62 protein-coding genes (2 of these 62 running past the window's edge) are annotated in these 53,627 nt (G+C 71.4%); 42 read left to right on the top strand and 20 right to left on the bottom strand.

Going from position 1 to position 53,627, the window contains the following annotated elements:
- A protein-coding gene (locus FB465_RS14975; RefSeq protein ID WP_145791049.1) for an extracellular catalytic domain type 1 short-chain-length polyhydroxyalkanoate depolymerase crosses the window boundary here: on the bottom strand, nt 1-682 show its start. 878 nt of this gene lie to the left of the window's left edge; 682 of the gene's 1,560 nt are visible here — the first part of the coding sequence; it begins with the start codon at nt 680-682; its stop codon lies off the left edge, out of view.
- Between the two features lie 193 nt (nt 683-875).
- Here FB465_RS14975 and proC point away from each other — a divergent pair, with 193 nt between their 5' ends.
- From proC to FB465_RS14930, 9 genes are all read left to right on the top strand, one after another.
- Nucleotides 876-1,703, top strand: a complete 828-nt coding sequence (gene proC, locus FB465_RS14970) for a pyrroline-5-carboxylate reductase (RefSeq protein WP_145791047.1) — start codon at nt 876-878, stop codon at nt 1,701-1,703.
- Between the two features lie 140 nt (nt 1,704-1,843).
- The gene (locus tag FB465_RS14965) at nt 1,844-2,497 is read left to right on the top strand and encodes an HAD family hydrolase (protein WP_145791046.1); all 654 of its coding nucleotides are present in this window, start codon (nt 1,844-1,846) and stop codon (nt 2,495-2,497) included.
- Nucleotides 2,498-2,596: 99 nt separating this feature from the next.
- Nucleotides 2,597-3,811: an MFS transporter gene (locus FB465_RS14960; RefSeq protein WP_145791044.1), complete on the top strand. Its 1,215-nt coding sequence runs from the start codon at nt 2,597-2,599 to the stop codon at nt 3,809-3,811.
- 57 nt (nt 3,812-3,868) lie between these two features.
- Entirely contained in the window at nt 3,869-5,068 is a 1,200-nt protein-coding gene (locus tag FB465_RS14955) for an acetoin utilization protein AcuC (RefSeq protein WP_145791043.1), read from the top strand.
- The gene (locus FB465_RS14950) at nt 5,065-5,904 is read left to right on the top strand and encodes a phosphatase (protein ID WP_145791041.1); all 840 of its coding nucleotides are present in this window, start codon (nt 5,065-5,067) and stop codon (nt 5,902-5,904) included. The genes FB465_RS14955 and FB465_RS14950 overlap by 4 nt, the downstream gene beginning before the upstream one ends.
- Before the next feature lie 116 nt (nt 5,905-6,020).
- Entirely contained in the window at nt 6,021-6,230 is a 210-nt protein-coding gene (locus FB465_RS14945; protein WP_145791039.1) for a helix-turn-helix domain-containing protein, read from the top strand.
- A gap of 159 nt (nt 6,231-6,389) precedes the next feature.
- On the top strand, nt 6,390-6,506 hold the full coding sequence (locus FB465_RS14940; protein WP_425311139.1) for a 30S ribosomal protein bS22: 117 nt from the start codon (nt 6,390-6,392) through the stop codon (nt 6,504-6,506).
- Nucleotides 6,507-6,661: 155 nt separating this feature from the next.
- On the top strand, nt 6,662-7,747 hold the full coding sequence (locus FB465_RS14935) for an NAD-dependent epimerase/dehydratase family protein (protein WP_145791037.1): 1,086 nt from the start codon (nt 6,662-6,664) through the stop codon (nt 7,745-7,747).
- A gap of 7 nt (nt 7,748-7,754) precedes the next feature.
- On the top strand, nt 7,755-8,765 hold the full coding sequence (locus FB465_RS14930) for a lysophospholipid acyltransferase family protein (protein ID WP_145791035.1): 1,011 nt from the start codon (nt 7,755-7,757) through the stop codon (nt 8,763-8,765).
- Between the two features lie 62 nt (nt 8,766-8,827).
- Here FB465_RS14930 and FB465_RS14925 read toward each other — a convergent pair whose 3' ends face one another.
- The 3 genes from FB465_RS14925 to FB465_RS14915 all read right to left on the bottom strand — a co-directional run bounded on the left by FB465_RS14925 (nt 8,828) and on the right by FB465_RS14915 (nt 12,481).
- The gene (locus FB465_RS14925) at nt 8,828-10,021 is read right to left on the bottom strand and encodes a DUF5667 domain-containing protein (RefSeq protein ID WP_145791033.1); all 1,194 of its coding nucleotides are present in this window, start codon (nt 10,019-10,021) and stop codon (nt 8,828-8,830) included.
- A 256-nt stretch (nt 10,022-10,277) separates the two neighbouring features.
- A complete protein-coding gene (locus FB465_RS14920) occupies nt 10,278-11,114 on the bottom strand; it encodes an ECF subfamily RNA polymerase sigma factor, BldN family (protein WP_425461178.1) in 837 nt (278 codons plus the stop codon).
- Between the two features lie 413 nt (nt 11,115-11,527).
- Complete coding sequence (locus tag FB465_RS14915) at nt 11,528-12,481, bottom strand: HAD family hydrolase (protein ID WP_145791032.1); 954 nt, start codon at nt 12,479-12,481, stop codon at nt 11,528-11,530.
- A gap of 161 nt (nt 12,482-12,642) precedes the next feature.
- Between FB465_RS14915 and FB465_RS14910 the strand changes: the two genes are divergently transcribed.
- The 7 genes from FB465_RS14910 (at nt 12,643) to hemB (ending at nt 19,989) form a co-directional block, all read left to right on the top strand.
- A complete protein-coding gene (locus tag FB465_RS14910; RefSeq protein ID WP_145791030.1) occupies nt 12,643-12,924 on the top strand; it encodes a glutaredoxin family protein in 282 nt (93 codons plus the stop codon).
- A gap of 149 nt (nt 12,925-13,073) precedes the next feature.
- Nucleotides 13,074-13,781: a 3'-5' exonuclease gene (locus FB465_RS14905; protein ID WP_145791028.1), complete on the top strand. Its 708-nt coding sequence runs from the start codon at nt 13,074-13,076 to the stop codon at nt 13,779-13,781.
- A 101-nt stretch (nt 13,782-13,882) separates the two neighbouring features.
- Nucleotides 13,883-14,749: a redox-sensing transcriptional repressor Rex gene (locus tag FB465_RS14900; protein ID WP_211785787.1), complete on the top strand. Its 867-nt coding sequence runs from the start codon at nt 13,883-13,885 to the stop codon at nt 14,747-14,749.
- 34 nt (nt 14,750-14,783) lie between these two features.
- Entirely contained in the window at nt 14,784-16,136 is a 1,353-nt protein-coding gene (locus tag FB465_RS14895) for a glutamyl-tRNA reductase (protein ID WP_145791027.1), read from the top strand.
- A 41-nt stretch (nt 16,137-16,177) separates the two neighbouring features.
- A complete protein-coding gene (gene hemC, locus FB465_RS14890; protein ID WP_145791025.1) occupies nt 16,178-17,152 on the top strand; it encodes a hydroxymethylbilane synthase in 975 nt (324 codons plus the stop codon).
- Nucleotides 17,152-18,795 carry a bifunctional uroporphyrinogen-III C-methyltransferase/uroporphyrinogen-III synthase gene (locus tag FB465_RS14885; protein ID WP_145791023.1) on the top strand — a complete coding sequence of 548 codons (1,644 nt, stop codon included), beginning with the start codon at nt 17,152-17,154 and terminating at the stop codon, nt 18,793-18,795. Before hemC ends, FB465_RS14885 begins: the two co-directional genes overlap by 1 nt.
- 213 nt (nt 18,796-19,008) lie before the next feature.
- A complete protein-coding gene (gene hemB / locus FB465_RS14880; RefSeq protein ID WP_145791022.1) occupies nt 19,009-19,989 on the top strand; it encodes a porphobilinogen synthase in 981 nt (326 codons plus the stop codon).
- A gap of 69 nt (nt 19,990-20,058) precedes the next feature.
- Here the strand turns inward: hemB and FB465_RS14875 are convergent, their stop codons facing one another.
- The 3 genes from FB465_RS14875 to FB465_RS14865 all read right to left on the bottom strand — a co-directional run bounded on the left by FB465_RS14875 (nt 20,059) and on the right by FB465_RS14865 (nt 21,392).
- Nucleotides 20,059-20,316 carry a hypothetical protein gene (locus FB465_RS14875; protein WP_145791020.1) on the bottom strand — a complete coding sequence of 86 codons (258 nt, stop codon included), beginning with the start codon at nt 20,314-20,316 and terminating at the stop codon, nt 20,059-20,061.
- 264 nt (nt 20,317-20,580) lie between these two features.
- Nucleotides 20,581-20,925, bottom strand: coding sequence for a rodlet layer protein (locus FB465_RS14870; protein ID WP_145791017.1), 345 nt, complete (start codon nt 20,923-20,925; stop codon nt 20,581-20,583).
- Nucleotides 20,926-21,047: 122 nt separating this feature from the next.
- Complete coding sequence (locus FB465_RS14865; protein ID WP_145791015.1) at nt 21,048-21,392, bottom strand: rodlet layer protein; 345 nt, start codon at nt 21,390-21,392, stop codon at nt 21,048-21,050.
- 361 nt (nt 21,393-21,753) lie between these two features.
- Between FB465_RS14865 and FB465_RS14860 the strand changes: the two genes are divergently transcribed.
- The gene (locus FB465_RS14860) at nt 21,754-22,419 is read left to right on the top strand and encodes a hypothetical protein (RefSeq protein ID WP_145791014.1); all 666 of its coding nucleotides are present in this window, start codon (nt 21,754-21,756) and stop codon (nt 22,417-22,419) included.
- A 109-nt stretch (nt 22,420-22,528) separates the two neighbouring features.
- Here the strand turns inward: FB465_RS14860 and FB465_RS14855 are convergent, their stop codons facing one another.
- The 4 genes from FB465_RS14855 to FB465_RS14840 form a co-directional block, all read right to left on the bottom strand.
- A complete protein-coding gene (locus FB465_RS14855) occupies nt 22,529-22,918 on the bottom strand; it encodes a hypothetical protein (protein ID WP_145791012.1) in 390 nt (129 codons plus the stop codon).
- A 115-nt stretch (nt 22,919-23,033) separates the two neighbouring features.
- A complete protein-coding gene (locus tag FB465_RS14850; protein WP_145791010.1) occupies nt 23,034-23,312 on the bottom strand; it encodes a chaplin in 279 nt (92 codons plus the stop codon).
- 95 nt (nt 23,313-23,407) lie between these two features.
- A complete protein-coding gene (locus tag FB465_RS14845; protein ID WP_145791008.1) occupies nt 23,408-23,650 on the bottom strand; it encodes a chaplin in 243 nt (80 codons plus the stop codon).
- A gap of 316 nt (nt 23,651-23,966) precedes the next feature.
- The gene (locus tag FB465_RS14840; protein WP_145791007.1) at nt 23,967-24,218 is read right to left on the bottom strand and encodes a chaplin; all 252 of its coding nucleotides are present in this window, start codon (nt 24,216-24,218) and stop codon (nt 23,967-23,969) included.
- 260 nt (nt 24,219-24,478) lie between these two features.
- Here FB465_RS14840 and FB465_RS14835 point away from each other — a divergent pair, with 260 nt between their 5' ends.
- Together FB465_RS14835 and FB465_RS14830 are read left to right on the top strand one after the other, a co-directional pair.
- Complete coding sequence (locus FB465_RS14835; protein ID WP_145791005.1) at nt 24,479-24,718, top strand: chaplin; 240 nt, start codon at nt 24,479-24,481, stop codon at nt 24,716-24,718.
- A gap of 312 nt (nt 24,719-25,030) precedes the next feature.
- Entirely contained in the window at nt 25,031-26,680 is a 1,650-nt protein-coding gene (locus FB465_RS14830; RefSeq protein WP_246192667.1) for an RICIN domain-containing protein, read from the top strand.
- Nucleotides 26,681-26,756: 76 nt separating this feature from the next.
- On the opposite strand, the gene FB465_RS14825 is transcribed toward FB465_RS14830, so the two are convergent.
- Both FB465_RS14825 and FB465_RS35810 read right to left on the bottom strand, forming a co-directional pair.
- Entirely contained in the window at nt 26,757-27,353 is a 597-nt protein-coding gene (locus FB465_RS14825; protein WP_145791003.1) for a DUF4291 domain-containing protein, read from the bottom strand.
- Between the two features lie 62 nt (nt 27,354-27,415).
- Nucleotides 27,416-27,556 carry a hypothetical protein gene (locus FB465_RS35810; RefSeq protein ID WP_170290589.1) on the bottom strand — a complete coding sequence of 47 codons (141 nt, stop codon included), beginning with the start codon at nt 27,554-27,556 and terminating at the stop codon, nt 27,416-27,418.
- 21 nt (nt 27,557-27,577) lie between these two features.
- Between FB465_RS35810 and FB465_RS14820 the strand changes: the two genes are divergently transcribed.
- The 5 genes from FB465_RS14820 to FB465_RS14800 all read left to right on the top strand — a co-directional run bounded on the left by FB465_RS14820 (nt 27,578) and on the right by FB465_RS14800 (nt 31,008).
- A complete protein-coding gene (locus FB465_RS14820) occupies nt 27,578-28,057 on the top strand; it encodes a MarR family winged helix-turn-helix transcriptional regulator (protein WP_145791001.1) in 480 nt (159 codons plus the stop codon).
- Nucleotides 28,058-28,256: 199 nt separating this feature from the next.
- Complete coding sequence (gene lysA, locus FB465_RS14815; RefSeq protein ID WP_145791000.1) at nt 28,257-29,537, top strand: diaminopimelate decarboxylase; 1,281 nt, start codon at nt 28,257-28,259, stop codon at nt 29,535-29,537.
- Nucleotides 29,538-29,576: 39 nt separating this feature from the next.
- Nucleotides 29,577-29,801, top strand: a complete 225-nt coding sequence (locus tag FB465_RS14810) for a hypothetical protein (RefSeq protein ID WP_145790998.1) — start codon at nt 29,577-29,579, stop codon at nt 29,799-29,801.
- Nucleotides 29,802-29,942: 141 nt separating this feature from the next.
- Nucleotides 29,943-30,716, top strand: coding sequence for a DUF72 domain-containing protein (locus tag FB465_RS14805; RefSeq protein WP_145790996.1), 774 nt, complete (start codon nt 29,943-29,945; stop codon nt 30,714-30,716).
- 7 nt (nt 30,717-30,723) lie between these two features.
- A complete protein-coding gene (locus tag FB465_RS14800; RefSeq protein ID WP_211785786.1) occupies nt 30,724-31,008 on the top strand; it encodes an acylphosphatase in 285 nt (94 codons plus the stop codon).
- An 87-nt stretch (nt 31,009-31,095) separates the two neighbouring features.
- Here the strand turns inward: FB465_RS14800 and FB465_RS14795 are convergent, their stop codons facing one another.
- Nucleotides 31,096-31,281, bottom strand: a complete 186-nt coding sequence (locus tag FB465_RS14795; RefSeq protein WP_145790995.1) for a hypothetical protein — start codon at nt 31,279-31,281, stop codon at nt 31,096-31,098.
- Nucleotides 31,282-31,399: 118 nt separating this feature from the next.
- Nucleotides 31,400-31,888, bottom strand: a complete 489-nt coding sequence (locus tag FB465_RS14790) for a hypothetical protein (RefSeq protein ID WP_145797356.1) — start codon at nt 31,886-31,888, stop codon at nt 31,400-31,402.
- Nucleotides 31,889-32,329: 441 nt separating this feature from the next.
- Here FB465_RS14790 and hemL point away from each other — a divergent pair, with 441 nt between their 5' ends.
- The 8 genes from hemL to FB465_RS14750 all read left to right on the top strand — a co-directional run bounded on the left by hemL (nt 32,330) and on the right by FB465_RS14750 (nt 39,786).
- Nucleotides 32,330-33,652 carry a glutamate-1-semialdehyde 2,1-aminomutase gene (hemL, locus tag FB465_RS14785; RefSeq protein ID WP_145797355.1) on the top strand — a complete coding sequence of 441 codons (1,323 nt, stop codon included), beginning with the start codon at nt 32,330-32,332 and terminating at the stop codon, nt 33,650-33,652.
- 94 nt (nt 33,653-33,746) lie between these two features.
- Nucleotides 33,747-34,394, top strand: coding sequence for a histidine phosphatase family protein (locus FB465_RS14780; protein WP_145797354.1), 648 nt, complete (start codon nt 33,747-33,749; stop codon nt 34,392-34,394).
- 122 nt (nt 34,395-34,516) lie between these two features.
- Complete coding sequence (locus FB465_RS14775) at nt 34,517-35,119, top strand: TlpA family protein disulfide reductase (RefSeq protein ID WP_145790993.1); 603 nt, start codon at nt 34,517-34,519, stop codon at nt 35,117-35,119.
- Entirely contained in the window at nt 35,116-35,889 is a 774-nt protein-coding gene (locus FB465_RS14770) for a cytochrome c biogenesis CcdA family protein (protein WP_145790991.1), read from the top strand. Before FB465_RS14775 ends, FB465_RS14770 begins: the two co-directional genes overlap by 4 nt.
- A 2-nt stretch (nt 35,890-35,891) precedes the next feature.
- Nucleotides 35,892-37,607, top strand: coding sequence for a cytochrome c biogenesis protein ResB (gene resB / locus FB465_RS14765; protein WP_145790990.1), 1,716 nt, complete (start codon nt 35,892-35,894; stop codon nt 37,605-37,607).
- Between the two features lie 3 nt (nt 37,608-37,610).
- Entirely contained in the window at nt 37,611-38,747 is a 1,137-nt protein-coding gene (ccsB, locus tag FB465_RS14760) for a c-type cytochrome biogenesis protein CcsB (protein ID WP_145790988.1), read from the top strand.
- 20 nt (nt 38,748-38,767) lie between these two features.
- Nucleotides 38,768-39,325, top strand: coding sequence for a hypothetical protein (locus FB465_RS14755; protein WP_145790987.1), 558 nt, complete (start codon nt 38,768-38,770; stop codon nt 39,323-39,325).
- A gap of 50 nt (nt 39,326-39,375) precedes the next feature.
- A complete protein-coding gene (locus FB465_RS14750; RefSeq protein ID WP_145790985.1) occupies nt 39,376-39,786 on the top strand; it encodes a hypothetical protein in 411 nt (136 codons plus the stop codon).
- Nucleotides 39,787-39,855: 69 nt separating this feature from the next.
- On the opposite strand, the gene FB465_RS14745 is transcribed toward FB465_RS14750, so the two are convergent.
- The 3 genes from FB465_RS14745 to FB465_RS14735 all read right to left on the bottom strand — a co-directional run bounded on the left by FB465_RS14745 (nt 39,856) and on the right by FB465_RS14735 (nt 42,546).
- The gene (locus FB465_RS14745) at nt 39,856-40,068 is read right to left on the bottom strand and encodes an acyl-CoA carboxylase epsilon subunit (protein WP_145790983.1); all 213 of its coding nucleotides are present in this window, start codon (nt 40,066-40,068) and stop codon (nt 39,856-39,858) included.
- Nucleotides 40,069-40,137: 69 nt separating this feature from the next.
- The gene (locus FB465_RS14740; RefSeq protein ID WP_145790981.1) at nt 40,138-41,739 is read right to left on the bottom strand and encodes an acyl-CoA carboxylase subunit beta; all 1,602 of its coding nucleotides are present in this window, start codon (nt 41,737-41,739) and stop codon (nt 40,138-40,140) included.
- A gap of 423 nt (nt 41,740-42,162) precedes the next feature.
- Nucleotides 42,163-42,546, bottom strand: coding sequence for a PLD nuclease N-terminal domain-containing protein (locus FB465_RS14735; protein WP_145790980.1), 384 nt, complete (start codon nt 42,544-42,546; stop codon nt 42,163-42,165).
- A gap of 78 nt (nt 42,547-42,624) precedes the next feature.
- Between FB465_RS14735 and FB465_RS14730 the strand changes: the two genes are divergently transcribed.
- From FB465_RS14730 to FB465_RS14720, 3 genes are all read left to right on the top strand, one after another.
- Nucleotides 42,625-44,076, top strand: coding sequence for a menaquinone biosynthesis decarboxylase (locus FB465_RS14730; RefSeq protein ID WP_145790978.1), 1,452 nt, complete (start codon nt 42,625-42,627; stop codon nt 44,074-44,076).
- Nucleotides 44,073-44,966: a menaquinone biosynthesis prenyltransferase MqnP gene (mqnP, locus tag FB465_RS14725; RefSeq protein ID WP_145790976.1), complete on the top strand. Its 894-nt coding sequence runs from the start codon at nt 44,073-44,075 to the stop codon at nt 44,964-44,966. The genes FB465_RS14730 and mqnP overlap by 4 nt, the downstream gene beginning before the upstream one ends.
- Before the next feature lie 81 nt (nt 44,967-45,047).
- A complete protein-coding gene (locus tag FB465_RS14720) occupies nt 45,048-45,431 on the top strand; it encodes a VOC family protein (protein ID WP_145790974.1) in 384 nt (127 codons plus the stop codon).
- A 188-nt stretch (nt 45,432-45,619) separates the two neighbouring features.
- Here the strand turns inward: FB465_RS14720 and FB465_RS14715 are convergent, their stop codons facing one another.
- On the bottom strand, nt 45,620-46,330 hold the full coding sequence (locus tag FB465_RS14715; RefSeq protein ID WP_145790972.1) for an MOSC domain-containing protein: 711 nt from the start codon (nt 46,328-46,330) through the stop codon (nt 45,620-45,622).
- 61 nt (nt 46,331-46,391) lie between these two features.
- Nucleotides 46,392-47,132, bottom strand: coding sequence for a cyclase family protein (locus tag FB465_RS14710; RefSeq protein WP_145790971.1), 741 nt, complete (start codon nt 47,130-47,132; stop codon nt 46,392-46,394).
- Nucleotides 47,133-47,189: 57 nt separating this feature from the next.
- Here FB465_RS14710 and FB465_RS14705 point away from each other — a divergent pair, with 57 nt between their 5' ends.
- From FB465_RS14705 to FB465_RS14675, 7 genes are all read left to right on the top strand, one after another.
- Nucleotides 47,190-47,834 carry a UbiX family flavin prenyltransferase gene (locus FB465_RS14705; protein WP_145790969.1) on the top strand — a complete coding sequence of 215 codons (645 nt, stop codon included), beginning with the start codon at nt 47,190-47,192 and terminating at the stop codon, nt 47,832-47,834.
- 120 nt (nt 47,835-47,954) lie between these two features.
- Nucleotides 47,955-48,416 carry an Lrp/AsnC family transcriptional regulator gene (locus FB465_RS14700; protein WP_145790967.1) on the top strand — a complete coding sequence of 154 codons (462 nt, stop codon included), beginning with the start codon at nt 47,955-47,957 and terminating at the stop codon, nt 48,414-48,416.
- 5 nt (nt 48,417-48,421) lie between these two features.
- Entirely contained in the window at nt 48,422-49,384 is a 963-nt protein-coding gene (locus tag FB465_RS14695) for a threonine ammonia-lyase (protein ID WP_145790965.1), read from the top strand.
- Nucleotides 49,385-49,690: 306 nt separating this feature from the next.
- Complete coding sequence (mqnE, locus tag FB465_RS14690) at nt 49,691-50,854, top strand: aminofutalosine synthase MqnE (RefSeq protein WP_145790963.1); 1,164 nt, start codon at nt 49,691-49,693, stop codon at nt 50,852-50,854.
- A gap of 274 nt (nt 50,855-51,128) precedes the next feature.
- Entirely contained in the window at nt 51,129-51,686 is a 558-nt protein-coding gene (locus FB465_RS14685; protein WP_145790961.1) for a hypothetical protein, read from the top strand.
- A 104-nt stretch (nt 51,687-51,790) separates the two neighbouring features.
- The gene (locus tag FB465_RS14680) at nt 51,791-52,888 is read left to right on the top strand and encodes a hypothetical protein (protein WP_145790959.1); all 1,098 of its coding nucleotides are present in this window, start codon (nt 51,791-51,793) and stop codon (nt 52,886-52,888) included.
- A gap of 129 nt (nt 52,889-53,017) precedes the next feature.
- Nucleotides 53,018-53,627: the 5' portion of a L,D-transpeptidase family protein gene (locus FB465_RS14675; protein WP_145790957.1), read on the top strand. 356 nt of this gene lie beyond the right edge of the window; 610 of the gene's 966 nt are visible here — the first part of the coding sequence; it begins with the start codon at nt 53,018-53,020; its stop codon lies beyond the right edge, outside the window.

Below are 53,627 nucleotides of genomic sequence, written 5' to 3'. Positions count from 1 at the left end.
GCCAGATCGAGACCTTGGGGTGGCCGCCGGTCCACGAGGGGTAGGCGCCGCGCACCAGGTCGCCCCACTGCTGCGGGGTGAGGTTCTTGCCGTTGGTCATGCAGTCCACGGAGGCCTCGACCTGGGTGGTGGCGCAGTGGTACGGCAGCCCGGCGACCACGCCGCCGCCCGCGAAGACGTCCGGGTAGTCGGCGAGCAGGGCCGCCGTCATCGCACCACCCGCCGACAGGCCGGTGACGTACACCCGGGTCGCGTCGCTGCCGTAGTCGGCCTTCATCCGGTCGACCATCTGGCGCACCGAGAGCGCCTCGCCCTGGTCACGGGAGAAGTCACCCGCCTGGAACCAGTTGAAGCAGCTGCTGGAGTTGTTCGCCGACTGCTGCTGCGGCAGCACCAGGGCGAAGCCCCACTGGTCGGCCCACTTCGTCCAGCCGGTCTCGTCGTCGTAGGCGGACGCCGACTGGGTGCACCCGTGCAGGGCCACCACCAGGGGCCGGCCGCTCGGCAGGCCGTCGGGGACGTAGCGGTACATCTGCAGGTTGCCGGGGTTGGTCCCGAAGCCGGTGACCTGCGTCAGGGTGGCGGCGTGCGCCCGGCCGGGGCCCAGCGTCAGCAGGCCGGCCAGGACGGCGAGCAGCGTCAACGCGGCCCACCAGGTTCTCTCGATCCGTCCGGTTCTCATGGTGCGGCTCCTTCGTGGGGGTGCCGCGAAGGTACGAGCGCCCGGTCCGGCCGGGGACGGTACCGACGGACACCGGCCGCCGGGCCGGGTGTCTGCCATGCACATTGCCGTCGCCCGACCACAGCGTGGACGTCCCCGCCCCGCCGCCCGCCCCGGTGCGAGGATGGCCCCAGCAGCGTACGAAGGAGCGGCCATGAGCAGCAGCAGCGCACACGGACAGAAGATCGCCTTCCTCGGCACCGGCAAGATCGGGGAGGCCCTGCTCTCCGGCCTGCTGCGCGCGGGCAAGGACCCGGCCGACGTCATGGTCACCGCCCGCCGCCCGGAGCGCGCGGAGGAGCTCGTGACCCGGTACGGCGTCGCCGTGGTGACCAACGCCGAGGCCGCCAAGCTCGCCGACACCCTGATCCTGGCCGTGAAGCCGCAGGACATGGGCTCGCTGCTGGACGAACTCGCCCCGCACGTCAGCCCCGACCGGCTGGTCATCTCGGCCGCCGCCGGTATCCCGACCGCCTGGTTCGAGGCCCGCCTCGCCGCCGGTACGCCAGTGGTCCGGGTGATGCCCAACACGCCCGTCCTGGTGGACGAGGGCATGAGCGTGATCTCCGGCGGCTCGCACGCCGAGGAGAAGCACCTGGAGCGGGCGGAGGAGATCTTCCGCTCGGTGGGCAAGGCGCTGCGCCTGCCGGAGTCCCAGCAGGACGCGGCCACCGCGCTCTCCGGCTCGGGCCCGGCGTACTTCTACTTCCTGGTCGAGGCGATGACGGACGCCGGAATCCTGCTGGGCCTGCCCCGGCACGTGGCGCACGACCTGATCGTCCAGTCGGCGATCGGCGCCTCGATCATGCTGCGCGACTCCGGCGAGCACCCGGTCAAGCTGCGCGAGGCCGTCACCTCTCCGGCGGGAACCACCATCGCGGCCATCCGCGAGCTGGAGAACCACGGGGTCCGCGCGGCGCTGCTCGGCGCGCTGGAGGCGGCCCGCGACCGCTCCCGCGAGCTCGCCTCCGGCGGCAAGTAACGTGTGCAACTGGGCACCCCAGGGGCGCGGGGAACTGCGCGAGGGGGACCTGCGGACGTGCACGGTTGATCGCGCACGCAGTTGATCGAGCAGAGACTCGCGCCCCTGCTCGGGTTGCCCTCGCAAGTAGGCTCAACCAAATGACGTACGACCTGGTGATCTTCGACAATGACGGTGTGCTCGTGGACAGCGAGCCGATCTCCAACCGGGTGCTGGCCGAGTACCTCACCGAACTCGGCTACCCGACCACCGTCGAGGACTCCTACCGGGACTACATGGGCTGCGCCGCGCACACCGTGCACGACGTGATCGGCGAGCGGTACGGCGCTCGGCTGCCCGAAGGCTTCGACGAGCTCTTCCACGGCCGGGTCTTCGCCGCCTTCGAGCGCGAGCTCACCGCCGTCCGCGGGGCCGAGCAGGTGCTGAAGACCCTTCAGCAGCGCGGCGTCCCGTACTGTCTGGCCTCCTCCGCCCACCACTCCTGGATCCGTACCGCCCTCGACCTCACCGGCCTGCGCGGGTACTTCGCCGAGCAGCGGATCTTCAGCGCCCAGGACGTCGGCGTCGGCAAGCCCGCCCCCGACCTCTTCCTGCACGCCGCCGCCACGCTGGGCGCCGAGCCCGCCCGCTGCCTGGTGGTCGAGGACAGCCGCAACGGCGTCCTGGCCGCCCGCGCCGCCGCGATGGACGTGTACGGCTACGCCGCCCTCACCGCCCCCGCCAGGCTCACCGACGCCGGCGCGACCGGCCTGCTCACCGAGCTCCCCGAGGTGCTCGCGCTGCCGGCGCTCTGAGACCGGCTGAGAACAGTTCGGTCGCACCCCTCCCGCAAAGCCGCCCGAGCACCTACGCTCTCGCCAACATCCGCTTACCGGTGAGTAGCGAGGTCGTTCATGCAGCAGGAGATCACGGCACGCCTGCGGCAGGCCCGCGCGGCCCTGGCGGTCAGCTTCCTGCTGCAGGGCATCACCTTCGCGCTGCTGGTCACCTGCATCCCCGAGATCCAGAAGCAGTACGGGCTCAGCGACTCCCTGCTGCCGGTCTTCCTCGCCGCCGTGCCGATCCTGGCCGGCGTCGGTTCGATCGGCTCCGAGCAGCTGGTCAAGCGCACCAGCGCCCGCGCCGTCCTGCGGGTCGTCCAGCCCGCCGTCTGCCTCACCCTCGCCGGGGTCGGCCTCGGCGACGCGCTGTGGCAACTCGGGCTCGCCCTAGGGGCGTTCGGCCTGCTGGTGGGCGCTCTGGACGCCAGTATGAACATGCTGGGCGTCGGTCTCCAGCACCGTTACGGCCGCAGCATCATGCTGGGCTTCCACGCCGCGTTCAGCCTCGGCGGCATCGTCGGCGCCGCGATCGCGGGGATCGGGGCACACTACGACCTCGGCCTGACCACCCTCTTCGGCGGCGCCGCGGGCGTCCTCATCCCGCTCGCGCTGCTGGCCGGCACCCGCTTCGCCGGCCGCGCCGAACTCGGCGACGCCGTACGGGAGGCCGCCGAGGCGGCAGCCCGCTCGATCCCCTGGAAGCCGCTGCTGCCGCTCTGCCTGGCGATGGCCGTCGCCTACATCGCGGACGCCTCCGTCTCCAACTACAGCGTCAAGTACCTCACCGACGGCCTGCACAGCCCCGAGGACGTCGCCAAGCTCTCCTACCTCGGCTACATGGTCGCCATGCTGCTCGGCCGCACCCTCGGCGACCGGGGTGTGCAGCGCTGGGGCGCCGTCCCGGTGGTGCGGACCGGCGCGGCCGTGGCGGCGCTCGGCTTCGCCATCGCCGCCGCCGCGCCCGCGCCGTGGGCCGGGATCGCCGGCTTCACCGTGCTGGGCCTGGGGATCTGCGCGATCATCCCGCAGGTCTTCGCGGCCGGCGGCCGGCTCTTCCCGCAGGACTCCGACGCAGCCGTGGCCCGGCTCAATCTCTTCAACTACGTCGGGTTCCTGGTCGGCTCCCCGCTGGTCGGCGCCGTGGCGGACGCCAGTTCCTACCGCCTCGCGCTGCTCGCGCCCATGCTGCTGGTGCTGGGGATCCTGCCCCTCGGCGCCCACTTCGCCCCCGCACCCACCGCCGCCGCCCGGCCACTGCGCGAGAGCGCCCCCGCCGAGACGTCCTGACCCGGCCGGGTGTGCCCCTGCGCCGGGCGAGGGTCACCCAGCCACTACCGTTGGACCATGTCCGAAGCCGAGCGTGACGCCCCCCGCGGCCTGCACCTCTACTGGGACGAGGGCGTCACCGCGTACGACTTCGGCCCCGACCACCCGATGGACCCGACCCGGCTGGCGCTCACCATGCGGCTGGTGGAGGCCTTCGAGCTCACCACCGCGCCCGGCGTGACCGTCCGCGCCGCACGGCCCGCCGGAGACTCCACGCTGCGCCTGGTGCACACCGCCGAGTACGTCGAGGCGGTCAAGCGCGTCGCGGCCGACCCGACCCACGTCGACCGGCGGCACGGCCTCGGTACCGAGGACAACTGGGCCTTCGCTGCCCAGCACACCGCCTCCGCCCTGATCGCCGGTCAGTCCGTGGCCGCCGCCGAGGCGGTCTGGCGCGGCGAGGCCGGACACGCCGTCAACTTCGCCGGCGGCCTGCACCACGCGATGCCCGACCGGGCCTCGGGCTTCTGCATCTACAACGACGCCGCCCTCGCCGTCGCCCGCCTGCTGGAGCTCGGTGCCGAGCGGGTCGCGTACGTCGACATGGACGTCCACCACGGCGACGGGGTGCAGCAGGCCTTCTGGAACGACCCAAGGGTGCTCACCGTCTCGATCCACGAGCACCCGGCCACCCTCTTCCCGCAGACCGGCTGGTCCACCGAGACCGGCGGCCCCGACGCCCCCGGTTCGGCGGCCAACCTCCCGCTGCCCGCCGGTACCGGCGACGCCGGCTGGCTTCGTGCCTTCCACGCCTTCGTCCCCGAGCTGCTCGGTGCGTTCCGCCCCCAGGTGGTGGTCAGCCAGCACGGTGCGGACACCCACCTCGACGACCCGCTGGCCCACCTCGCCGTCACCCTGGACGCCCAGCGCATGGTGGCCGAGGCCGTGCACGACCTGGCGCACCACTACGCCGACGGCCGCTGGGTCGCCCTCGGCGGTGGCGGCTACGCCGTGATCGACGTCGTCCCGAGAGCCTGGACGCACCTGGTCGGCATCGCCGCCGGGCGGCCCGTCGACCCGGCCGCCGAGACGCCCGAGGTGTGGCGCGGCGAGGTCTTCCGCCTGACCGGGCAGGAAGGGCCGCTGCTGATGACCGACGGTGCCAAGCCCGACTGGCGGGACTTCCACGACCACGGCTACGACCCCGAGGACCGCCTCGACCAGGCCGTCCTGGCCGCCCGTCGTGCGGTCTTCCCGCACCACGGGCTCATTCCGTGAACCGGGCGGAGCTCCGCGCCCACCTGATCCGCCATCGGCTGGCCGGCCCGGACATCCCGACACCGCGTCAGAAGAACCTCCGCAGCTACCGTCTCTTCGGCCAGGGCGACCCGGGCGCGCTGATGGGACTGGACCCCGAGCGCCGCTGGGGCCCCGGCGCGGTGCTCGACCTGATGGCCGAGCGGTGCGGCGTCCACCCCGACTTCTCCTACGGCCAGGGGCCGGACACCATCGACCCCGAGCGCACCCTGGACGGCCTGGACCGGCTCGCCGCCCTGGTCCGCCGCACCGCCCGCCGCCGGGGCACCGTGCTGGCCGGCACCGGGCACCCGACCAAGCTCACCGGCTTCCACGCGGCGCTCGCCCGGGCGCTCGAAGCAGCCGGCTGCACCCTGCGCACCCCCGCGCGGGGTACGCGCTTCCGTGAGCCCACCCCCGACGGGACCCGGACCTGCACCCTCGACTACGTCCGCTCGGTGGCCGTCGTCCGGGCTCTTGACGCACCGCCGTCGCGGGCGGGCAGAATCAGCTCCGAGACCCTGCTGCACACCCACTCGGCACAGCCCGTACGGCTGGCGCTGGCCGCCCTCACCGAGGCCGGCGAACCGCTGCCCGACCTGGTGCTGGGCGACCACGGCTGGCTCTGCGGGGCCGGCCGGCTCGGCATCCCGGCGGGCGGCTTCGCGGACTCCAACGACCCGGCGCCGTTCGTCGGCGAGGCCGAGGGCACGGTCGAGGTGGTCGTACCGGTGGACGACGGTGCGCGGCCGGAGTGCTACAGGGCGCTGAGTGACTACGTACTGCAACGGGCGGATCTCGCACCGTACAAGGACTGAGCTTCCCCCTCTTCCCACTGGTACCACCCTTAACTACTCTGGGGATACACGTGTGCCGGTGGAGTCACCGGAGGGGAAGCCGGTGCCTTGCACACGGGTAAGGGTCGGGTGAGGTCATGAGTTCCGGCGAACGCCCCCTGCAGGAGGTCGTCTTCCTGACCGTGGCGGAGGTTGCCTCGGTCATGCGGGTGTCCAAGATGACGGTGTACCGGCTGGTGCACAGTGGAGAGCTTCCGGCCATCCGGGTCGGCCGCTCCTTCCGGGTCCCCGAACAGGCGGTGCACGAGTACCTGAAGGACTCCTACGTGCGCCTCGAGAGCGCGTAGGACCGACCAGTGGTGCGGGCCCACAGCCGGTGGGCCCGGCACCCGTTTGCCACAGATTTCCCGCACGTTCCGGGCACGATTACTGCGCTGGCCGTGCGGAAGGTAGGCTAGGCGCTCCGTCAGTCGTATGGACTCCGTCTCTCACGGGCGAGAGTCTTAGTGAGCGAGGGTTGTTCCGTGGGCTCTGTCATCAAGAAGCGTCGCAAGCGTATGGCCAAGAAGAAGCACCGCAAGCTTCTGAAGCGCACTCGCGTTCAGCGTCGCAACAAGAAGTAACACCCACGGTCGCGCCCTGCGCGCCAGGTGTGCGCACTGCCCGTCCCGGTGGATATTGCCGGGGCGGGCAGTGGCGTTTGCGTCGTGGAAACAGGCGCGCGGTACGGTGCAGGCAGGGCTTCAGCTCGATCTTCGGCCGAGGAGGGCGCAGGGCAGTGGGCAAGGTCGTGCTCGTCACCGGCGTGGCACGCCATCTCGGTGCCCGCTTCGCCGCGGCGGTCAGCCGCCGTCCCGACGTCGACCTGGTGGTCGGCGTGGACGTGCGGGCGCCGCGCGGGAACGTTCATCCTGATTTCCGCTTCGTCCAGGTCGACCTGCGCCGCCCGGCCATCGCCCGGGTGATGGCCGAGCACGACGTCGACACGGTGGTGCACCTCAACGTCAGCGCCTCGGGCCCCGGCGGCCGTGCCGCGGTCAAGGAGACCAACGTCATCGGCACCATGCAGTTGCTCGGTGCCTGCCAGAAGGCCCCCGGCCTGCGCCGCCTGGTGGTGAAGTCGACCACCGGCGTGTACGGCTCCGCGCCGCGCGACCCGGCCGTCTTCGGCGAGCGGATGCAGCCCAAGGACCTGCCCCGGGGCGGCTTCGCCAAGGACGCCGCCGAGGTCGAGGGGTACGTCCGCGGCTTCGCCCGGCGCCGGCCCGACGTCGCGGTCACCGTGCTGCGCTTCGCCAACATCCTCGGCCCGGCCGGGGACACCCCGCTCAGCGACTACTTCGCGCTGCCGGTGCTGCCGACCGTGCTCGGGCACGACCCGCGCCTGCAGTTCATCCACGAGGACGACGCCGTGGAGGTGCTCCGGCTGGCGGCGCTCGAACCCCGGCGCGGCACCACCAACACCGGGACGTTCAACGTCGCGGGCGAGGGCGTGCTGCTGCTCTCCCAGTGCGCCCGCCGGCTCGGCCGCCCGACCGTACCCCTGCTGCTCCCCGCGCTCAGCCTGGTCGCCGGCCTGGTCCGGCAGACCCGGGTGGCCGACATCTCGCCCGAGCAGATCCGGCTGCTCACCCACGGCCGGGTGGTCGACACCACGCAGCTGCGCGAAACCTTCGGGTACACGCCGAAGTTCAGCACCCCGGAGGCCTTCGCCGACTTCGCGGCCGTCCAGTCGACCGGGCTGCTGCCGCCCGAGCGGCTGACCGCCGTCACGGACCGGCTGGCGGCGCTGCTGGGCCCCGAGCCGTCAGACCCGCCCCGCCCGTCCCACCCGTCCCACCCGTCCAACTCGTCGAGGAGCTGAGGCTGCGATGACTGCCGCGAGAGAGTACGCACCCGGCGAGGCGAGGGTCATCCCGATCGAGTCCGCGCCGAGCTGGCACGGCAGCGGGGAGCAGGGGCACCTGGCGGACCGGATCGCCGAGGCCGTCGGCGGGGCACTGGCGGGCCCGCTCGGCTCGGCGGCCACCAGGGCCTTCGGCAAGGGCTGGGAGGGCCGTGCCGCCAACGGCCTGGCCTTCCTGCGCCGTCGGATCACCGGCGACTACGAGGTGGACGAGTTCGGCTTCGACCGGGAGCTCACCGAGGAGGTCTTCCTCTCGCTGCTGCGCCCGCTGGCGGAGAAGTACTTCCGGGTCGAGGTACGCGGTGTCGAGAACATCCCGGCCGAGGGCGGGGCGCTGATCGTCGCCAACCACTCGGGGACGATCCCGCTGGACGCCCTGATGACCCAGGTCGCCATCCACGACCACCACCCGCAGCAGCGGCACCTGCGGATGCTCGCCGCCGACCTGGTCTTCGTCATGCCGGTGGCGGGCGAGCTGGCCCGTAAGGCCGGGCACACCCTGGCCTGCAACGAGGATGCCCAGGCGCTGCTGGAACGCGGCGAGGTGGTCGGGGTCTGGCCGGAGGGCTTCAAGGGGATCGGCAAGCCCTTCTCCGAGCGGTACAAGCTGCAGCGCTTCGGGCGGGGCGGGTTCGTCGCCTCGGCCCTGCGTGCTCAGGTGCCGATCGTTCCCTGCTCGATCGTCGGGGCCGAGGAGACCTACCCGATGATCGGGAACGCCAAGACGCTGGCCCGGCTGCTCGGCCTGCCGTACGTGCCGATCACGCCGACCTTCCCGTGGCTCGGGCCGCTCGGGGCGGTGCCGCTGCCGACCAAGTGGACCATCCAGTTCGGCGAGCCGATCGCGACCGACAGCCACCCGCCGGAGGCGGCGGACGACCCGATGCTGGTCTTCAACCTGACCGACCAGGTGCGCGAGACCATCCAGCACACCCTCTACAAGCTTCTGGTGCAACGGCGTTCGGTCTTCTTCTAGCAGGCCCCCCGAGATGCGGAAGTGGCTGTGAGCACTGTGCTCACAGCCACTTCCGCGTCATCTCAGCCCAGCGTGATCTCCGGCAGCAGGCCGGGGATCAGCGGCGGGATGGTGATGCCCTGACCGTCCGGCGTACCTTGCGCCGGGGCGGACGGGGCGGCCGAGTCACCGGACTTGGGGCTCTGGCCGGCCGCCGGGCTGCTGGAAGCCCCGCTGCCGGTCAGTCCGTTGGTGAGTCCGTTGACCAGGCTGCCGACACCGGCGGCGGCACCGCCCGGCGCCGGACCGCCGTGGGCCGTACCACCGGAGGAGCCGCGCGAGTTCGGCGTGTCCGCCGAGCCCTGCGCCTCGCCCTGGGCCGGGCTGCTGGTCGAGCCGGGGGCCTGCTGGCCGCCGCCCGCCCCACCGTGACCGGGACCGCCGCCCTTGCCGGGCTGCTGCTCCAGGTGCAGGGGCGCGACGTCCTCGCTTATGTCGCTGAAGAGTTCGTCGACCCTGCTGGCCTGGGTGGTCAGCTGCCCGGGCAGCTTGCCGTGCAGGGCGGCCCAGCGCTCGTCCTCACCGTCGGCGAAGCCGGCCAGCTTGCGCATCGGCGCGAGCGAACCGTTGCTGCGGTAGACCGAGCGGAGCAAGTCCCGCCCCCGGATGGCCTCGGCGTGCATGTCGTCCAGCGCCCGGCGGACCTGCTCGACGGTGCCCGCACTGAGCCCGGACGGCGAACCGGCCCGCCCGAGCAGGTCCTGCGCCTCCTCCAGCCGGGTCGAGGCCTGGTCGAGGAGCAGTGCGCCGCGCTCGGTGTCGGAGCCCGCCCAGTCCAGCTGGAGACCCTCCAGGCCGCGCTTCATCCCGTAAAGCGCGTCCCCGGGAAGGGCGTTGGTGCTCGCCGCGGCGGCGCCCGCGAAGCTCCCGACGGCGACCCCGGCGACCAGCCCGCCGATCGCGAGCCGGCGACCCCAGCGGCTGCGCTGGGCCGCCCCGGCCGCTCGATGCCTGCGCTGCTGCGGCACCCGCGCCGCCGGTCCACCGGCCCAGGCCTGCTCGAACGCGGCCATCAGCTGGGCGCGTTGGACCGTCCTGACCTCGGTGCTCAGCTCGGGCTCGGGCAGCGCGCCGAGCGCTCCCGCCATGGTGAGCAGCTCGGCCATCGCGGTGGAACCGCCGTGGTGGCTGCTGCCGGGTCTGCTCTCTGCCTGGTGGGCCTCCAGCGCCTCGGCGAAGGCCTTCGCCCGCCGGTGCTCCAGCACGTTTGCCGTCACGGGCCACACCTCCCTTCGTCGTTGTCGACTCCCCGGCCTGCCGGACGGTTGCCTCGGCGGGCCAAAACCACACCATCGGGTGACAGGTCCTGGTCCTGCTTGACCGCGAGCCCGGTGGGGGTTTGCACGCTGGCCAACGAGCGGTGCCGGGAGTCGGTTACGCACGACTGATCATGTGACCGCCCATTCACCCGCACGTGTCGGCGGGGAACGGACGGTGACGGCCTGTCGGATATCGCCCCGGAGGTACCCGCGTTCACCGCGCGTCGGGGGGCAGCAGGCGGGCGAGGGTGCGCACCGCGCGGTACTGGAGCGTCTTGATGGCGCCCTCGTTCTTGCCCATGATGCGGGCCGTCTCGGCGACCGAGAGGCCCTGCAGGAAGCGCAGCGTGACGCACTCCTGCTGCTGCGGGTTGAGCCGCCGGACGGCGTCCAGCAGGGCGGCGTTGGAGAGCGACTCCAGCACCGAGTCCTCCGGGCTGCGCTCGCACTCGTTGGAGTCGAGCATCTCGCCGGTGGTGACCTCCAGCCGGAAGCGGCTGGACTTGAAGTGGTCGGCGACCAGGTTGCGGGCGATGGTCACCAGCCAGGCGCCGAAGTCCCGGCCCTGCCAGGTGAAGGTGCCGATCCGGCGCAGCGCGCGCAGGAAGGTCTCACTGGTCAGGTCCTCGGCGGTGGCCCGGCTGCCGACCCGGTAGTAGATGTACCGGTAGACGGTGTCGGAGTAGTGGTCGTACAGCCGCCCGAAGGCCTCGCTCTCGCCGTTCTGGGCCCGCTCGACCAGCTCCATGATCGGGTTGTGCTCGGTCTCGAAGCCCGGGCTGGGAGCGGTTCTGGTACGGCTGCGGGTGCCGCCGCCGACCGCGGCGCGGCTGCGGGTGCCCGGACCGCTGGTCGTGGTGGAGCGCAGGGCGGTGCCGGGGTGGGGCGTCCCGCCGCCGGCCAGGGCGGGCCCGGCCAGGGCCGGTTGGGGCACGTACAGCTCGAACTCGCGGATCGCGGTCCACAGGCGGTCGAGGCGCGTACCGGGGCGCAGGATGGCGGGCGACGGGCGGGAGGTGGCAGGCGCGTCGTTCCGGACGGGTGGGTACACGGGACTCCCAGAGGCAGAACTGTGGACGGATCACCTCCGCCTGCGCGGAGAGCACACTTCCTGACCCCCCGTCACAGGGGACGTGTGGGTGGCGTGCATCCAGGAGAGAATAACGCTTTGTGCAATGACAGCTACACCCTGTTGTCGAAGTGGTCGTTTGAGATCCGCTTGGGGTGCATATTCAGCTGGAACTGACCGGACGTGGCGTCATCCGCCCGGCTCAATGTGATCGCTTGTGCGCACCCTGTGACCAATTCGGCGGCCTGTAGCGCCGTTTCCCTGCCTCGGGCCCCGGCAACCCCAGACTTTCTCAAGTAGTCGAACGATCGGATCCGGTCAGGGCCGAACCCGAACGGAGGCGTCGTCGGGCGTGCCTGATTTTCGCCCGTAAGCGTGAGTCGCCGAGGGGGGTTTCAGGCGTGCTGCTGACCGGAGCGGCGCCGGATGGCCACCGCGGCGGCGGTCGCCCCCGCCAGCACGCCGAGCCCGGCGGCGGCCGGGATCCCGATCCTGGCCGCCTTCCGGCCGGTCCGGAAGTCCCGTACCCGCCAGCCCATCGCCCGGGCGTGGCGGCGCAGCGCGGCGTCCGGATTGACCACGTACGGGTGGCCGACCAGCGTGAGCATCGGGATGTCGTTCGCGGAGTCGCTGAACGCCGCGCAGCGGCTCAGGTCGAGCTGCTCGCGGCGGGCCAGCGCCCGTACCGCCGCGGCCTTGGCCTCGCCGTGCAGCAGGCCGCCCACCAGCCGGCCGGTGTAGGCGCCGTCGACCGCCTCGGCGACGGTGCCGAGGGCGCCCGTCATGCCGAGCCGGCGGGCGATGATCCGGGCCACCTCCTGCGGGGCGGCGGTGACCAGCCAGACCCGCTGGCCGGCGTCCAGGTGCATCTGCACCAGCGCGCGGGTGCCGGGCCAGATCTTCTCGGTGATGACCTCCTCGAAGATCTCCTCGCAGATCTGCTCCAGGTCGGCGGTCCGCTTCCCGGCCACCAGGCCGAGTGCGGTGTCCTGGGCGTCGGCCATGTGCGCCGGGTCCTCGGCGCCGTACAGCCGGAACCAGGCCTGCTGCCAGGCGAAGCGGGCGACGTCGCGCCGGCTGAAGAACCTGCGCCGGTACAGGCCGATGCCGAGGTAGAAGATCGCCGCGCCGCGCAGGATGGTGTTGTCGCAGTCGAAGAACGCGGCGGCCTGCGGGTCGCCCGGGGTCGGGGTGTGGTCCTCGGCGGGGGCCTTGGGGCGGCCGGGCTTCTTCGGGGGCTCGCTGAGCAGGAGGTCGGCCTCCGCCGCGTCGGCGGCGGCCTCGCCCGCCAGGGCGGTCCGCTCGGTGGGGGATCCCTTTGCCTGGTTGAGCCTTCGCAGCGCGGCCATGCACCGAGCATAGTCAGCGCCGGGGCGTCTCTCCGTGACCGCGGTGTGCAGGCACAGTTAACAGCCCGCATCGGCGGAGTTATCCCGGCCGAGGAGCGTCGGCATCGGATCGGGAGCGCGCCGAGGCGAGTGGGCGGTGGAGGTCGGAGCACAATGGGCGGGTGAGCCCACTGCTGCGACGTGACGACAAGAAGAAGAGCCCCGCCGACCGGACGGTCACGCTGGTGGGCAAGCCCGGCTGTCATCTGTGCGACGAGGCCCGCGAGGTGATCGTCCGGGTGGCCGGTGAACTCGGGGCGTCGTTCGAGGAGAGGGACATCACCCAGGACGAGGAGCTGTACCGCAAGTACTGGGAGCAGATCCCGGTGACCCTCATCGACGGGCGGCAGCACGACTTCTGGCGGGTCGACGAGCGCCGCCTCCGCGCCGCCCTCGGTGCCTGAGACCAACGCCACACCCCCGCCGATCGGCGGGGGTTGGACGCCAAATCGTTGTCCGAAAAATGAAGATCGTCTTATGTTCTGCTCGATTCGTCGGCTTACGATCTAACGGTTTTGTGTCCGTCGGGGGCCGAAGACGGAGGAGAGCCGCCATGCTTCCGACGAGGAGCGGCTACGCCGTGGTCGACGTCGAGGCCACCGGCCGGAGCCCCTGGCGCCACCGCGTGGTCGAGGTGGCCGTGGTGCTGCTCGACGGCCGACTGCGGGCCGAGGGCGAGTTCTCCACCCTGATCGACCCCGTCGGCCCGGTCGGCCCGACCCACGTCCACCGGATCTCCCAGGACGACGTGGTCGGCGCCCCCCGCTTCCGCGAGGTCGCACCCCACCTGCTGGAGCTGCTGGCCGGCCGGATCCTGGTCGGCCACCACGTGACCTGCGACCAGGCCTTCCTGGAGCGCGAGTTCGCCCGGATCGGCGTACCGCTGCCCCCCGTACCCCTGCTCTGCACCATGCGCCTGGCCCGCGACCACCTCCCCGAGGCCGGCGGGTACGGCCTGGCGGCCTGCGTGGAGGCGGCCGGCCTCGGCTGGTACCCCGCGCACACCGCGCTCGGCGACGCCCGGGCCGCCGCCGACCTGCTGCGTCACTGTGTCCACGCCCGCGGCCTGTCCGGCCCGCCCGCCGACTGGGCCGAATCGCTGCCCGAGGCGGCCGGGGTGCCCTGGCCGCGACTCGGCGAGGCGATGTCGCGCCGACAGGCGGGTCCGCCTCCGCTGATCCGCCGCGAGGCACCCTTCGGCCCGTGGCCACTGGGCACCGAGCCCCCGGGTGTCATGCTGACCGCATGGGGCGGTGAGTGATGCGCATCACTGTGCGGGGACAAATCGGACACCATCTTTGTGCACACGTTCACAAACGCATAGCCTGGCTGCCAAAGCCCAGCTTCACCCACAGGAGCACCGTGGCAATCGGCCGATCCACCCAGAGCACTTCGCAGACGCCCGACGCAGGCGCCGCGCGCCGACCCTCGCGTGCCCGGGGCATCCCGGAGGCGACGGTCGCCCGTCTTCCGCTGTACCTGCGCGCGCTGACCGCGCTCTCCGAGCGCTCGGTGCCGACGGTCTCCTCCGAGGAGCTGGCCGCCGCCGCGGGGGTCAACTCCGCGAAGCTGCGCAAGGACTTCTCGTACCTCGGTTCGTACGGGACCCGAGGCGTCGGCTACGACGTCGAGTACCTCGTCTACCAGATCTCCCGCGAGCTCGGCCTGACCCAGGACTGGCCGGTCGTCATCGTCGGGATCGGTAACCTCGGCCACGCCCTCGCCAACTACGGCGGCTTCGCCTCCCGCGGCTTCCGGGTGGCGGCCCTGCTGGACGCCGACCCGGCCGTGGTCGGCAGCAGCGCGGCCGGGCTGCCGGTCCGGCACATGGACGAGCTGGAGGCGATCGTGGAGAGCCAGCAGGTCTCCATCGGCGTCATCACCACCCCGCCCGGCGCCGCCCAGCAGGTCTGCGACCGGCTGGTCGAGGCCGGCGTCACCAGCATCCTCAACTTCGCCCCCACCGTGCTGACCGTCCCGGACGGCGTGGACGTGCGCAAGGTCGACCTCTCCATAGAGCTCCAGATCCTCGCCTTCCACGAGCAGCGCAAGGCCGGCGAGGAGCCCGACCGCGGCGACTCCGTGCTAGACCGCGCCCCGGGCCCGGTGCGCGCCGCCGCCGCGAAGCTCCGCCGCGCCGCGGGCGGCACCGCCAAGGCCGAACCGGCCAAGGGCGGCAAGCCCGCCAAGGGCACCGAAGGAGATCTGTCAGCGGTGATGCCCGCGTGAGCAGAGACCGGATCCGTATGCACAAGGGGCGGGCATGAGTCTTCTCGTCGTTGGGCTGAGCCACCGCACCGCCCCCGTCGGCGTGCTGGAGCGCGCTGCGCTGACCGGTGACGTCCCCACCAGGCTGCTGCACGACGCCGCGGCCACGGCGACCGTCGCCGAGGCGGCGCTCGTCAACACCTGCAACCGCATCGAGCTGTACGCGGACGTGGACAAGTTCCACGCGGGCGTCGCCGAGCTCTCCCTGCTGCTCGCCCACCACAGCGGCGTGGACCTGGAGGAGCTCACCTCCCACCTGTACGTCCACTACGAGGACCGGGCCGTCCACCACCTCTTCTCGGTGGCCTGCGGCCTGGACTCGATGGTGGTCGGCGAGGGCCAGATCCTCGGCCAGCTGCGCGACGCGCTGGCCCGCGCCCAGGAGGAGCACACCGCCGGGCGCGGCCTGAACGAGCTGTTCCAGCAGGCCCTGCGGGTCGGCAAGCGGGCGCACAGCGAGACCGGCATCGACAAGGCCGGGCAGTCGCTGGTCACCTTCGGCCTGGAGCAGATCGCCGCGGGCGCGGGCGAGATCGCGGGCAAGCGGGCCCTGGTGGTCGGCGCCGGCTCGATGAGCTCGCTCGCCGCGGCGACCCTGGTCCGGGCCGGTATCGGCGAACTGTTGATCGCCAACCGCACCCCCGAGCGGGCCGAGCGGCTGGCGGCCAACCTGGGCGCCCGTACGGTCGACTTCGCCAAGGTCCCCGAGACCCTGGCCGACGTCGACCTGGTGATCTCCTGTACCGGCGCGGCCGGTGTGGTGATCAGCGCCGAGGACATCGCGGCGGCCGTGGCCGTGCGTACCGGCGAGCGAGCCCAGAATTGGGCAGAGACTCCGCTGGCCTTCCTCGACCTGGCCATGCCGCGGGACGTCGACCACGACGTGCACGAGCTGCCCGGGGCCCTGCTGGTCGACCTGGAGAGCCTCTCCCACGCCCACGCCGCCACCCCGGGGGCCGGGGACGTGGACGCGGTGACCGGGATCGTCGCCGAGGAGGTCGCCGCCTTCGGCGCGGCCCAGCGCGCCGCCCGGATCGCCCCCACCGTGGTCGCCCTGCGCGCCATGGCCTCCGAGGTCGTGCTGAGCGAACTCGGACGCCTGAACACGCGGCTGCCCGATCTGGACGAGCGCACCCGCGCCGAGGTCTCGCAGACCGTCAAGCGGGTCGTCGACAAGCTCCTGCACGCCCCCACCGTGCGGGTCAAGCAGCTGGCGGCCGAGCCCGGCGGCGCCTCGTACGCCGACGCGCTCCGCGAACTGTTCGACCTGGACCCGGCGGCAGTGCAGGCTGTCTCCGGTACTCCGATCGGGGCACAGGCCAAGCCCTCCGCCGGAGCGCCCAGATGAACCATCAGTCAGCCCACCAGCACGACCGGGACGATCACCTCATGAATGGTCAAGAGTCAGCGGTACCGCTGCGACTCGGCACCCGCCGCAGCGCCCTCGCCATGGCCCAGTCGGGCATGGTCGCCCGCGAGGTCACCCGGGTCACCGGGCGCCCCGTCGAGCTGGTGGAGATCACCACCTACGGCGACACCTCGCGCGAGGCGCTCGCCCAGATCGGCGGCACCGGGGTCTTCGTCTCCGCGCTGCGCGACGCGCTGCTCGAGGGCCGGATCGACCTCGCCGTGCACTCCCTGAAGGACCTCCCCACCGCGGCCCCCGAGGGACTGCTGCTGGCGGCCGTCCCCGAGCGCGAGGACGCCCGGGACGCCCTGGTGGCCCGCGACGGGCTCGCCCTGGACGAGCTGGTGGAGAAGCTGGCCGGGCACCCCGCCCGGATCGGCACCGGCTCTCCGCGCCGGATGGCCCAGCTGAACGCCTGGGCGAGCGCCCGCGGCGCGGCCCTGGAGACCGTCCCGATCCGCGGCAACGTCGACACCCGGATCGGGTACGTCGCGGCCGGTGAGCTGGACGCCGTGGTGCTGGCCACCGCCGGCCTCAACCGCCTCGGCCGCAGCACCGAGATCACCCAGCACCTCGACCCCGAGCTGATGGTGCCGGCCCCCGGCCAGGGCGCCCTCGCCATCGAGTGCGTGGACGCCGCCCTCGCCGCCGCCCTCGGCGCGCTCGACCACGCCCCCACCCGGGCCGCCGTGGTCGCCGAGCGTGCCCTGCTGGCGGCCCTGGAGGCCGGCTGCTCCGCCCCCGTCGCCGCGCTGGCGACCTGGGTGAGCCCGAAGGAACTGCAGCTGGAGGGCGTGGTCGGCACCGTCGACGGCGCCACCCTGCTGAGAATGACCGCCAACGGTCCGCTCGTCCTCGACGAGACGGCCGAGCGGCAGGCGACGGCCCTCGGCCACGCCCTCGCCGCCCGGCTCCTCGAAGCGGGAGCGGCCAATCTGATGGGGGAGCGAGCCTGATGAGCCCCAACGCCGCTACCAGCTTGTCCAGCAGCCCGGCCACCCCGGCCGGCCGCTGCACCTTCCTGGGCGCAGGCCCCGGGGACCCCGGACTGCTCACCCTGCGCGCGGTCGACGTGCTGGCCTCCGCCGACATCCTGATCGCCGACCCGCTGACCGCCGCCGCCGTGCGCAGTCACTGCCCGGCGGGCGTGCGGGTGCACAACCCGGCCGAGGAGACCGACCTCGACGTGGCCAAGCTGGTCGCCGAGGCGGTCCGGGCCGGCAAGCACGTGGTCCGCACCGTCGACGGTGACCCGGGCCTGGACGGCTGCGCCGCCGAGGAGATGCTCTGCTGTGCCCGCGCCGAGATCGCCTTCGAGGTGATCCCGGGTGTCGCGCAGTCGGTCGGCGTCCCCGCGTACGCCGGTGTCCCGCTGCGCGGCAGCCAGGGCGCCGACGTCCGCTTCGTGGACGGCGCCGCGCTGCTGGCCGGCGGCCTGGTCGACCTCGGCGCCCCCGAGACCACCCTGGTGGTCCGGACGACGCTGGGCCAGCTGCCCGCCACCGCCAACGCGCTGGTCGCGCACGGCCGCAAGCCCGACGCCGCGCTCTGCGCGACGCTCTCCGGCACCACGACCCGCCAGCGGACCTTCACCGCCACGCTGGCGACCATCGCCGCCGACCTGAAGGCGGCCCGCGTGCTGCCCTCGCCGGTCTCGGCCCCGGTGGACCCTGCCACCTCGGTCATAGCCGTCGTCGGCGAGCAGGTCGCCCACCGCTCCTCGCACTCCTGGTTCGAGACCAAGCCGCTGTTCGGCTGGAACGTCCTGGTGCCGCGTACCAAGGAGCAGGCCACCGGCCTCTCCGAGCAGCTGCGCTCGTACGGCGCGGTGCCGCAGGAGGTGCCCACCATCGCGGTGGAGCCGCCGCGCACCCCGCAGCAGATGGAGCGCGCCATCAAGGGCCTGGTGACGGGCCGCTACGAGTGGATCGCCTTCACCTCGGTCAACGCGGTGCGTGCTGTCCGCGAGAAGTTCGAGGAGTACGGGCTCGACGCCCGCGCCTTCGCCGGCATCAAGGTCGCGGCGGTCGGCGAGACCACCGCCCAGGCGCTGGTCGACTTCGGCGTGAAGCCCGACCTGGTGCCCTCCGGTGAGCAGTCCGCCGCCGGTCTGCTGGAGGACTGGCCGCCGTACGACCCGGTCTTCGACCCGATCGACCGGGTGCTGCTGCCCCGTGCCGACATCGCCACCGAGACCCTGGTGGCCGGCCTGGTCGAGCTCGGCTGGGAGGTGGACGACGTGACGGCGTACCGCACCGTCCGCGCCTCGCCGCCGCCGGCCGAGACCCGCGAGGCGATCAAGGGCGGCGGGTTCGACGCGGTGCTCTTCACCTCGTCCTCGACCGTGCGGAACCTGGTCGGTATCGCCGGTAAGCCGCACAACGTCACGATCATCGCCTGTATCGGTCCGGCCACCGCCAAGACCGCCGAGGAGCACGGACTTCGGGTGGACGTGATGGCCCCGGCGCCGTCGGCCGCCGCGCTGGCCCAGGCCCTGGCAGACTTCGGTGCGGGGCGTCGGGACGCGGCCGTCGCGGCGGGTGAGCCGGTCTACCGGCCCAGCGAACGCCGCCCCGGCTCCCGCCGCAAGGCCCGCTGAGGGGCTTCCCCCAGGGGCGCGGGGCTCACCAACGCAACTGGGTACCTTCAGGGGCGCGGGGAACTGCGCGACCAGGGCACAACGAAGGTGCACGGTTGATCGCGCAGTTCCCCGCGCCCCTGCTGTGGTCGACCATGTGCGTACGGGTGCCCGCGCCCCCGTTGTGGTTACCCGGTTGCGTACAGTTCCCCCATTCGTCCGGAGAGAGAAGCCATGTCCGCTGAATTCCCGTACGTACGCCCGCGCCGCCTGCGCTCGACCCCGGCGATGCGTCGGCTGGTCGCGGAGACCCGGCTGCACCCGGCCGAGCTGATCCTGCCCGCCTTCGTCCGCGAGGGCATCGCCGAGCCGCGCCCGATCGCCTCGATGCCGGGCATCGTCCAGCACACCAGGGACACCCTGCGGAAGGCCGCCGTGGAGGCCGCCGAGGCGGGCCTGGGCGGCATCATGCTGTTCGGCGTCCCCGAGGTCCAGGACGCCGTCGGCAGCGAGGGCACCAACCCGGACGGCATCCTGCAGAAGGCGATCCGGGACGTGGTCTCGGAGGTCGGCGACGCGCTCGTGGTGATGTCCGACCTCTGTCTGGACGAGTACACCGACCACGGCCACTGCGGCGTCCTCGCCGAGGACGGCAGTGTGGACAACGACGCCACCCTGGAGCGGTACAAGGAGATGGCCGTCGTCCAGGCCGACGCGGGCGTCCACCTGGTCGGCCCGTCCGGGATGATGGACGGTCAGATCGGCGTGATCCGCCGCGCGCTGGACGAGGCGGGCCACCAGGAGACCGGCATCCTCGCCTACACCGCCAAGTACGCCTCGGCCTTCTACGGCCCGTTCCGCGAGGCCGTCGGCTCCTCGCTCAAGGGCGACCGCAAGACGTACCAGCAGGACCCGGCCAACGCCCGTGAGTCGCTGCGCGAGCTGCAGCAGGACGTCGCCGAGGGCGCCGACCTGGTGATGGTGAAGCCGGCCATGGCGTACCTGGACATCCTGCGCCAGATCGCCGACGCCTCGCCGGTACCGGTGGCCGCGTACCAGGTCTCCGGCGAGTACTCGATGATCGAGGCCGCTGCCGCCAACGGCTGGGTGGACCGCGAGCGGATCATCCTGGAGACGCTCACCTCGATCCGCCGGGCCGGTGCCGAGCAGATCCTGACCTACTGGGCCGTCGAGGCGGCCAGGATGCTGCGATAGCAGCTCCCCGTACGACCGAGGCCGGGCCCCGTGATCGGGACCCGGCCTCGGCTGCTGTCCGACCCGGCGTCAGTCGATGTGGACGATGCCCTCGGCGCCGCCGCCGGTGGCGGTGCTGGTCGCCCAGCCCCACTGGTGCCCGGCCACGAAGATGTGGTCGGTGACGGCCCAGCCGTGCTGCTCACCGGCGACGAACGGCTCTTCCGCCGTCGCGATGAAGTGGCCGCCGCCGCCGGCGTCGACGTGTGCGTACGCCGGCGCCGAGACACCGGCGATGGCCAGTGCGCCGACCGTGGTCAGCAAGGCCTTGCCCAGCATGCTCTTCATGAATCTGTCCTCTCTGGTGCAGTAGACCGTCGGCGCCCTGCGGACAGTGCCGACGGACTGCGTGATAGGGCGGGAAATACACGTGATCACACCGGTGCTGCTCGCGGTACGCAGTACGCGCCGCACTGACGGCCTGTCACCCGAACGCACCGCAGCCGAACGGGATCCGCCGCCGCGAGCGGTCTGTGCGGCAGGCAGACGAAAACCGCCGGGCCCAGGAGGAGAAGCTCCCCCCGGACCCGGCGGCCGGACGCTGCGGGTTGATCAGCCGATCAGGTGGCTGACGCCGCCGTCGCCGCTGCCCAGGGTGTTCTGGCCCACGACGCAGGTCTGCTCCGGGTTGGTGTTGAGGGCGTTGACCTCGACCGGAACCGCGACACCGATGACGGCCACCGCGATGTTGTGGACCTCCGGCAGGCAGAGGTTCGGGTTGTCCAGGGTGTGGAAGTTCGGGCTGTGGTTGCCGGCGGTGCCGGTCGCGTTGGTGCCACCGTTGCCCTGAACGGAGCTGGCCTGCCCGTCCTGGTCGGCGATCGCCATGGCGGGGGCGGCGGTCATGGCCAGACCGGCAGCGGCGACACCGAACGCGGCAAGAGCCTTCTTGATCATTTTTCTGTTCCTTTTCGGATCTGATGGGAGTGGAGCGGGGAAAGCCGGTGGTACTGACTGAACTGGCGGTTCAGGGTGATTCGGATGGTTCAGATGGGCCTTGGGGGCCGCGGTGCGGCTGGTCAGCCGACCAGGTGGGACACGCCGCCGTCACCGCTGCCGAGGGTGCCCTGGCCGACCACGCAGGTCTGCTTCGGCGTGTTGTTCAGGGCGTCCACCTCGACCGGGACCGCGACACCGAGCACGCCGACGCCGATGTTGTGGATCTCCGGGAGGCAGATGTTCGGGTTGTCGAGGAAGTGGAAGTTCGGGCTGTGGTTGCCCCAGGTGCCCGTGGCGTTGGTGCCGCCGTTGCCCTGGATGGAACCCGCCTGCCCGTCCTGGTTGCCGATGGCGACGGCGGGGGTGGACGCCGCGGCCATGGCGGCGGCAACCAGGCCGAAGGTCGCGAAAGTCTTCTTGAGCATGGGGGAGATACCTCTCTGAAATGCTGGGATTCGCCGTCTCGGCGGTCTCGACTGTGTTCGTTCAACGCGTTCAACGAGAAGACCAGGTCTGCGGTTGCTAGCCCGTCAGGGGGGATTCCGTGGCATCCGATCCTGCCGCCGTCGTGGCTGCGACATTTAGATCAAAGAATGACGGCGCGGAAAGTTACGCGGATTCTTCGAGAACGGGTGACGGATCATCACGGGGTCGGCGATCCGGTGGGATTATTAGGCCATACTGGTTAACTGGCGCTATCCGGCCATGCGTGGGTCGTTGAGACAGAGTGTTTTCTGCTGCACAGCAGCTCTCCGTCAAAAGCTCACAGACAGATCGGTGATTAGCATGAAGCTCTCCAAGCGGGCCGGCGCGTTGCTGCTGGCGGTCGGCGCCGGTGTCGTCACGGCCCAGGGCGCCGCCGCGGCAGCTCCGATGACTCCGGGTCAGGTGGCGGCGATCGAGGACGAGTTGGCCACCAAGGAGGTGCCGTTCACGATCCCGCTCGGGGCGGCGACCGACCCGCTTCCGCTGCTTCCGGCGGGCGGCAAGATCTCCGGCGGGGTGCCCACCTCGCTGCTGATGCCGCCGGTCCCGGAGGGCAAGGCCGATCACCAGCTGATCCCGGACCGGATCGTCCCGTCGATCCCCACCGGCAAGGTCGGCCCCGCTCTGCAGGCCTCCGTCCCGCTGCCGACCGCGGACCGCAGCACCGAGCTCGGCGACCTGCTGGTGGATGCCCCCGCCGCTCCGCTGAACGCCGGCGGCCCCGGCCTCACGCTGGGCCAGCCGGTCACCTGGGTCGAGGGCAGCAGCGGCCAACTCGCGGACGGTGCCCTCGGGTTCGGTGAGATCGACCCGCAGCTGATCACCGCGCCGGTGCAGGCGATCCCCGGCGCCAAGGCCAGCCTGGGCGGTGACGACAAGCGCATCTCGGTCACCGACTCGCTGAAGAGCCTGACGGCCACCACCACCGGCACCGTCACGGGCGTTCTGGACCAGACCCAGGCCTGACCCCTCGGCAGGTACGGCCGAACGACCCGGCGAGGTCATCAGAAAGGGCCCGGTGCCACCCCCTCGGGGGAGACGCCGGGCCCTTCCGTACGTCCGGTGCGCCGGCCGTTCAGCCGGGCAGCACCCCGAGCAGCGGGCCGACGTGCGGCAGGTCCTTCACCCCGCCGCCGTTGCTCAGCGGAGCGGTCAGCATGCCGGTGGTCACCGGCTTCAGGCCGTTGTCCGGCTCGACCGCGACGCCGTTGTTCAGCACATCCGCCGAGGACTGGGCAAACGGGTCCAGCCGGAGGGTCTTCACGGGCGTCACGGAGTACCCGAGCGCGCCCGTCACGCCGCCCAGTGCCGGGCCGACGTCGGTGGACTGCAGGTGGGTCGACGGCTGCGGCAGCGAGGTGTCGCCCGTGCCGGACTCGGCGGAGGCGGCCGGTGCGGTGGCGCCCAGCAGCATCGCCGCGCCCAGCGCGGTCAGCAGGCCGGCTCCGCTCGTCTTTCGAAGCATGGGGTACCAACCCTTCAGTGAGAGGTGCTCATTCAGTCGTACCGATGCGAACTGCCCCCCGGCCGAGGGGCCGAGGGGCAGTTCGCGCAAGGCAGAGGTGCCGATCAGCGGGTGATCAGGGGCAGTCCTCTTCGTGCTCGTGCTCCTTGGGGATGTCCACGTTGGCGCAGGAGTTGCCGAACGCCGGGTTCAGCAGGCCGATCACGTTGACGCTGTTGCCACAGACGTTCACCGGGACGTGCACGGGGACCTGGATCAGGTTGCCGGACAGCACACCGGGGGAGTTGGTGGCGACGCCCTCGGCCTCGGCGCCGGCACTGGCGACACCGGCACCGGCCAGCACCAGGCCGGCCGCGGCGGCGGAGATGACGGCGGCCTTCTTCACGTTCTGCATGGGGGTTGATCTCCTAGATCACACACGGGGAGGGTGCGCCGCACCCTGTTTGCGCGGGGTGCGGCGCAGGCACAACCGAGTCAGCTTTCGCTGATTCAGCCGATGTTGGCGCAGTGGTTGCCGAACGCCGGGTTGAGCAGGCCGATCACGTTGACGGTGTTGCCGCAGACGTTGATCGGGACGTGCACGGGAACCTGGATCAGGTTGCCGGAGAGCACGCCGGGCGAGTTGGCCGCGACGCCCTCGGCCTCGGCGCTCGCGCCGGCGACACCGGCCGAGCCCAGCACCAGACCGGCGGCGGCGAGAGAGAGGACAGCAGCCTTCTTGAAGTTGCGCATATGGTTCTTCCTCCGTTTTCTGCCCGACTTTGGATGGTCGGGAGCCGGGCGAATCAGAATCATCGCCCGATGGTTTTGGGATGCACCGTGATTGTCACTCACGCGGCCCAAGAGCTGCGTGTCGCCCGTGGCTTGGGCGGTGCCTGGCCGCTTTTTTCACGCGCCCGCCACCATTTCTCTCACGGCCGAGAATTGGTCGCATTGCGGCGCGTCCAGGAGAGTGTCCGCAAGAACGGAAGTTCGAAACGGAGTTGGACTCTCCTGGGAGTCATGGGCTGAGCCGGCCTGCCGAATTGCTCCGGCGGGCCCGTCGGAATCAGACGTTGGCGCAGGAGTTGCCGAACGCCGGGTTCAGCGCGCCGATCACGTTGACGGTGTTGCCGCAGACGTTGACCGGAATGTGCACCGGAACCTGGATCAGGTTTCCCGACGCAACACCGGGGGAGCCGGCGGCAACGCCCTCGGCCGACGCGCCATGGGCGTGGTGGGCAGAGGCGGTGGCGGCGCCGCCGAGCAGCAGGGCCGCGGCAGCCGCGGAGCCGAACGCGCCGTAGGCGAGCTTGCGCATGGTGCGGTCTCATTTCTTGCGTGCTAGCGAGGACGTGGGTGGAGCTCGTTTCGCCAGTAAGAACGACCAAGCACGCGGAGGGAAACGGGCGGCTTCGGTGATCACCCGAATGCCGTGATTGGTGCAAGTGGGTGAATGTGGAAGGCCGGGCGCAACTGGTCGAGGCAGGGCTCGTTGGGGATGACGCACGCCCGTGCGCTTCCATGCTGAGCCTCTCGCTGCTGCGGCAATTGGAAGATCTGATTAACGAGGAGACTCATATGAGCATCAAGAAGGCCGCCGCCGTCGGCGCCGCCGTTGTCGGCATTGTTGCGGCTGGTGCGGGCACCGCCGCGGCGAGCGCCGAGGCCGAGGGCGTCGCGGCCGGCTCCCCCGGTGTGCTGTCGGGCAACGCTGTCCAGGTTCCGGTGCACATCCCGGTCAACCTCTGCGGCAACACCGTCAACGTGATCGCCGCGCTGAACCCGGCGTTCGGCAACTCCTGCGCGAACGTCGGCTGACTCGGGCCACTGGCGCCTGACTGACGCTCCGAGGCTCAGCGGGTCCTCCGGTCGATTCCGTAGCACCGAGCCGCCGCTCTCCGTCTCCCCTCCTGAGACGTCGGGCGGCGGCTCTGCTGTGTCCAGAACTCCCTTGCGCCGGCGTTGTCATGACCCTTGTTGAGTTACTTGTCAGTACCTAACATATGAGGCCGACTCACCTTTTACCGTCCGACGCGCACCCCCAGGCGCCCGGCCGGTGATGTGCACGCTCCATGCTCCGCGCCGCCCGGCGCACGCCGAGTGGCCCCCCACCCTCTCAAGGAGTCATGCGTGACCAGGTCACATCTGTCAGGCGCGCGCCGATATCGCCCCGGCGCCCTGCTGGCCACAGCCGGGTTGATAGCCACCTTCGCCCTCGCCGGGGCACCGAACGCCGTCGCGGACACCTCCGCCGCCACCGCCAGGCCCGCCGCCATCGTCGCCCTCGGCGACAGCGCCATCTCCGGCGAGGGCGCGGGCTCCGACACCAACGACGCGTACGTCCCCGGCACCGACACCCCCACCAACTACTGTCACCGGCACGACAAGTCGGAGATCTTCGTCACCGGCCTCGGCGGCGTCACCCCGATCGACCTCGCCTGCTCCGGCGCCCAGACCGGCGACCTGGTCAGCGACCCCGAACTGGCGAAGATCACCGGCTCGGGCAGCGGCGACTTCGGCGAGGAGAAGCAGGACGTCCAACTCGCCCGGACGGCCGCCCAGTACGACGTCAAGATGGTCGTCGTCACGATCGGCGCCAACGACGACTTCGACTTCAGCGGCATCATGCTGAGCTGCCTCGCCCAGTACTTCCCGATCCCGAAGTCGCAGGGCTGCCGCGACACCATCGGCAGCGACGCCATCCGGCAGCGGGCGGTGCGCGTCATCCCCAAGGTGGTCGCCGCGCTGACCAACGTCCGCAACACCATGCGCTCGGCGGGGTACGCGGACTCCTCGTACCAGCTGGTCTTCCAGTCCTACTTCACGCCGATCACCCCCGACATCCGCCGCAACGACTACGCCGGCAAGATCGCGGACGGCTGCCCGGCCTTCCCCGAGGACCTGGCCTGGGGCCACAACTGGGTGGTGCCGCAGCTGAGTGACGCGCTGCGGCAGGCCGCCTCCCAGGTGCCCGGCGTGCGGTACCTGGACCAGCGGCGGGTCAGCTACGGCCACGAGGTCTGCGCGGAGTGGACCAGTTCGCCGTACGAGTACACCAACGGCGACGTGATCGACCTCTCGGAGAAGACCCGCAACGGCTGCGACCACGAGATCGGCATCCCGGGCGTCTGCATGAACATGGTCCGCCAGTCGTACCACCTGCGGGTCGCCGGCTACGCGGGCGAGGCGCGCTGCCTGGCCCAGTTCTACCAGCAGCCCTCCCAGAAGGAGGCGTTCTGCACGCTCAGCCAGCAGAACACCACCTCGATCGAGCCGCTGACCCCTGGTCAGCCCTTGCCGGACAAGCCCGAGGACGGCGCCTGGTACCAGCTCACCAACGCCTCCAACGGCCAGGTCCTCGACCTCGCGGGCGGCGGCACCTACGGCGACAGCACCAACGGCCGTAACGCCATCACCTACCGGGCGACCGGCGGGCTCAACCAGTCCTTCGTCCTGGAGATCAAGTCGGGCGGCAGTTACGAGCTCGACTTCAGCGGCAACCGCAACATGTGCCTGGACGCCACCGGAGCCTCCACCGCCCCCGGGACGCGGCTGGAGCAGTGGGGCTGCAACGGCGGCGGGAACCAGCACTGGATCTTCAAGCCGGCCGGCAACGGCACCTACAAGCTGGCCGACTCCCAGGACCAGACCAAGGTGGCCACCGCCTCCAGCCACCTGGACGGCCAGGGGAACCCGCTGGTCGAGCTGGCCGAGGACACCGGCGCGGCCAACCAGCTCTGGCAGCTGAGCAAGCTCGGCATCGTCTACCTGCACGGCTGACCGGTCCGCAGGGCCGCCGAAAAGACGTGCGCGGGGCCCGCCCACTGGGGCGGGCGGGCCCCGCGCACTCCACTGCTCAGGCCACGGCCGGACCGCTGCGGTCGGCGCCGATCCGCTCCGCCAGGTCGTCGGGCAGCGCGTACGGCCGCTCCGCGGGCAGCAGCCCCGGATCCCGCTCCCGGCGGACGCGGTCGGCGAGGCCGGTCACGTCCTCGATGGCGGTGATCCACTCGTCGAGGTAGCGCCGAACGGCCTCGCCGCGCAGACCGACCTGCAGCGAGCGCCAGGGCAGCGGCTGCAGCGCGAGGTTGCGCTCCGGGTCCCACTGGACACGGACGGGGTGCTGCCGGACCTCGCTCCGCCAGTGGTCACGCGAGCGGTGCATCCGCGAGTCGTACGCGCTCAGCGCGGAGTTGGCGAGCGCCCACTCGAAGCCCTCGCGCCGGATGGTGATCGCGAGCACGCGTTCCTGCCCGGCGCTCCGGGCCCAGTCGCTGCGGTGCATCATCCACAGGAACGAGGGCTTGATCCACGTCATCCGCTCCCGCTTGAACGCCTCGGGGAAGCGCCCGGTCGCGGCCGCCGGCTCGGCGATCTCGGGTGAGAAGGCCTGGTAGACCGTGATCGAGTCATCGGTGTGGGCGGCGCGGATCTGGCGGCTGGGCGTGGGCATGCCCCGATCCTGCCCTACCGGGTGCCCCGGGCTCATGTCCTTTTCCTGCGCCGCGCCCCGGCTCAGCCGGCCTCGAGCAGGGCGAACTCCTCCGTGGTCAACGTCAGTTCGGCGGCCGCCGCACCCCGGCCCTCGACCGAGAGCGGCGACGCGCCCAGTCCGACGGCGCTGACCTCGCCGGTGCCGATTCGGCGACTGCGCATGTTGCGTAACCTCACCTTCCCATGGCCGAGAACGCGTCGGAGACGACGCCCGGAAGCCAGTCGGACACCCCGCCGGCCGCCGACGTGACCGAACGCCTGGGATACCGCCTCAAGCGCACCGCCGCGGCACTGCGCAGCGCGATGGACAGGGCACTGCGCGAGTACGGCCTGACGGTGCCGCAGTACGCCTGCCTCGAACTCCTCGACCAGCGCCCCGGCCTGTCCAACGCCGAGCTGGCCCGCGGCACCTTCGTCACGCGGCAGTCCATGAACGTCGTCCTTCGCGGACTGCAGGACGCCGGCCTGATCACCCGGCCGGCCACCACCGACCACGGTCGCGCCCTGCCCGCCCACCTCTCCGAGGAGGGCCACCGCCGCCTCGCCGCGGCACGCTCCGCCGTCTACGCCATCGACCAGCGCATGAGCGACGCCGTCCCGGAGCAACGTCTCGCCGAGCTCCTCGCCGACCTCGACCGCATGGCCGCGGCACTCGACGGGTGAGAACGGCCCGCGGTGGTCAACGACGCACCCGGACCAACGACCAGATGATCCGAACGAAACAGCCTGGTCGGCCCGTCCCGGCAGGGCCGGTCCATCCGGGGTTTGGACAGTTGTGCGGGCTCCGCGCCGTTTCCAGCAGGATCGCCCGGTACGGCGGCGACGACCGCTACGACGACCGGCGTGAAGGACGGACCGGACCATGACGACTGCCCCCACCCTCGGCACCGGCGACTTCCCCGGCTCCCTCAGCGGACCGCGGCTCGCCCGGATCACCGAGGAGCACGGCACCCCGGTCTGGGTCTACGACGCCGACGTGATCCGCGCGCAGATCGCCAGGCTGCGGCAGTTCGACCAGATCCGGTTCGCCCAGAAGGCCTGCTCCAACACCCACATCCTGCGGCTGATGCGCGAGCAGGGCGTGGCCGTGGACGCCGTCTCGGCGGGGGAGGTCGAGCGGGCCCTGACCGCCGGCTACCGGCCGGACGGGCCGGGTGAGCCGATCGTCTTCACCGCCGACCTGCTCGACCGCCCGACGCTGCGCCGGCTCGTCGAACTCGGCATCCCGGTCAACGCCGGCTCACCGCAGATGCTCGACCAGATCGGCCGCGCGGCCCCCGGCCACCCGGTGTGGATCCGGATCAACCCGGGCTTCGGACACGGCCACAGCCGCAAGACCAACACCGGTGGCGAGCAGAGCAAGCACGGCATCTGGCACGAGCACCTCGCCGAGAGCCTGGCCCTGGTCGACCGGCACCGGCTCGACCTGATCGGCTTCCACATGCACATCGGCTCCGGGGTGGACTACGGCCACCTGGAGGCGGTCTGCGAGACGATGGTCAAGCAGGTCAGGCTCAGCGGCCGCGACCTCCGGGCGATCTCGGCGGGCGGCGGGCTCTCCGTCCCGTACGCACCCGGCCAGCCCGAGGTCGACACCGAGCGGTACTTCCGGATCTGGGACGCGGCTCGCCGGGAACTCGTCACCGAACTCGGCCACCCCGTACGGCTGGAGATCGAACCCGGCCGGTTCCTGGTGGCCGGCTCCGGTGTCCTGGCGGCGGAGGTCCGGGCGCAGAAGCCGGTCGGCAGCAACCACTTCGTCCTGGTCGACGCCGGCTTCAACGACCTGATGAGGCCCGCGATGTACGGCAGCAGCCACCGCGTCACCGTCCTCGCCCCGGACGGCGAACCGCGCACCGACCCGGCCCGTGACACCGTCCTGGCCGGGCCGCTCTGCGAGTCGGGCGACGTTTTCACCCAGGTCGAGGGCGGCGACGTCGAGCCCGTCCCGCTGCCCCGCGCCGAGATCGGCGACCTGGTCGTCTTCCACGACACCGGTGCCTACGGTGCGAGTATGTCCTCCACCTACAACTCCCGCCCGCTCATCCCGGAGGTCCTCGTCGAGGGCGAGCACACCCGCCTGATCCGGCGCCGCCAGACCGTCGCCGAGCTCCTCACCCTGGAGACCGACCTCCCCGGGTAGGGAGGAAAACCGGGTTGACCGCCCGGATTGAATGAGCGCATGGAGAACGCCGTCTGGGACGCACTTCCGGCCGAGGTGCAGAGCGATGTGGACTCACTGCTCCTGAGGGGCCGGCGCGTCAACGCCATCAAGGTGATCCGGGACGCCATGGGCACCGCCGCCCCTGGGATCCCCACATGCCTCGACCTCATCGTCGAGCGCTACGAGGCACTGGGCCGCTCTCCCGAGGGGTTTGAGCAGCTCCCCTCGACGTCACCGAGCTGATCGGCAGGGCCGAGACCCTCCCCAGGCGCCCGGAGGTGATCGAGTCCGGCTGAGACGGGGACACCGACAGCCCACCGCGGTCACGACCGAACGCCGGCCGGCGAGTACGGCCGCTGCGTCCGATCGTGCTTCCATGGAGGTGTGCCCCTGTTCGTCGGCACCTCGGGCTGGCAGTACGACGACTGGCGTGGCGTCCTGTACGAGGCGGGGACGCCGCGGCGGCGCTGGCTGGAGGAGTACGCCCAGCGGTTCGCCACGGTGGAGAACAACGCTGCCTTCTACCGCCTGCCCCCGGCCGAGACCTTCGCCGACTGGCGGGAGCGCACCCCGGACGGCTTCGTGATGGCGGTCAAGACGAGCCGCTACCTCACCCACGTCAAGCGCCTGCACGACCCGCAGGAGCCGGTCCAGCGCCTCTGGGCGGCCGCCCAGGGCCTGGGCCCGCGGCTCGGGCCGCTCCTCCTCCAGCTCCCGCCGACGCTGCGGGCGGACGCCGAGCTCCTCGACACCTGCCTCGGCTGTTTCCCGCCCGGGGCGAGGGTCGCGGTGGAGCCCCGGCACGAGTCGTGGTGGGTGCCGGAGATCCGGGCCGTCCTGGAGCGGCGCGGTGCCGCCCTGTGCTGGGCGGACCGGCAGGCGCGCCCGGTGACACCGCTGTGGCGGACGGCGGACTGGGGGTATCTGCGGTTCCACGCCGGTATCGCACACCCATGGCCCCGGTACGGCAGGCAGTCGCTGGCCAGTTGGGTGGCGAGAGTGGTCGCGGCCTGGCCGGACGGGGCCGACGTGTACGCGTACTTCAACAACGACCTCGGCGGTGCGGCCGTCGTCGACGCCACCACCTTCGCCTGGGCCGCCGCCCGGGCGGGCCGGACGGTGAGCCGCACGCCGCAGAGCCTGACGGCGAGGCGGTGACACGGGGATGGTGCGCAGCCGAGTGATCGTCTCCGGCGAGGTCCAGGGCGTGTTCTTCCGTGACACCTGCCGGCGCGTGGCGCAGGAGCACCGTGTGGCGGGCTGGGTGCGCAACCTCCCGGACGGCACGGTCGAGGCCGTCTTCGAGGGCGAAGCCGCCGCCGTCATCCGCCTGGTCGACTGGGCCCACCACGGCCCCGCCACCGCCATCGTCGACCGGGTCTACGTCCACGACGAGAACCCCGTCGGCCTCACCGGCTTCGAGATCCGCCCGACCCCCTGGCTCGGCTGAGGCCGACCGTTGACGGCATCTGATTCCGGGTCAGGATGCGATGTGGTCGCCCTTGGCCGGCTTCCCGGATACCGGGTTGACGTCTGATCAGAGCACGTCGGGAGAGGGCGGGGCCGTGCCCTGCGGCGCGCTCAGATCGACGACCAGCCTTCCGTCGCCCTGTGCGGTCACAGCGGCGCCCAGGTCGATGGTGCTGTCATCCGAGAAGCGCACGGTGAACAGCGGGTCAAGGGTGAGGAGGAAGCGCAACTCCTCGCTGTCGTCGGCGACCACCGTCGCGCATGCCCTGCAGCCTCCGACGTCACCGCCAGATCGGCCGGGACAGCGCCGGGGCCGGTGGACGGATTTGCCCACCACTCCAGTCGCACCGGCCCGGACCAGCGGTCCACCGTCAGGGCCAGACCAGGCAGTACAGCTGGTGGCCCGCGTCGTGGAGGCGGTTCGCGAAGTCCTGCCACTCGTGGAGCATGGTGTAGATCACGAAGGCGTCGCGTGGGCCGCGGCGGTCGGGCACCGTCGACCAGATGAAGGCGGCGGCGCCGAGTTCGGTCTCGTCGGCCTTCCGGAGGGGCTCGACCACGATGTGGGGGAGCTGGACCACGGCGTAGTCGGGGTGGAGGACGACGAGCTCCAGGGGCGGGACCTGGTGGAGCGGGACGCCCTGGATGCCGGTGAGGACCATGGCGCTCATGGTCTCGGGCTTGATCTTGGTGGAGAGGTGCCCGTTGGGCGAGCCGCTGGTCTCCATCAGGTCGCCGAGGCGGCCGAGAGTGCCCAGCTCTCCGGCGTCCAGGCCGAGGCCGCCCGGGCCGAGAGCGGTCGGGACTCTGGCGGCGGTGGCTCGGTCGGGTGCGCCGAAGTACTTGTAGGTGACCCCCACTCTGCCCTCGCCCCGCCTTCCCCTGCCCGCACCCGTTCCCCCGCCCGCGGCCCCGGTGGGCCGACGGGAGGTACCCGCGGCCTCCTCGAAACCGTCCTGCGCCTCGGACACTCGGACCATCCTCACCGGAATTCGCCGGAATCGACAGACCCCCGCACGCTCGGTGTCCCTCCGAACGTGCCCATTACCCGTCCTGCGCCGCCGTACACAGTTTCGCTGCACACAGTCTGACTGGTCCGTCAAGCGGACGCGTCACCGGGCCGGTCGTCGCAGTAGTACGGATAACCGTACCGACGCTACAGACCGTACAGCTTTGGTAAAGCCCCCGAGGACCGCGTGCCCCGTACGGGCAGCAGCACACGGATCATCGTTCCAGATGATCGGGTCCGACATGCGGAGGTCAAGGACACGATTTGAGACCATGTCCAGGTGACCAACCCGATGAGCTACCCGTACGAGGCCCCTCAGTCCCAGTCGCTGTTCGACCGTGCCTCGGTCGTGACCCCCGGCGGCGTGAACTCCCCGGTGCGTGCCTTCCGCGCGGTCGGCGGCACCCCGCGCTTCATGGTGTCCGGCACCGGCCCCTACCTGACCGACGCCGACGGCCGGGAGTACGTCGACCTGGTGTGCTCCTGGGGCCCGATGATCCTCGGCCACGCGCACCCCGCCGTGACCGACGCCGTCCAGCGCGCCGTCACCCGCGGCACCTCCTTCGGTACGCCCGGCCAGGGCGAGGTCGAGCTGGCCGAGGAGATCGTCGCCCGGGTCGCCCCGGTCGAGCAGGTCCGCCTGGTGTCCAGCGGCACCGAGGCGACGATGTCGGCGATCCGGCTGGCCCGTGGGTTCACCGGCCGCGCGAAGGTGATCAAGTTCGCCGGCTGCTACCACGGCCATGTGGACGCCCTGCTGGTCGCGGCCGGCTCCGGCGTCGCGACCTTCGGCCTGCCCGACACCCCGGGCGTCACCGGCGCCCAGGCGGGCGACACCATCGTCCTGCCGTACAACGACCTCGACGCCGTCCGCGCGGCCTTCGCCGCCCACCCCGGCGAGATCGCCTGCGTGATCACCGAGGCCTCGCCCGGCAACATGGGCGTCGTCCCGCCGCTCCCCGGCTTCAACAAGGGCCTCGCGGAGGCCTGCCGCGCCGACGGCGCGCTGTTCATCTCGGACGAGGTGATGACCGGCTTCCGCGTCTCCAAGGCCGGCTGGTACGGCCTGGAGGCCGCGCACGAGGGCTGGGCGCCGGACCTGCTGACCTTCGGCAAGGTGATGGGCGGCGGCTTCCCCGCCGCGGCCTTCGGCGGCCGCGCCGACGTGATGGCGTACCTGGCCCCGGCCGGCCCGGTCTACCAGGCGGGCACCCTCTCCGGTAACCCGGTCGCCACCGCCGCCGGCCTCGCCCAGCTGCGCGGCTGCACCGACGAGGTCTACGCGACCGTCGACCGCGTCTCGGCCGAGATCTCCGGCCTGGTCAGCGACGCGCTGACCAAGGAGGGCGTGACCCACCGCCTGCAGACCGCCGGGAACATGTTCTCGGTGTTCTTCACCGACGAGCAGGTCACCAACTACGACGAGGCCAGGCGCCAGCAGGCGTACCGCTTCAACGGCTTCTTCCACAGCATGCTCGCCCAGGGCGTCTACCTGCCGCCGTCCGCCTTCGAGTCCTGGTTCGTCTCGGCGTCCCACGACGAGCGGGCGATCGAGCGGATCGCCGCCGCCCTGCCCGCCGCCGCCCGCGCGGCTGCGGAGGCCCAGCCCGCGTGAGACGGAAGCCCAGCCAGCGCAAGCGCGACGACCGCCGTCAGCGCGAACACCGAGGAGAGCAGTGAGCGCCAAAGAGACCACCGTCGTCCACCTGATGCGGCACGGCGAGGTGCACAACCCGGAGGGCATCCTGTACGGGCGCCTGCCGGGCTACCACCTCTCCGAGCTCGGCCGGCAGATGGCCGACCGGGTCGCCGAGCACCTGGCCGACCGTGACATCACGCACGTGGTCGCCTCCCCGCTCGAGCGGGCGCAGGAGACGGCCGAGCCGATCGGCAAGGTGCACGGGCTCGAGGTGGCCGTCGACGAGCGGCTGATCGAGGCGGACAACATCTTCCAGGGGAAGACCTTCGGGGTCGGCGACGGCTCGCTGAAGAACCCGGCCTACTGGCGGTACCTGACCAACCCGTTCCAGCCGTCCTGGGGCGAGCCGTACATCGAGCAGGTGGTCCGGATGATGGGTGCGCTCGCCGCGGCCCGGGACGCCGCGCGCGGGCACGAGGCGGTCTGCGTCAGCCACCAGCTGCCGATCTGGATCGTCCGCTCCTTCGCCGAGCGCCGCCGGCTCTGGCACGACCCGCGCCGTCGGCAGTGCTCGCTGGCCTCGCTGACCAGCTTCACGTACGAGGGCGACAAGATCGTCTCGATCGGCTACCGCGAGCCGGCCCGCGACCTGCTGCCGGCCCATCTGGTGGGCAAGGGCGGCAAGGGCAAGCCGGTGGGCAAGAGCTTCGGGGCCTGAGCCTTGCCGAACCTGCCCGAAATAAGCGGATCATAAGTGTAAGAACCGCAGGTCAGTGGGGGTCCGACGCGCAAGGTCGGGCCCCCCTGAAACGGCCCGAAGTCCCATGCGAAACTTTTCACATGTCTGGGACGACCCGCCGCCGCATCCGCCTTGCCGCCGCCCTCAGCGCCGCCGCCGCGCTCGCTCTGACCGGCTGCACATCGGGCTCATCGAGCAGTGGTGACGGCCAGACCGGCTTCGTCACCGGCAAGGGCGGGCTGGACACCGCGTCCGCCGGTCACCGCCAGGACGCGCCCGCGATCTCCGGCGCCACGCTCGACAACGGCAAGGCCGCGCTCGCGGACTTCAAGGGCAAGGTCGTCGTCCTCAACATCTGGGGCTCCTGGTGCGGCCCGTGCCGGGCCGAGGCCAAGGGCCTGCAGGACGTGTCGCAGAAGTACAAGGACCAGGGCGTCCAGTTCCTCGGCATCAACACCCGTGACACCGACCCGGCCAACGCGGTCCGTTTCGAGCAGAACTTCGGGGTCACCTACCCGAGCCTGTACGACCCGGACGGCACCCAGATCCTCAAGTTCCCCAAGGGCAGCCTCAACCCGCAGTCCATCCCGACCACCATCGTGATCGACCGCGAGGGCAAGCTCGCGGCGCGCGCGATGCGGGCGCTCTCGGCGGAGGACCTCGAGACGCTGCTCAAGCCCATCCTCGCCGAGCAGCCGAAGTGAGCGCCGCCCTCCTCGCGGTGAGCGAAAACCAGACGGTGGCGAACGGCGCGATCCTGCTCGCCGTGCCCATCGCGCTGGCGGCCGGGCTGGTCTCGTTCTTCTCCCCGTGCGTGCTGCCGCTCGTCCCCGGCTACCTGAGCTACGTCACCGGCTTCTCCGCCGCCGACCTCGCGGACGCCAAGGGCGCCAAGCGCGGGCGGATGCTGCTCGGCTCGGTGCTCTTCATCCTCGGCTTCACCGCCGTCTTCGTCTCCGGCGGCGCGCTGTTCGGCTACTTCGGCCAGACCCTGGCGGACAACAAGCACACCATCAGCGTGGTGATGGGCGTGCTGACGATCCTGATGGGCCTGGCCTTCATGGGCCTGCTGCCCGGCTTCACCATGCGCGAGCTGCGCTCGCACCGCAGGCCGGCCGTCGGGCTGGCCGGTGCACCGCTGCTGGGCATCGTCTTCGGGGTCGGCTGGACCCCGTGCGTCGGACCGACCCTGGGCACCATCCAGGGGCTGGCGTGGAACCAGGCCGATCCGTGGCGCGGCGCGCTGCTGATGGCGGTCTACTGCCTGGGCCTCGGCGTACCGTTCATCCTGGCCGCGCTGGCCTTCCGGCGGGCGCTCGGCGCCTTCGGCTGGATCAAGCGGCACTACCAGTGGGTCATGCGCATCGGCGGCGGCATGCTCGTCGCGGTCGGCCTGCTGCTCGTCACCGGTGCCTGGGACGCGCTGGTCAGCCAGTTGCAGACCAGCACCGCAGACTTCTCGATCGGAATCTGACCGTGAGCGACACCAGAACCGGCCTGCCGGAAGACGACGAGCTGTCGGCGGAACGCCTCAGCAGCGCCCCGGTCGAGCAGGACGGTCCGTCCGGCATAGGAGCCGTCGGCTGGCTGCGCTGGATGTGGCGGTCCCTGACGTCCATGCGGGTCGCGCTGATCCTGCTGTTCCTGCTCTCGCTGGCCGCCATCCCCGGCTCGCTGATCCCGCAGAACAGCCAGAACTCCTTCAAGGTGCAGACCTGGAAGGCCGCCCACGCCACGATCACGCCGGTCTACGAGAAGCTGCAGCTCTTCGACGTCTACAGCTCCGTCTGGTTCTCGGCGATCTACATCCTGCTGTTCGTCTCGCTCGCGGGCTGCATCATCCCGCGTACCTGGCAGTTCGTCGGCGTCCTGCGTGCGCAGCCGCCGGCCGCGCCGCGCAACCTCACCCGGATGCCGGTGTACGCGGCCTGGCACACCGAGGCGGACGCCAAGGCGGTGAACATCGCCGCGTACCAGCGCCTCAAGCAGCGCGGCTTCCGAGCGAACCTCGCCGGTGGCTCGGTCGCCTCGGAGAAGGGCTACCTGCGCGAGGTCGGCAACCTGCTCTTCCACCTCTCGCTCTTCGCGCTGCTGGCCGGCTTCGCCTGGGCGAGCCTGGCCAGCGGCCAGGGCGGCAAGCTGGTGATCGAGGGCCAGGGCTACTCGAACACCATGACCCAGCTGGACGACTTCACCGGCTCGGCCTTCTACGGCACCGAGGACCTGGACCCGTTCGGCTTCAAGCTGGACGGCTTCACCGCCCGCTACCAGACCAGCGGTGACCAGATCGGCAGCGCCCGCGAGTTCACCGCGCACATCCGGTACTGGACCGGCAGCGACAGCAGCAGGCTGACCAAGGGCGACATCCAGGTCAACGAGCCGCTGGAGATCGGCGGCAGCAAGGTCTTCCTGATCGGCCACGGGTACGCGCCGGTGGTCACCGTCAAGAACGCCAAGGGCGAGAAGGTCTACTCGGGCCCGACCGCCTTCCTCCCGCAGGACAGCAACCTCACCTCCACCGGTGTGATCAAGGTCAGCGACTACGGCGAGAAGGACGGCAAGAAGACCCAGCTGGGCTTCAACGGCTACTTCCTCCCGACGGCGCCGGTCAGCTTCGAGACGACCGGGCCGAAGTCGCTCTTCCCCGCCGCCGCGGAGCCGATGCTGGTGCTCACCGCGTACGCGGGCGACCTCGGCACCGACTCCGGCCTGCCGCAGAACGTGTACCAGCTGGACACCAAGCACATGACCCAGCTTCAGCAGGACGGTGACCTCGCCAGGGTGAAGCTGAAGCCGGGCCAGGGCTGGACCCTCCCGGACGGCTACGGCACGGTCACCTTCGACGGCTACCAGCAGTGGGCCAGCTTCACCGTCTCGCACCGTCCGGGCAACGGGATCGCGCTGGCCGGAGCGGGCTGCGCGATCCTCGGCCTGATCGGCTCGCTGTTCGTGCAGCGGCGCCGGATCTGGGTGCGGGCCACGGCGACGCCGGACGGCCGGACCCTGGTCGAGATCGCCGGGCTGGCCCGCAGCGAATCGGCGAAGATCGCCGAGGAGCTCGCCGAGATCGCGGTCGACCTCCAGGACGACGCCCCGGCGAGTGACGACGAAGCGGACGAGCAACCCGCCTCACCCGCACCAGACGATTCAGCAGACCCTGCAGTCCCTGCCGACCCGAACTCCAAGGAGTAGACGGTGCTTCTCGCCTCGGCGGTCGACCCTCACCTGGCCGACCTCTCCAACAAGCTGATCTACTCGGCGATGGCCGTGTACCTCATCGCCATGTTCGCCCACCTCTTCGAGTGGACCTTCGGCAGCAAGGGCGCGGTCGCCGTCCGCTCCGCCGAGCAGGCGAGCCTCGCCGAGACCGTGGCGGCCGCCAAGGAACCGGCGAAGGCGGCCAAGAAGGTCACCGTCACGGTGGCCTCGGCCGGCGGCGGCACCACCACCCTGACCCGGACCGCGCTGGCGGACGCCGGCGCCACCGTGGTCACCAGCGGCCGCTCCGACGGCGAGGACGTGGACGGCCCGGGCGCGGCGGGTACCAGCGAGAAGGGCGACATGGCCGGGCGGATCGCCGTCTCGCTGACCGTCCTCGGCGCCGTGCTGCACGCCGGCGGCGTGCTCACCCGGGGCCTCTCGGTGACCCGCTGGCCGTGGGGCAACATGTACGAGTTCTCCTGCGCCTTCGCCCTCACCATGGTGCTGGCCTACCTGGGGCTGCTGGCCGCGAAGAAGAACGTCCGCTGGCTGGGCCTGCCGGTGACGGTGGCCGTGGTGCTCACCCTGGGCCTCGCGGTGAGCGTGCTCTACACCGAGTCCGAGCAGCTCGTCCCGGCCCTGCACTCGTACTGGCTGGCCATCCACGTCTCCGCCGCGATCATCTGCGGCGGCGCCTTCTACGCGGCCTTCGTGGCCACTGCCCTCTACCTGGGCAAGGACTCGTACGACCGCCGGATCGCCGCCGGCCGCACCACCGGCCCGCTCGGCACCTCCGCCTCGATCTGGCAGCGGCTCCCCGCCGCCTCGACGCTCGACAAGCTCTCGTACCGGATCAACGCGCTGGTCTTCCCACTGTGGACCTTCACCATCATCGCGGGCGCGATCTGGGCCGAGGCCGCCTGGGGCAAGTACTGGGAGTGGGACCCGAAGGAGACCTGGTCCTTCATCACCTGGGTCGTCTACGCCTGCTACCTGCACGCGCGCGCCACGGCCGGCTGGAAGGGCCGCAAGGCCGCGTACCTGGCGCTGCTGGCCTTCGCCTGCTTCCTGTTCAACTACTACGGCGTCAACATCTTCGTCACCGGCAAGCACTCGTACGCGGGCGTCTGACGGTTCGGCAGGGGGGAATGATGGACGTCTGTCCGCAGTGCGGCAGCGCCGAGGGGGGCCTCACGGCCCGCCAGGCCTTCGAGGATCGTGACGGCTCCCTGGGCGGCCCGCCCGCCTGGGAGGTCGCGCCACCGCCCGCCCCGGCCCCTCCGGCGGCGGCCAACAGCACGGGCGGCATCGTGCTGATCGTGATCGGCGGCCTGCTCTTCCTCAGCGCGCTGTACCGCTCGGTCGCCCCCGCGCCCGGGATCGAGCAGTTCGACGACGCGTACCAGGCCGGCTACCGGATGGGCGGCTTCGTTCCGGCCGCCATCGCCCTGACCGTCGGCGTGCTGCTCCAGCAGCGCGCGCGCCGCACCGGACGTGCCGGGAGTCCGCTGCCGGACCGGTGGAAGCAGCAGATGGCGGTCTGGGAACAGGCCAGGCTCTGCCGCACCTGCAAGGCGGCGTACTGGCCGGACGGCGTGCTGCGGGCCGACATACCGGCCTCGCCGCTGATCCCGCTCGACCGGTTCCCGCTGATGGTCGTCACGATGGCCGAGCGGGCGCACGGAATGCAGTACGCAGGGAAACGCTGACAGTCGGTCGGAACTGTCGCTGATCGGGAAGCCGCGAGGAGGGCCGCGCCATGGAGTGCGACGAGGTCATGCTGACCGTCCGAATCACCTCTGCGGAGAGAGCACTGCTCCGCCGACTCGCCCAGGGTCATCGAAGCGACGTCTCGGAGGTCGTCGCGGACGGCCTGCTGGACGTCCTGCCGACCCTGCAGAGCACCGCCGACGCCTACCGCCTGCTGGCCGCCCTGGCCCCGCCCGCGCCCTGCGCGCAGACGGTCTGGCTCCCGGCCCCCCTGGCCGACCTCCTCGTCCTGGCCGCCGCCACGGTCGCCCACGCCACCGGCGTACGCCTCGGCTCCGCCTGCGCCATCCTCGGCGCGATCGTCCGCCTCTGGCTCTGCCAGGACCCCCAACTCCTCGCAGCCCACCTCAGCGTCATGCACGCCGGCCGCCCGACCGCCCTGGCCGCCGCCGTCGCCTGAGCCGACCTGATCGCGAAACGGTCCTGTCGCCCCGACGAAAAACGCGGGGCGACAGGACCGAACGGGGGATTACGCCGCCTGCTGCCAGCTGACGGGGGAGTAGTACGCCGGGCGGCGCTCAAGGCGCTGCCAGTTGGCGATCGGCTCGACGGCGGCCGCAGCGGCCACGGCCTGCTGTGCGGCGGACGCACGGGCCAGCAGTACGGCGGTGAGGGCGGCGAGCTCCTCGTCGTTCAGCGAGCCGCGGACGATGCGGACGAGAGGTTCAGCGGAAGCGCTCATAACCTTGTTTCTCTCGCGGATGGAAGTCGGGACGGTTCCGGGCGGTGTACGCGGCGGTAAAACCTCGCGTTACATCGGCGGGTTGCCGTGCTTGCGGCTCGGCAGGTCGGCGTGCTTGGTCCGGAGCATGGCGAGCGAGGAGGCCAGGACTGCGCGGGTCTCGGCCGGGTCGATGACGTCGTCCACGAGGCCGCGCTCGGCCGCGTAGTACGGGTGCATCAGCTCGCTCTTGTATTCCTTGATCTTCTGCGCGCGCATGGCCTCGGGGTCCTCTGCGCCCGCGATGTCGCGACGGAAGATGACGTTGGCCGCGCCCTCGGCACCCATCACGGCGATCTCGTTGGTTGGCCAGGCGAAGGAGAGGTCGGCGCCGATGGAACGCGAGTCCATGACGATGTAAGCACCGCCGTAGGCCTTGCGCAGGATGAGCTGGATGCGCGGCACGGTGGCGTTGCAGTAGGCGTACAGCAGCTTGGCGCCGTGCCGGATGATGCCGTCGTGCTCCTGGTCGACGCCGGGCAGGAAGCCGGGGACGTCGAGCATGGTGACCAGCGGGATGTTGAAGGCGTCGCACATCTGGACGAAGCGCGCGGCCTTCTCGCTGGCGTTGATGTCGAGCACACCGGCCAGCGACTGCGGCTGGTTGGCGATGATGCCGGTGACGTGGCCGTCGATCCGGGCCAGCACGCAGAGCACGTTGGTGGCCCAGCGCTCGTGGATCTCCAGGAACTCGCCGTGGTCGACGATCTCCTCGATCACCTTGCGCATGTCGTACGGGCGGTTGCCGTCGGCCGGCACCAGGTCGAGCAGCGCGTCGTTGCGGCGGTCCACCGGGTCGTCGGTGACGGCGGCCGGGGGCATCTCGCGGTTGTTCTGCGGGAGCAGCGAGAGGAGGTAGCGGACCTCCTCGATGCAGCTCTGCTCGTCGTCGTAGGCGAAGTGCGAGACGCCGGAGACACCCGAGTGGACGTCGGCGCCGCCGAGCCCGTTCTGGGTGATCTTCTCGCCGGTGACGGCCTGGACGACGTCGGGGCCGGTGATGAACATCTGCGAGGTCTCGCGGACCATGAAGATGAAGTCGGTCAGCGCCGGGGAGTACGCGGCGCCGCCGGCGCACGGGCCGAGCATCACGCTGATCTGCGGGATGACGCCCGAGGCCTTGGTGTTGCGCTGGAAGATGCCGCCGTAGCCGGCCAGGGCGGTGACGCCCTCCTGGATGCGGGCGCCGGCGCCGTCGTTCAGCGAGACCAGCGGGGCACCGGCCGCGATGGCCATGTCCATGATCTTGTGGATCTTCTGCGCGTGGGCCTCGCCCAGCGCCCCGCCGAAGATCCGGAAGTCGTGCGCGTAGGTGAAGACGGTGCGGCCGTGCACGGTGCCCCAGCCGACGATGACGCCGTCGGTGTGCGGCTTCTTGGCCTCCAGGCCGAAGCCGGTGGCACGGTGCCGGCGCAGCGGCTCGACCTCGTGGAAGGAGCCCTCGTCCAGCAGCAGGTCGATCCGCTCACGGGCCGTCAGCTTGCCCTTGGCGTGCTGGGCCTCGGTGGCCTTCTCGCTGGGGCCCCGGCGGACCTTGTCCCGGAGGTCGTGCAGCTCGGCCACCCGCCCGCGCGCATCGGCCGGGATCTCGGGGATCTCGTCGCCGACCGGCGCCTCGTGCAGAACCGTCATCTCGAACCACTCCAAGTGTGAGGGAACTGTCCGACAGCCGGCCTGCTGTGGCGGCGGCTGCTGCTGCGAACACTTCTTCACCTACGACAGTACGAGGGAGTGCGCTCGGTAATCGGCGTCTATTCTGTACAAGGTCGGGCCCCAGAACATGTGAAGGCCGTACAGAAAGCGGCTTCCGGGGCGGGAGGGACCAGCTGTCGCAGCCGGGGGTCCGGGCGGCCTGCATGATCCCCGCGCGGCCCACCGAAGCCGCAGGTCAGGTGGGTGATGGCGGGGTGCCGAGGGTGCCCGTGTCCCGGGCGTTCCGGGGGGCCGCCGGGCGGGTCGTGGGCCCCGGTCGGGGCGGAGGGATCACCGGGACTCGTAGAGATGCGCCAAACAGGCACCCGAACGGGTGGTGGGCCGGCCCGGGCGGCCCGGCGGTCAGCGCTTCGGGCCGCTCTCCGGGTCGTCCTTGTCGCGCAGCTCGTCCTCGCGGCGACGCAGATCGGCCTCCCACTGCTTGAGCATGTCCTCGTGCCGGCCGTTGTCCTTCTTCAGCGAGGCCAGGAACTCCGGGTCGTCATCGGGTGCGACCGAGCGCCCGCCGGGCCGCTCGGTCGCCGCGGCCCGGGCCGGGAGCAGCCCGCCCCGCTGCTTGCCAGCCACCAGCCAGGCGATGGATCCGAGCAGCGGGAAGAAGAGCACGATGATCACCCAGACCACCTTGGGCAGGTGGCGCACCTCGTCCTCGGGTGTGGTCAGGCAGTCGATGAACGCCCAGATCCACAGGGCGAGGGCAAGCAGTGGCGGCAGAATCCTCAGCACGGTGTGATCTCCCCCGGGAAGGCGAACAGGTGGGCCCCTTGGCGGGGCCAGGCTAGTCGGTATCGGATACTGACAGGTATGGCATACGACGATCTCCGTTCGTTTCTCCGGGCCCTGGAGCGTGAGGGCGACCTCAAGCGCATCAAGGCCGAGGTCGACCCCCATCTGGAGATCGGGGAGATCGTCGACCGCGTCCAGAAGGCCAAGGGCCCGGCGCTGCTCTTCGAGAACGTCAAGGGTTGCTCGATGCCGCTGGCGATGAACGTCTTCGGTACCGAGCGCCGGCTCGCCAAGTCGCTCGGCCTGAAGTCGCCGGACGACATCGCGGAGAAGATCGCCGGCCTCCTGAAGCCCGAACTGCCGCAGGGCTTCACCGGGTTCCGGGACGCCTTCGGCAAGCTCGCCTCGATGGCGCACGTACCGCCGAAGCACGTGAAGGACGGGCCGGTGCAGGAGGTCGTGCTCACCGGGGACGACGTCAACCTGGACGACCTCCCCGCTCTCTTCACCTGGCCGCTGGACGGCGGATCCTTCTTCAATCTGGGCCTGACCCACACCAAGGACCCGGACTCCGGCATCCGCAACCTCGGCCTGTACCGCCTGCAGCGGCACGACCGGCGCACCATCGGGATGCACTGGCAGATCCACAAGGACAGCCGCAACCACTACGCCGTCGCCGCCAAGCGCGGTGAGCGCCTGCCGGTGGCGATCGCCTTCGGCTGCCCGCCCGCCGTGACGTACGCGGCCACGGCGCCGCTGCCGGGCGACATCGACGAGTACCTGTTCGCGGGCTTCGTGGCCGGTGAGCGGGTGAAGATGGTCGACTGCAAGACCGTCCCGCTCCAGGTCCCGGCCGACGCCGAGGTGGTGCTGGAGGGCTGGCTGGAACCGGGCGAGATGCTGCCCGAGGGGCCGTTCGGCGACCACACCGGCTTCTACACGCCGCAGGAGCCGTTCCCGGCACTGACCATCGACTGTGTGACGATGCGTAAGCGGCCGATCCTGCAGTCCATCGTGGTCGGCCGCCCGCCGACCGAGGACGGGCCGCTCGGCAAGTTCACCGAGCGCTTCTTCCTCCCGCTGCTGAAGATCATCATCCCGGACATCGTGGACTACGACCTGCCCGAGGCGGGCGGCTTCCACAACTGCGTGATCGTCTCGATCGACAAGAAGTACCCCAAGCACGCCCAGAAGGTGATGCACGCGATCTGGGGCGCCCACATGATGTCGCTGACCAAGCTGATCATCGTGGTGGACGCCGACTGCGACGTGCACGACTACCAGGAAGTCGCCTGGCGGGCACTGGGCAACACCGACTACAGCCGCGACCTCTCGGTCGTGGAGGGCCCGGTCGACCACCTCGACCACGCCTCGTACCAGCAGTTCTGGGGCGGCAAGGCCGGTATCGACGCCACCCGCAAGCTCCCCGAGGAGGGCTACACCCGCGACGGCGGCTGGCCCGAGATGGTCGCCTCCGACCCCGCCACGGCCGCCCTGGTGACGAAGCGCTGGAAGGAGTACGGCCTGTGAGTACGATCGCCGTTCCCGCGGGCCGGACGAAGTCCTTCCTGCGCCTGGTGATGATCGAGCACTCGGTCTTCGCGCTCCCCTTCGCGTACATCGCCGCCCTGACGGCGATGTTCCTGACGGACCGTAGCGTCCACTGGGGCCGGCTGCTGATCGTCACGGTCTGCATGGTCGGCCTGCGGACCTTCGCGATGGCGGCCAACCGGATCATCGACCGCGAGATCGACGCCCGTAACCCGCGCACGGCCGGCCGTGAGCTGGTCACCGGCGCGGTCTCGATGCGCACCGCGTACACCGGCTCGGCGATAGCCCTGGTGGTCTTCCTCGGCGCGGCGGCTCTGCTCAACCCGCTCTGCCTCTTCCTGGCCCCGGTCGCCGTCGTCCCGATGGTGGTCTACCCGTACGGCAAGCGGTTCACCGACTTCCCGCACGCCATCCTGGGTCTGGCCCAGGCGATGGGCCCGATCGGCGCCTGGCTGGCCGTCACCGGCCGCTGGTCCTGGGACGCGGTGGTGCTCGGGCTGGCCGTCGGCGTCTGGATCGGCGGCTTCGACCTGATCTTCGGCAGCCAGGACGTCGCCGCCGACCGCGCCGAGGGCGTCCGCTCCGTCCCGGCCCGCTTCGGTGTCCCGGCGGCCCTGTACGGCGCCCGGGCCTGCCACGTCGTCACCACGGCCCTGCTGGTCTGGTACGCGCTGCTGACCGACGCCGGCGCGGCCTTCTGGGTCGGGCTGGCCGTGGTCGCCTGCGCGTTCGTCTACGAGCACGCGATCGTCAAGCCGGGTGACCTGTCCCGCCTCAACCGCGCTTTCTTCACCACCAACGGCTTCGTCGGCATCTCGCTCTTCGTTTTCGCCCTCCTCGACCTGGTCATCCGCGGCCTGGGCGTGTGACGGGCCGCCGGGTGCCGCCCCTGCCTATGCTGCGACCGTGAATCGGTTCGGCTCGGTTCGGTTCGGCGCGGAGGAGACCCGGTGATCGGCAAGCTGCAGTGTGTGGTGCTGGACTGTCACTACCCCGCTGGGCTGGCGCACTTCTACGCCGCCCTGCTGGGTGGGGAGGCCGACCGGCCGGACCCGCGCTGGTCGTTGGACGAGTACTGGTCGACGGTGCACGTGCCCGGGGGCATGGTGCTCGGCTTCCAGCGGGTCGAGGACTACCGGCCGCCGATGTGGCCGGACCCGGCACACCCGCAGCAGCTGCACCTGGACGTCGAGGTCGAGGACCTGGACGCCGCGGAGGAGCGGGTGCTGGCGCTCGGGGCGGTGCTCAAGGACACCGAGACGGGTTGGCGGGTGTACGTCGACCCGGCGGGGCACCCGTTCTGCCTGGTGCAGGCCGGGGCGCCTGCGGACTGACCGGCACGCCCTGGATGCCCGGAGCGTAGGCAGCTGGGCAACACCAGGGGCGCGAGGAACTGCGCGAAGCGGGAGGCTGCAGACCGTTGCTTCCGATCTCGCGCAGTTCTCCCCAGCCTTCGGCCGGGAGGTGCCCCCACGCGCCCCTTGATACTGCAACTGGCTGCGCTGCCTACTGGCGGAGGCTCTCAGCCGAGTGACAGGACGTCACCGACCCGTAGGCGGCCCGGGCGGCTCACCTCGGCGAGGGCGTCGAGGCGGTTGTCGTGGGCCTGGGCGACGGCCTTGAGGATCTCCGGGGCGTGCGGCAGGCCCGGCTGGGCCGTCCCGGTCATCGCGCAGCGCTCGCTGGAGCGGACGAAGGCCAGCCGGACCCCCGCCTTCACCCCGCCCTCGTGGCCGAACCAGGTGTCCTCGACGAAGGGCGCGGTGCCAGGTGGGGTCCGCAGCAGGATGTTGGGGCGGAACCGCCGCTCGTCCACGATCGCGGACGGCACGGCCCGGCGGACCCAGTCCAGGGTGGCCGTGGTGAGCACGCTGACGGGCAGTTGGTCGAAGTGCGAGATCTCGTCCTCGCGGGCGAGTTCGACGTCCTCGCGCTGGAGGTAGGCGCGCAGGAAGCTGTCCGGGTCGGCGACCGGGCTGCCCAGCGGGTCGAGCAGTTCGGGGGCGTCGAGTCTGCTGCCGAGCCGGGAGCCGAGCCGGAGCAGGCCGTCCATCCGCCGGAACCGCCGGGTGTTCTTGCCCGACCCGAACTTCCCGGCGCCGTCGCGCACGGCGTACAGCCGGTCCCCGGCCAGCCCGCGCTCGTCCACCTCGACGGAGTGCAGCCGCTCGCCACCGGTGGACTTGACCGGATACCGCCAGAGTCGCTCGACCACCCCGATGATCTCTGCCATGGAGGGAGCCTATCCGGGGCATCCAGGATGGTCTAGACCTATCGAGGAGGGCGGCGTGCGCTCAGCCCAGCCGGGCCACGGCCCGGACCGGCGCTCCGTCGGCCGCGACCAGCCGCAGCGGGAAGAGCGAGACCTCGATCGGGAGGCCGGCCGCCTGGGCGTCCAGCAGGGGAGTCAGGTCGGTGAGGTTCTCCGCGATGACGCCGCCGCCGGGGGTGCCGAGGAGGATGCGGTGGGCGGCCAGGGTGGGTTCCCCCGCCGCGGGGTCGTGCTCGTCGGCGAGGTCGGCGAGCAGTGCGGCCACCGCGGGGTCGCCGGGGACCGGGTCCGGGGTGGGGTCGATGCTCAGGGCGTCCACGCCGACCGTACGGACACCGGCGGCCACGATCGCCTCGGCGGCCTCGGGCGTGAGCCAGGGGTGGGCGAGGTAGGGGTCGGTGCCCCAGTGGCGGGGCCAGCCGGTGGCCAGCAGCAGGATCGTGCCGGGCGTCAGCCGGTCGAGTGCGCCGGAGAGCTGATCGGCGGTCACCGCCGAGCGCGGCTCGAGCCCGCGCAGGTCGGCGACCACGGCGGGGCCGGTGAACAGTTCCAGCGGCAGCCCGTCCAGCGTCGGCCAGGTGACGTCCACGTGGTACGGCGCGTCCACGTGCGTACCGGACTGCGAGCCGAGGTGCAGGCTCAGCACGTTGACGCCCGCACCGGCGGTGGTGAGCGCGGGCCGCAGCGCCACCTCCGGGTCCCCGGGGTAGACGGGCATGCCGGTGGTGACCGGGTGCGTGAGGTCGATCAGCGTCGGCGCCATGGGTCCATACTCCCGTGACTCTCGTGTCGGGAGAGCGTGGAGCGGAGAAAATGAGGCATGAGCACTGCGAAGCAGGTACGTCAGCCATGGGTGGTCGGGGTCTCGGGGGCGTCGGGGACGCCGTACGCGGCCTCCGTTCTCCGTGCGCTGCTCGCCGCCGGGGAGGCGGTGGACCTGGTGGTCAGCCGTGCCGCGCGGCTGACCCTCCTCGACGAGACCGGCATCTCCTTCCGGGACGCCCACTGGCATGAGGACCTGGCGCAGTGGCTCGGGGTCCAGGAGCTGGAGAACGTCCGCTACTGGCCGGCGGGCGACTTCGCGGCCGGCCCGTCCAGCGGCTCGTACCCGGCCAAGGGGATGCTGGTCGTCCCCGCCACCACCGGCGCCGTCGCCGGGATCGCCCTGGGCCTCAGCAAGGACCTGCTGCAGCGGGCGGCCGCGGTGACCCTGAAGGAGCGTCGGCCGCTGGTGGTCTGCGTACGCGAGACGCCCCTCGATGGGGTGACGCTGAAGCACCTGGTGGAGCTCGACGCGCAGGGCGCGGTGGTGCTCCCGGCCTCGCCGGGCTTCTACGCGGGGGGCTCCACGGCCCGGGAACTGGTGGACTTCGTGGCCGGCCGGGTGCTCGACGCCGTGGGCGTGCCGCACGAGCTCTACCGGCGCTGGGAAGGGGACTTGGGCTCCGGGGGGAAGGTCGCGTAAAGCGCGGAGCTACGGGAGAGTATGTTCTTTGCGATATCCGGGTTGATCCGCGCATGGCGCCTTTGATTCCGGATAATGATCTGTGGGTCTGGAGAGGTTCGGAAGGACGCGGGCGGATATATGGACACGGTGGACAGACAGCTCATCCAGGCGCTGCGGGAGAACGGCCGCGCGTCGTACGCCGAGCTGGGCCGTCTCGTCGGCCTGTCGGGCCCGAGTGTGACGGACCGCATCAACCGGCTGGAGCAGGCCGGTGTGATCACGGGCTACCGTGCCACGGTCAACCCGGCCTCCCTGGGCTTCGGGGTGACCGCCCTGATCGGCCTTCAACTGACAGACGCGGCCGACCACGAGGACGTCGCGCACCGGCTGAAGGAGCTCGGCGAGGTCGAGGACTGCTGGTTCATCGCGGGCGACGACTCGTACATGCTCAAGGTCCGGGTCTCCAACGTGGAGGGCCTGGAATCGGTGGTCAAGCGCCTCTCCGGGACGAAGGGCGTCGCCCGTACCAGGACGACGGTCGTGCTCTCCACCAAGTGGGAGAACCGGGTGAGCGACCTGCCTGTGGAAGAGGGGGAGTAACACGAATGGCCCTGGTCAGCCTGGAGGACCTGCGCGCAGCGCAGCGACGGATAGCCGGAGTCGCGGTACGCACGCCGCTGCTGCCGTGCCCGTGGGCGGGGGACGGGAACAGGCGGCTCTGGCTCAAGCCCGAGAGCCTGCAGCCGACCGGCGCGTTCAAGATCCGCGGCGCGTACAACCGCCTGGCGGCGCTGACGGACAGTGAGCGCTCGCGGGGGGTGGTCGCCCAGTCGAGCGGCAACCACGCCCAGGCAGTGGCGTACGCCGCGCAGCTGCTCGGGATCAAGGCCGTCATCGTGATGCCGGACACCTCGCCCGCGATCAAGGTCGAGAACACCCGCTCCTTCGGCGCCGAGGTCATCCTGGTCGAACCGGGCAGGCGTGACACCCTGCCGGCCGACCTGGCCTCCGAGCACGGCTACGTCTGGGTGCCGCCGTACGACGACCCGTACATCGTCGCGGGCCAGGGCACGGTGGGTCTGGAGATCGGCGAGGACGCGCCGGACGAGCTGGACACCGTCCTGGTGCCGGTCAGCGGCGGCGGCCTGATCTCCGGTACGGCGGCCGCCCTCAAGCTGACCTGCCCGGGTGTCCGGGTGGTCGGGGTCGAGCCGGAGCTGGCGGCGGACGCGCAGGCGAGCTTCCGAGCCGGGAAGCACCTGGCCTGGCCGGTGGCGGACACCTACCGGACGATCGCCGACGGGCTGCGGACGCCCTCCGTCGGCGTGTTGCCCTTCGAGCACCTGCAGGCGTACGTCGACGACATCGTGACCGTCTCCGAGCAGGAGATCCGCGACACCGTCGCCCTGCTGGCCCGCCGCGGCCGGCTGGTCGCCGAGCCCTCGGGGGCGGTGGCGGCGGCCGCGTACTTCCACCACGCGGACGAGCTCGACGGACGGGTCTTCGCGGCGGTCGTCAGCGGCGGCAACATCGAACCCAAGCTCCTCGCGGAACTCCTCGCGCAGTAGGGCACTCAGCGCAGGCGGCAAGCCAGTAGGGGCCGTGGGGAACTGCGCGAAACCGGAAGGCCGCGACCGTCAGCCGGGGACGCGACAGAAGGTGCAACTCGTTGTCCGGACCCGGGTGCGGCGTGGGCTCCTTCCGCCTCGCGCAGTTCCCCGCGCCCCTGGGGTACCCGAGTGCGCACGGGCCCCCGCGCCCCTGGGGGTACCCGAGTGCGTACGGTTCGCCGCGCCCCTATGGGCCGGCCGCCAGGTACGAGGCGTAGGCTCGGGTTCGGTCAATTCTCAAGGCACGAGGAGGCGGGTCACCGCATGGACGCAGGGCTCAAGCGCGAGCTGGAGGCGAAGGTCTACGCGGGTGAGCGGCTGACCCGCGAGGACGGCATCGCGCTCTACGAGAGCGACGACCTGGCCTGGCTGGGCGGCCTGGCGCACCATATGCGGACGCAGAAGAACGGCGACGTCGTCCACTTCAACGTCAACCGTCACCTCAACATGACCAACGTCTGCTCGGCGTCCTGCGCCTACTGCTCGTTCCAGCGCAAGCCGGGCGAGAAGGACGCGTACACCATGCGCATCGAGGAGGCCGTCCGCCTGGCCAAGGCCATGGAGGTCGAGTCCCTCACCGAGCTGCACATCGTCAACGGCCTGCACCCGACGCTCCCCTGGCGCTACTACCCGCGTTCTCTCCGCGAGCTCAAGGCGGCGCTGCCGAACGTCTCCCTCAAGGCCTTCACCGCCACCGAGATCCACTGGTTCGAGAAGATCAGCGGCCTGCCCGCCTCCGAGATCCTGGACGAGCTGATCGACGCCGGCCTGGAGTCGCTGACCGGCGGCGGCGCGGAGATCTTCGACTGGGAGGTCCGCCAGCACATCGTCGACCACGCCACCCACTGGGAGGACTGGTCGCGTATTCACCGCCTTGCTCACCAGAAGGGCCTCAAGACCCCGTCGACCATGCTGTACGGGCACATCGAGGAGCCCCGCCACCGGGTCGACCACGTGCTGCGGCTGCGCGAGCTGCAGGACGAGACCGGCGGCTTCCAGGTCTTCATCCCGCTGCGCTACCAGCACGACTTCCACGACTCCAAGGACGGGGTCATCCGGAACAAGCTGCAGGCCCGTACGGAGATGGCGACCGGCGCCGAGGCGCTGAAGACCTTCGCGGTCTCCCGGCTGCTCTTCGACAACGTCCCGCACGTCAAGGTCTTCTGGGTGATGCACGGCGTCACCACCGCCCAGCTGGCGCTCAGCCACGGCGCGGACGACATGGACGGCTCGGTCGTCGAGTACAAGATCACCCACGACGCGGACAACTTCGGCACGCCGAACAAGCTCGGCCGCGACGACCTGCTCGACCTGATCCGTGACGCCGGCTTCCGCCCGGTCGAGCGCAACACCCGGTACGAGATCATCCGCGAGTACGACGGCCCGGACACGCAGCGCCGCGAGACCCCGCAGGCCATGCGCCTCTGACCTACGGCGACCTACGGCCCGTACGCACTCGTACGGTTCGGACACATCTTTCACGGCCCGCCTCACCGGCGGGCGAGGGCCCATCTGCCGATCTTCGCAGGTGGGCCCTGTCCATTCTGTGGACGGCGTGTCGGACGCGGGCGCCGGGAGCCGCCGCGGCGGCCGACGCAGGCTCAGATGTTGCTCAAGTTCCTTACCTTTCCTGTGAGTTAGCTGATGAACTCCTCCCACAACGGATCAGCCACGGGGGCAGATCCGTACCGGGAGGACTGTCATGATCACTGCAATTCGCAAGGGTGCCCTGCTGGGCGTTCTGGTGCTCGGGGGCGGGCTGCTGCTCGCGCCGTCCGCCTTCGCCGCCGCCGAGGAGCCGGCCGGCTGCCCGCCGGACACCTGGTACGAGGTGACCCAGTACGGCTCCGCGCACTACGAGGCGATCGGCAGCCCGTCGGGCAAGTACAACTCCAGCTCCTCCACCGAGACCCTCCGCTACGACCTGACCACCACCTCCTCGAAGTCGACCACCTGGTCGGCCGAGGCCGGCGGCAGCGTGAGCTGGGGTATCGCCACCGTGCAGGCCAAGACCAGCTACTCGGTCACCAAGCAGACCACCTCGGGCAAGACGCTCGCCAACACCATCAACGTCCCGGCCCACAAGTACGGCTACACCACGCCGAAGATCGAGCGGCGGGTCTTCCAGATCGAGAAGTACCAGGACACTCCCCGCTGTACTCCCCGCAGCCTCGGCGTCGTGGGCAGGCTCAACGCGATCACGGCCTACCCGTTCTTCTCGGAGTGCACGGCCGCCTCGCCCTGCACGCCCAAGCCCTGACCGCTGATCAGCACGCCGGGCGGGCGGCCTCCGGGCCCGCCCGCCCGGCCGGGGGACCTCAAGACGCCGCGAGTGGGAGAACAGGGGCAGTGGAGATGCGACGGATGGCGCGCGGGTGGCTGCGCGGTCTGGCCGTGACGGTGGCCGTCACCGTGCTGGCCTCGTGCGGCCAGGGGGAGGAGGACGCCCAGGCCGGCCCGGTGCGGGGGATCGTGGTCGACCTGGGCGGCCGGCTCGCCGTACTCGACAGCCTCGACGCCGAGCCGAGGATCGTCGGTGAGCGGGAGGAGGACACCGAGAAGTTCGACGGCTACCACCTGACCTCCCCTCGCCGGCTCGCCCAGGGCGGTCGGATCGTGGGCATCCGTCAGGGCACCGCCGTCGCCGTCTCCGCCGAGGACCCGATGCGGGCGGTGCTGGTCGCACCGGCGGCCGACTGGTTCCCCACCTCCGACGGGAAGCGCCTCTGGACCGTCACCGAGGAGTCCACGGACACCGCCTGCCCGGGGCAGCAGCTCCCGAAGACCGTCCGGGCCCGCTACACGGCCGCCGACCACGAGCCCTCCGGCCGCCCGGCCCACCGCACCCTCACCCTGCCCTGCGGCTACCAGCCGGTCGCCGAGAGCATCGAGGGCCTGGTCGCCGAGCAGACCACGGCCGACACTCCCGCCGAAGCCTCCGTCGCCCGTACCCGGGTGGTCGTGATGGACCAGGCCGGTACGGCCGCCGCCCGGACCGTCACCGAGTCGGGCACCGCGCTCGGCGCGGCGGGCAAGCACATCCTGTGGCGCGGCGACGGCTGCACCCAGGCGGCCTGCACCCAGGTGTACGACACCCTCCGCCACGCCTCGGGCCCGGTGCCGTCCTGCCCGTCCGGCACACCCGTCGGGCGCGGCATCCTCGACCCGAGCGGCCGCTGGTACGCCACCGTGCTGCACGCGGACGACGGCGACCGGCTGGGCGTCCTCGACCTGGACCGGCCCGGCTGCAAGGACTTCGGGAGCTTCACCGGCCTCCCCGAGGGCGACAAGGACCTGGGCGACAGCCTGACCGTCAGCTGGTCGGGCGCCCAGCTGCTGCTCCTGGACGCCACCGGTGGCGAGCTGCACGCCATGAACGCCCGTACGGGCCGCGCCGAGCACCGCAGCCGACGCCTTGAGCTCGGGGACGGCGCGCAGATCTGGGGCGCGCTGGCGGGGTAGTGAACCGCCGCATGGGGACGGGTGGTGTCCCTGAGCACACAGCGCTCATGGAAAGCAGCGCGTATGCTCACAGGCTCACCACACGCCCCGGGTTTCGCTCTTGCCCGGGGCTTTGGAAGGATCGTCAGCATGTCCGGTTCCCACCGTGCCACCGCGCCGCCCCGCTCCGCCGCAGTCCCCGGCCCCCGCCGGGGCGGAGACGGCCCTCGGGTCGGAGACGGTGCCCGGGGCGAGGACGGCGCCGCCGGGCGGCCCCGCGGGCACCGGCGGAAGCCCCGAAAACGCCGGGGCAAGGCGCTGCTGAGCGGTACGGCGATGCTGCTGGCCGCCGCCGCGGGCTGGTTCACCGTGGGCCCCGGCCGGTCGTTCCCGGTGATCACCACGGCCGGCGCACCCGACAACCCCGAGCCCGACGTGGCGTCCGGCGACGGCTCCACGACGCAGGCGGGGATAGGCCGGACCGACCCTCCCGCCGCCGACCGCTCGGACCGCACCGACGGCTCGCTCGCCGCGATACCCGGCCTCGGCGCCTCCTTCCTCTCCCGGATCCCCGCGGAGACCCGCCAGCTGGTGGTCGCCTCGGGCAAGGGCAAGGACTCCTCCGACACCACCGTGACGCTCTGGACGCGCACCCCCGAGGGCCGCTGGAAGGCCGGCACCGCCTGGCCCGCCCACAACGCCTTCAAGGGCTGGACGGCCGACCACAGCTCCGGCGACCTGCGCAGCCCGGTCGGGCTCT

Source organism: Kitasatospora atroaurantiaca (genome assembly GCF_007828955.1).
GTDB classification, from domain to species: domain Bacteria; phylum Actinomycetota; class Actinomycetes; order Streptomycetales; family Streptomycetaceae; genus Kitasatospora; species Kitasatospora atroaurantiaca.
This window is presented reverse-complemented; position numbering and strand designations above follow the sequence as displayed.

What these genes read in the sequence shown, in the direction of transcription:
- FB465_RS14895 (WP_145791027.1), top strand. Translation starts at nt 14,784, where the DNA reads ATGAGTCTTCTCGTCGTTGGGCTGAGCCACCGCACCGCCCCCGTCGGC.
- FB465_RS14705 (WP_145790969.1), top strand. Translation starts at nt 47,190, where the DNA reads ATGAGCACTGCGAAGCAGGTACGTCAGCCATGGGTGGTCGGGGTCTCG.
- FB465_RS14885 (WP_145791023.1), top strand. Translation starts at nt 17,152, where the DNA reads ATGAGCCCCAACGCCGCTACCAGCTTGTCCAGCAGCCCGGCCACCCCG.
- FB465_RS14680 (WP_145790959.1), top strand. Translation starts at nt 51,791, where the DNA reads ATGGCGCGCGGGTGGCTGCGCGGTCTGGCCGTGACGGTGGCCGTCACC.
- FB465_RS14870 (WP_145791017.1), bottom strand. Translation starts at nt 20,925, where the DNA reads ATGATCAAGAAGGCTCTTGCCGCGTTCGGTGTCGCCGCTGCCGGTCTG.
- FB465_RS14810 (WP_145790998.1), top strand. Translation starts at nt 29,577, where the DNA reads ATGGAGAACGCCGTCTGGGACGCACTTCCGGCCGAGGTGCAGAGCGAT.
- FB465_RS14695 (WP_145790965.1), top strand. Translation starts at nt 48,422, where the DNA reads ATGGCCCTGGTCAGCCTGGAGGACCTGCGCGCAGCGCAGCGACGGATA.
- FB465_RS14865 (WP_145791015.1), bottom strand. Translation starts at nt 21,392, where the DNA reads ATGCTCAAGAAGACTTTCGCGACCTTCGGCCTGGTTGCCGCCGCCATG.
- FB465_RS14710 (WP_145790971.1), bottom strand. Translation starts at nt 47,132, where the DNA reads ATGGCGCCGACGCTGATCGACCTCACGCACCCGGTCACCACCGGCATG.
- FB465_RS14780 (WP_145797354.1), top strand. Translation starts at nt 33,747, where the DNA reads ATGCGGCACGGCGAGGTGCACAACCCGGAGGGCATCCTGTACGGGCGC.
- hemL (WP_145797355.1), top strand. Translation starts at nt 32,330, where the DNA reads ATGAGCTACCCGTACGAGGCCCCTCAGTCCCAGTCGCTGTTCGACCGT.
- FB465_RS14905 (WP_145791028.1), top strand. Translation starts at nt 13,074, where the DNA reads ATGCTTCCGACGAGGAGCGGCTACGCCGTGGTCGACGTCGAGGCCACC.
- FB465_RS14715 (WP_145790972.1), bottom strand. Translation starts at nt 46,330, where the DNA reads ATGGCAGAGATCATCGGGGTGGTCGAGCGACTCTGGCGGTATCCGGTC.
- FB465_RS14755 (WP_145790987.1), top strand. Translation starts at nt 38,768, where the DNA reads ATGGACGTCTGTCCGCAGTGCGGCAGCGCCGAGGGGGGCCTCACGGCC.
- FB465_RS14740 (WP_145790981.1), bottom strand. Translation starts at nt 41,739, where the DNA reads ATGACGGTTCTGCACGAGGCGCCGGTCGGCGACGAGATCCCCGAGATC.
- FB465_RS14965 (WP_145791046.1), top strand. Translation starts at nt 1,844, where the DNA reads ATGACGTACGACCTGGTGATCTTCGACAATGACGGTGTGCTCGTGGAC.
- FB465_RS14835 (WP_145791005.1), top strand. Translation starts at nt 24,479, where the DNA reads ATGAGCATCAAGAAGGCCGCCGCCGTCGGCGCCGCCGTTGTCGGCATT.
- FB465_RS14700 (WP_145790967.1), top strand. Translation starts at nt 47,955, where the DNA reads ATGGACACGGTGGACAGACAGCTCATCCAGGCGCTGCGGGAGAACGGC.
- FB465_RS14825 (WP_145791003.1), bottom strand. Translation starts at nt 27,353, where the DNA reads ATGCCCACGCCCAGCCGCCAGATCCGCGCCGCCCACACCGATGACTCG.
- FB465_RS14915 (WP_145791032.1), bottom strand. Translation starts at nt 12,481, where the DNA reads ATGGCCGCGCTGCGAAGGCTCAACCAGGCAAAGGGATCCCCCACCGAG.
- FB465_RS14775 (WP_145790993.1), top strand. Translation starts at nt 34,517, where the DNA reads ATGTCTGGGACGACCCGCCGCCGCATCCGCCTTGCCGCCGCCCTCAGC.
- FB465_RS14945 (WP_145791039.1), top strand. Translation starts at nt 6,021, where the DNA reads ATGAGTTCCGGCGAACGCCCCCTGCAGGAGGTCGTCTTCCTGACCGTG.
- mqnE (WP_145790963.1), top strand. Translation starts at nt 49,691, where the DNA reads ATGGACGCAGGGCTCAAGCGCGAGCTGGAGGCGAAGGTCTACGCGGGT.
- FB465_RS14820 (WP_145791001.1), top strand. Translation starts at nt 27,578, where the DNA reads ATGGCCGAGAACGCGTCGGAGACGACGCCCGGAAGCCAGTCGGACACC.
- FB465_RS14745 (WP_145790983.1), bottom strand. Translation starts at nt 40,068, where the DNA reads ATGAGCGCTTCCGCTGAACCTCTCGTCCGCATCGTCCGCGGCTCGCTG.
- FB465_RS14730 (WP_145790978.1), top strand. Translation starts at nt 42,625, where the DNA reads ATGGCATACGACGATCTCCGTTCGTTTCTCCGGGCCCTGGAGCGTGAG.
- FB465_RS14955 (WP_145791043.1), top strand. Translation starts at nt 3,869, where the DNA reads ATGTCCGAAGCCGAGCGTGACGCCCCCCGCGGCCTGCACCTCTACTGG.
- FB465_RS14840 (WP_145791007.1), bottom strand. Translation starts at nt 24,218, where the DNA reads ATGCGCAAGCTCGCCTACGGCGCGTTCGGCTCCGCGGCTGCCGCGGCC.
- FB465_RS14855 (WP_145791012.1), bottom strand. Translation starts at nt 22,918, where the DNA reads ATGCTTCGAAAGACGAGCGGAGCCGGCCTGCTGACCGCGCTGGGCGCG.
- FB465_RS14875 (WP_145791020.1), bottom strand. Translation starts at nt 20,316, where the DNA reads ATGAAGAGCATGCTGGGCAAGGCCTTGCTGACCACGGTCGGCGCACTG.
- lysA (WP_145791000.1), top strand. Translation starts at nt 28,257, where the DNA reads ATGACGACTGCCCCCACCCTCGGCACCGGCGACTTCCCCGGCTCCCTC.
- hemB (WP_145791022.1), top strand. Translation starts at nt 19,009, where the DNA reads ATGTCCGCTGAATTCCCGTACGTACGCCCGCGCCGCCTGCGCTCGACC.
- FB465_RS14850 (WP_145791010.1), bottom strand. Translation starts at nt 23,312, where the DNA reads ATGCAGAACGTGAAGAAGGCCGCCGTCATCTCCGCCGCCGCGGCCGGC.
- FB465_RS14800 (WP_211785786.1), top strand. Translation starts at nt 30,724, where the DNA reads ATGGTGCGCAGCCGAGTGATCGTCTCCGGCGAGGTCCAGGGCGTGTTC.
- FB465_RS35810 (WP_170290589.1), bottom strand. Translation starts at nt 27,556, where the DNA reads ATGCGCAGTCGCCGAATCGGCACCGGCGAGGTCAGCGCCGTCGGACTG.
- FB465_RS14845 (WP_145791008.1), bottom strand. Translation starts at nt 23,650, where the DNA reads ATGCGCAACTTCAAGAAGGCTGCTGTCCTCTCTCTCGCCGCCGCCGGT.
- FB465_RS14860 (WP_145791014.1), top strand. Translation starts at nt 21,754, where the DNA reads ATGAAGCTCTCCAAGCGGGCCGGCGCGTTGCTGCTGGCGGTCGGCGCC.
- FB465_RS14750 (WP_145790985.1), top strand. Translation starts at nt 39,376, where the DNA reads ATGGAGTGCGACGAGGTCATGCTGACCGTCCGAATCACCTCTGCGGAG.
- FB465_RS14960 (WP_145791044.1), top strand. Translation starts at nt 2,597, where the DNA reads ATGCAGCAGGAGATCACGGCACGCCTGCGGCAGGCCCGCGCGGCCCTG.
- proC (WP_145791047.1), top strand. Translation starts at nt 876, where the DNA reads ATGAGCAGCAGCAGCGCACACGGACAGAAGATCGCCTTCCTCGGCACC.
- FB465_RS14685 (WP_145790961.1), top strand. Translation starts at nt 51,129, where the DNA reads ATGATCACTGCAATTCGCAAGGGTGCCCTGCTGGGCGTTCTGGTGCTC.
- hemC (WP_145791025.1), top strand. Translation starts at nt 16,178, where the DNA reads ATGAATGGTCAAGAGTCAGCGGTACCGCTGCGACTCGGCACCCGCCGC.
- FB465_RS14930 (WP_145791035.1), top strand. Translation starts at nt 7,755, where the DNA reads ATGACTGCCGCGAGAGAGTACGCACCCGGCGAGGCGAGGGTCATCCCG.